The following is a 57,671-nucleotide window of genomic DNA, read 5'->3' as shown; positions in this document are numbered from 1 at the left end:
TCAAGAAACGCCTGGTCGACCGCCATTTCCGGTTTTCCTGCCGCCCGGCGCTGGCGGTTATCCGCCTCGAATCGTTGCCGCTGTTCCTGCGGGTCGGTCAATTCCCAGTAGCCGTTACACAGCTCCAGGCCATTGATATAAAGCTCGAACCGGTGGGCAACGGCAAAGCCGTCGTCATCGGATACCCTGGCGAGAGCTGCCTGCGAGGCCGGATAACGGGTCAGGAATACCGGGGCATCTACGCCCAGCTTCGGCTCCACCACAAAGCTCATCACCAGGTCCAGGCAGGCATCCCGCCCCATGCCGGCCAGCTGCTCCGGCTCCAGCCATTGTTCGCAATAGCGGGCCAGGTCCCGATCGCTGACTGTCATCGGGTCAAAACCGGCATAGGCCTGCACCGCATCCCGGTAGGCAAGCACCAGGGGGCGCTTGCAACCGAGCCATCCGCAGACCAGGTCCGCCACCTCGGCCATCAGCTGCCGGTCGTCAAAACCATCCCGGTACCACTCCAGCATCGAGAATTCCGGGTTGTGGCGGCGCCCGCGCTCGCCATTCCGGAACACCCGGGCAACCTGGAAAATAGAGCCGGAACCGGACGCCAGCAGCCGTTTCATATGGTATTCGGGGGAAGTCTGCAGCCAGCCGGACGTGATGCCGGGCGCATTGACCGAAGCCGGGATGCCGTCCAGGTTCACATCGGTTACGCCATGGCGGCCAAGCACCGGGGTTTCCACCTCCAGCACCTGCCGTTGTGCAAAAAAGCCGCGCACGTATGCCAGTAGCTGTGCACGGCTTTTCAGAACATCCCGCGAGGCAGTGGGCTGCCAGACAGGTTGGTCAGTCATGGGCAGGGATCAGCTGCTCTTGACGCGGTTCACGTATTCACCGGAGCGGGTGTCTACTTTCAGCACCTCACCAATGGTGATGAACAGGGGCACGTTCACCACGGCGCCGGTAGACAGGGTTGCCGGCTTGGAGCCACCCTGGGCTGTATCGCCCTTCATGCCCGGATCGGTATCCACCACTTCCAGTTCCACAAAGTTAGGCGGCGTAACAGACAGCGGCGCACCGTTGTACAGGGTCACCGTGTATACGTCCTGCTCTTTCAGCCATTTCACGGTATCGCCTACCGCCTTGGCATCGGCAGCGAACTGCTCGAAGGAGCCGTCAGTCAGCATGAAATGCCAGAACTCGCCGTCGGTATACAGGTATTCCATGTCCTGCTCGACTACGTCGGCCGCTTCCAGGGATTCGCCGGACTTGAACGTACGTTCCCAGACCCGGTTGGTCATCAGGTTGCGCAGTTTTACACGGTTGAATGCCTGGCCCTTGCCCGGCTTGACGAATTCGTTCTCAAGCATGATACAAGGGTCGCCATCCAGCAAAACCTTGAGACCGCTACGAAATTCGTTGGTAGAATATGAAGCCATGAAATGTCCACCTGACAGACTGTCGTTAAATTTTCAAAGGTCGCTATGATACAGCGAACCCCCTCCCCTATAGAAGCCCATGATTTGACAGAAGCCCGTGATTTGAGCCAACCCGCGTCCCGCACACAGAACATTGCCCCGAAGCAGGATTCCGGCTCCTCGTGGCAGCAGATCCTGAGCCAGTCTGTCACCCGGCCGGAACAGCTGCTGGAGCGCCTTGGGTTACCGGTCGAGCGTTGGCTGGGCGGCGCACAGGCGGGCCATACGCTGTTCCCGATAAGGGTTCCGGAACCCTTTATCGAGCGAATGCAGCCGGGCAACCCGGACGACCCGCTGCTGCGCCAGGTACTGCCCCTGCTGGAAGAAACCGCCGAGCAACCGGGCTTCGTTCGCGACCCGCTGCAGGAAGACAACGCCATCCAGACCACCGGGCTGATCCGGAAATACCGCAGCCGCGCCCTGCTGATGGTGACCGGCCAGTGCGCGATCAACTGCCGCTACTGCTTCCGCCGCCACTTCCCCTATGGCTCCCAGAAGCTTGGCCCGGAGGACCGCCGGCAGGTTATCGACACCCTGCATCAGAGCCCCGAGATCAACGAGATTATTTTCAGCGGTGGCGACCCCCTGGCCGTCAACGACCAGCTGCTGGCCAGCTGGGCACAACAACTGGATACCGTGCCGCACCTGCGCCGGCTGAGAATCCACTCAAGGCTGCCGGTGGTGATCCCTCAACGGGTCAACGACCAGCTGCTGGACTGGCTGTCGAACACGCGACTGCAAACCGTGCTGGTGGTGCATATCAACCATCCGGCAGAAATCGATGACGCCACCCGAGAGGCCTTCCGGAAGCTGAAAGCCGCCGGTGTCACCCTGCTTAACCAGAGCGTTATTCTGCGCGGCGTGAACGATTCAGTGGCAACCCTGGCTCAGCTGAGCGAGTCCCTGTTCGAGGCCGGCGTACTGCCCTACTACCTGCATGCCTTCGACCAGGTCGCCGGCGCCCACCATTTCGATGTCAGTGATGTCAGGGCTGCAACACTGGTGCGGGAACTCATGGAGCAACTCCCGGGATTCCTGGTGCCAAAGCTGGTTCGGGAGCTGCCCGGAGAGGCCAGCAAGACCCCGATTCCTGTCGGAGTTTGAGACCTGTCGCATAAGTTGGCGCACCGCAACTTGTAAAACATTGTCAACTCGTGCTTTTCTCGCTTTTTCTTGCCGCTTTGCTATCTTAGAGTTCATGACCGACTAACAATAACGGCCTGTATTTGTGGCAATTTCAGCCCGAATACGATGCTGCCCAGACATTGGCGTGAGAACATGGAAGGCACGATACTCAAACCAGAGCTCAAGGTTCCCGAGCAGAAAACAGCAAGCCTGTCGTTTTGCGATACAACGCCGAAGGCATTCCGGGCCTGGGTCGACCAGCTGCCGATGGCCAATATTGGCGAATCATCGCGGCAGCTTTACCACGCCATTATCGAGCTCAACCACCTGTTTCTGACACCCCAGATGCGCATCCAGTACCTGGAGGCTATCCGCGGCAGCATCCACTTCGTGTGCAACGAGCTTTCGCGCCACTTCCTGGGTCTGGCCGTCGCCCTGCCGGAAAAACAGCGCAAGATTGCCAACCTGACCCAGGCCCTTCAGCTGCACCTGGCTTCCGGCTATAAGCTCTGCCTGCTGGAATACCTGGATAACGGTGGCCTGGACAAGAACCGCAAACACATTGCCATCGCCATCCATCGGGCGATTTCCGAACTGGCGGCCACCGTTGTCCGTTCGCACCAGCTCTACTGCCCCAGCCCGGCCCACAGCTGGCTTGAATGTCACCGGCTTTACCGCTTTGCCTGCCGAAACAAACTGGCAGACCACGATGTGGAAGACGACACCCTGAGCGCAAGCCGGGGCAGCACCGTGGCCGACAGCTATATACGCATCCTGTTACTCGGATGCGCGCGCCCGAACCAGCTGCGGCAATCCGAGCTGACCCAGATATACGAACTGTTCGAAGGCTGGACAAAATACTGCCAATGCGGCCCTGATGTCGGCCCTGACAGCCTGTTCGTGGTCAATATGGAGCGGGACAGCGCTCCGGTCTACCGTAGCCTGCTGGAAGGCAAGGCAGGCGACAACGGATTCGGCTTCGACACCCAGGAGCTATCCGGCTATCTGTCCGAAACCCTTGATGCCCGCAGATCCCACAGCAAGGCCCAGACCCGCCTGGAGGTTCCCGGCCGGGTCAGCGATACCTTGCTCACCCACCTGAGCCAGGCGCTCGGCATTATTGCCAAGCGTAACTTTAATCGTATCGCCAGCCAGGGCACCCTGGAAATCTCTGTTGGCCTGTCGGCCACCCATTACTTCGTCTCGGGCGAGAAGAGCTTTGCGGAGTTCCTGGATGGCAACGACAACGGCCACCACCAGGACAACCGTTTTATCCGCAATGCCAACCGCAAAGCCGATGCCTGGTCTGAAGCCCACGATGCCGGCCCACACGACGACAAGCTGCACTCGGTCGACACCCCGATCACCTTCAGCGGCAGCACCCGTGCGGTTACCGAACACCACGACCGCAACCTGCCCAAGTCCCACCACGCGCTGCTGGTGAACACCAGCCCCGGCGGTTACTGCGTGGCCTGGGAGAACAACGTACCCAAAACCCTGCAGGCCGGAGAAATTCTCGGGGTTCGGGAGCAAAGCAGCCACCCCTGGAGCATTGCGGTGGTTCGCTGGTTGCGGCAAGTACGCAACCAGGGCACCCAGATTGGCATTGAATTGCTGGCCCCCAGCGCAGCCCCCTGCGCCATCCGGCTGATCCAGAAAATGGGCAACAGCAGTGAATACCTCCGGGGTTTGTTGTTACCGGAAATCAGTGCGGTGAACCACGCAGCCACCCTGATTACGCCCCGGCTTCCATTCCAGACCGGCAGCCGTATTTCACTGATGCACGATGGCCGGGAAGACCACGGCCAACTGCTGAAGAAAGTCTCCTCTACCGGCAGCATCAGCCAGTTCGAGCTGAAACTGCGCAGCCCGGAAATACTCCCAGGAGATAACCAGAATCCGCCGTCTGCACCAGGTAGCCGGGAAGACGAATTCGACTCCCTCTGGCCGTCCCTGTAACGGGACACCTGCCACAACCGGGGCGCTTCAGGGTTGTTATTGGTCGCCAACCCCTGCATCATTCAGGCATTAACGAATGTCTACCTTTCTTGATGCAGAGCCCTCGGAATGCAGAAAAAAACCGCGACCGTACACCTTCTGATTCTGGATCCCTCCCAGAACGATGCAGAATCCATGGTCAGCTTGCTGCGCAACTCCGGCAAAGCGACCAGGGCGCACAGAATCACATCCGAAGAAGACCTCGAAGATGCCCTGAAAAACTCCAACTGGGATCTGTTCCTGGCCCGGGACCTGGAGCAGGAGTTCGGCCCGGATGATGCCCTGGCGACCATCAAACGGATGGACAAAGACATTCCCTTTGTTCTGCTGACTGAAGAATACGATCGCGAGCGTACCGTCAACATCATCCGGGCCGGCGCCCAGGACGCGGTACCTTTTGAATACAAAGACTTGCTGGTCCTGGTGGCCAAGCGCGAGCTTGCCGCACTGGAAGACCGGCGCCGGCGCCGAACCCTCGAGTCCCACCTGCGCGAAGCCGAGCAACGTTGCCAGCTGCTGCTGGAAAGCTCCAAGGATGCCATTGCCTACATCAACGACGGCATGCACATCTACGCCAACCAGTCGTACATGGAATTCCTCGGCTACGACGACATTGACGACCTGATCTGCATCCCGGTGCTGGACACCCTGACGCCGGAGAGCCAGGAGCGGTACAAGGAATTCATGAAAGCCTTTGCCGAAGAGCGCAAAGACGGCATGACCATGAACTGCACCGCCCGCCGCAGCGACGACCAGGAGCTGGCCGTTACCATGTCGGTCTCTGCCGCCACCTACGACGGCGAAGCCTGCACCCAGATTGTGCTGCAACCGGAACACAATGATGCCGAGCTGGAAGAAAAGCTGAAGCAGATCAGCAGTCAGGACCTGCTCACCGGCCTGTACAACCGCCAGTACCTGATGGACGAACTGGCCCGCATCATCGCCGAGGCAGGCAAGAACAACGAGACCGGAGCCCTTGCCTACATTGCCCTGGACAACTTCCAGAGTACCAAGCACCAGATTGGCATTGCCGGTACAGACCTGTTGCTGGGCGATGTTGCCACACTGCTCAAAGACAACACCGGCGAAGGCATTACCCTGGCCCGGCTCAGCGACGATGCCTTCTGCATGATGTGCATGCCCTGCGACGAAAAAGGCATGGCCATGCTGTGCGAAGGCGTTCGCAAGGCGGTGGATGACCACCTGTTCGACATCAATGGCCGTACCGTACCGCTAACGGTATCCATTGGTGTTGCCGCCATTACGGAGAACTCCCCGAAGGCTGAAGAACTGATGGGGCGTGCCCATGTCGCTTCCGGCGATGTAAAGAAACTGGAAGGCCACGAGCGCGGTAACGGCGTCAAGGTATACAACCCCGCGGACTACGAAACCATCGAGGAATCCAATTCCGCCGATGCGATTCTCAAGGCCATGGACGATGGCCGGTTCCGGGTGATGTACCAGCCGATCATGAACCTGCGTGGCGAAGGCGACGAGCACTACGAAGTCACCGTGCTGATGCTGGACAAAGACAATAACGAAGTCTCGCCCTTCGACAAGCTGCCGCCGGTCGGTCGTGACGACGCTGCCACCAGGATTGACCGCTGGATGATCCTGCAGACCATCAAGCAACTGGCCAGCCATCGCGCCAGCGGCCACGATACCCGGCTGTTCCTTAACCTGTCGGCTGAAACCGTTCAGGACAAGACCTTTACGCCCTGGCTGAGTGTTGCCCTGAAAGCCGCACGGCTACCCGGTGACGCCCTGATCTTTCAGTTCCGTGAAGGCGACGCCAACAACTTCATGAAGCAGGCCAAGGAGTTCACCAAGGCGGCACACCAGCTGCACAGCAAGGTGTCTATCTCCCAGTTCGGCTGCGCGCTGGACCCGTACAACACCCTGAAACACATTGAAGCCGACTACGTTCGCCTGGATGGATCCTTTGTGGAGGAAGTGGACAAGGGTGATGCCGGCAAGGAGCAACTGAAAGCCATGGTGAAGGGCCTTCAGAACGCTGGCAAGATCACCATCATCCCGGATGTGCAGCATGCCAGCGTGCTGGCCCTGCTGTACCAGGCGGGTGTGAACTTTATCCAGGGTAACTACCTGCAGGCACCGTCGCCGGCCATGAACTACGATTTCGGGGCAGGCTGATCCGGCAACAGGTGCCAGAAAAACAAAGGGCGAGGTGTGATACCTCGCCCTTTGTGGTTTCAGCGGTCGGGATTCTGCAAAAACAGGTTGGTTTCGCTTTCCCGGAAACCGATCAGGTAGAGAATCGCATCCAGCCCCAGGGTGGAGATGGAATGCCGGGCCGACTCCTTCACCAGCGGCTTGGCCCGGAACGCCACACCGAGGCCGGCCTGGCTCAGCATGGGCAAGTCATTGGCACCATCGCCCACGGCAATCACCTGCTCCCGGGAGATATGCTCCTTCCCGGCAATTTCCAGCAGCAACTCCGCCTTGCGCTTGCCATCCACAACCTGGCCTTTTACCTGGCCGGTCACCTTGCCGTCGACAATCTCCAGCTCGTTGGCATAGATATAATCGATGCCCAGCTTCTGCTGCAGGTGGCGGGCAAAGTAGGTGAAGCCGCCAGACAGAATAGCCGTGCGATAGCCCAGTGCTTTCAGGCTGCGGATCAGGTGCTCGGCGCCCTCGGTCATACGCAGGCGGTTAGCGATACCCTCCAGAACGGATTCATCGAGGCCTTTCAGCAGCGCCAGGCGCTCGGCAAAGCTCTGACTGAAATCCAGCTCGCCCTGCATGGCCCGCTCGGTGATCTCGGCCACCTGCTCGCCGACACCGGCCTCGTGGGCCAGCTCGTCGATCACTTCCGCCTCGATCAGGGTCGAGTCCATATCAAACACCACCAGGCGGCGATTACGCCGGAAGATGGAATCTTCCTGGAACGCGATATCCACGTTCATCTCACCGGCAATGTGCAGGAAATCCGCGCGCAGCTGCTCGAGATCCGACGGCGTGCCGCGCACCGAAAACTCCACACAGGCAATCCGGTTATCCGACGAATTCAGCGAAGGCCGGGCCGACAGCCGGGTAATGTTATCGATGTTCAGGCCATGGCGGGCGGTAATCGCCGACACCCGGGCAATCTGTTCTGCCTTGATGTCACGGGACAGCAGGGTCACGATGTAACAGGCACGGTTACGGCCCTCCGCCCAGGCCTGGTATTCCTCGACGGTAATCGGTGCGAAGCGCACCTGCAGGTCCAGCGAGTGCAGGCGGAACAGCAGGTCCCGAATGACCGGAGATGACTTGGACTCGTCCGGAATCTCGATCAGGATGCCCCAGGTCAGGTGATCGTGGATCACCGCCTGGCCGATATCCAGGATGCGCACATCATACTGGCCCATGATGCCGGTAATTTCCGACGTCAGCCCGGGCTTGTCGCGCCCGGATACGTTTACCAGTACCAGCTCACTCACTGTCTGTGCTCTCCCCTTCCTGTTCCTGTGCTTCTTCCTGCGCCCGGGATGCAGACGGAATCACGTCGATACCATCTACCCGCTGCAATCCTCTCGGCAGCTTGTGGCCACGACGCCCGCGCTCACCGAGGTAATGTTCCAGGTCGCCGAATTTCAGCCCCAGCTTGCGCTTGCCGGCTTTCACTTCCACCTGGTCTTCCTCGCCGAACACGGCGACCGCAACCACATACTCTTCACGGCTCTGCACCCGGGCCGAGGGAATACTGATGATCTTGTTACCCTTACCCTTGGCCAGTTCCGGCAGCTCTGTGAGCGGGAACACCAGCATCCGGCCCTCGTTGGAAACCGCTGCGAGATACAGGGTGGACGCGGTTTCCGGGATTACCACCGGAGGCATGATCCGCGCCCCCTTCGGCACCGAAACCACCGCCTTGCCGGCGCGGTTCTTGCTGACCATGTCGTTCAACGATGTCACAAAGCCGTAGCCGCCATCGGTCACCAGCAACGCCTTACGTTCAGGATTACCCATCAGCAAGCCGGAGAAGGTGGCGCCGGACGGCGGGTTGATGCGGCCGGTCAAAGGCTCACCCTGCCCCCGGGCAGAGGGCAGGCTATGGGCCATCAGGGCATAGGCCCGGCCGGTGGAATCCAGGAAGATGGCATGCTGGTTGTTGCGGCCCCGGGCAGCCAGGGCAAAGCGGTCGCCAGACTTGTAGCTGAGGCCCACCGGGTCAATATCATGGCCCTTGGCGGCGCGCACCCAGCCTTTGTCAGACAGCACTACGGTAACCGGGTCGTTGGATACCAGGTCGGTTTCACTGAAGGCCCGGGCCTCTTCCCGCTCAACGATCGGTGAACGGCGATCATCACCGAAGGTTTCGGCATCCTGCTTCAGCTCGGTCTTGATCAGTTCCCGCAAACGGTCTTCCGAGCCCAGAATGGACTGCAGCTCGTCGCGCTCGGCGGCCAGTTCATCCTGTTCGCCACGGATCTTCATTTCCTCGAGCTTGGCCAGGTGGCGCAGTTTCAACTCAAGGATGGCTTCGGCCTGGTCCGCCGACAGCCCGAAACGGGCCATCAACTCGGCCTTGGGCTTGTCTTCGGTACGGATAATCTCGATCACTTCATCGATATTCAGATAAGCGATCAGCAAACCTTCCAGAATGTGCAGGCGCGCCAGGACCTTATCCAGGCGATGCTGCAGGCGGCGCGTGACGGTGGTTTTCCGGAACGCCAGCCACTCGGTCAGCATGGTACGCAGGCCTTTCACCCCGGGGCGGCCGTCATTGCCGATCACATTGATGTTCACCCGGTAGGTTTTCTCAAGGTCTGTGCTGGCAAACAGGTGGGCCATCAGGCCGTCCAGGTCTACCCGGTTGGAACGCGGCACAATCACCAGGCGCGTGGGATTTTCGTGGTCTGACTCGTCCCGAAGGTCTGCCACCATGGGCAGCTTCTTGGTTTGCATCTGCTGGGCAATCTGCTCCAGCACCCGGTTACCGGAAACCTGGTGCGGCAGGTCGGTAATGACGACCTCTCCGCTCTCGCGAACCCAGCGGGCGCGCATGCGCAGCGAACCGCGGCCGGTTTCGTACATTTGCCGCAGGTCTCTGCGCGGGGTAATGATTTCGGCACGGGTCGGGAAATCCGGACCTTTTATGTGTTCACACAGCTGGTCAACGGTGGCATCCGGCTCATCCAGCAGGCGGATACAGGCAGCTGTCACTTCCCGCACGTTGTGGGGCGGAATGTCGGTCGCCATACCCACGGCAATGCCGGTAGTGCCGTTCAGCAGCACATGGGGCAGGCGTGCCGGCAGTACCGAAGGCTCTTCCATGGTGCCGTCAAAGTTAGGCGTCCAGTCCACGGTGCCCTGCCCCAGCTCTCCCAGCAGCACATCAGCGAAGGGCGCCAGGCGGGATTCGGTATAACGCATGGCAGCAAAGGACTTGGGATCGTCCGGGGAACCCCAGTTACCCTGGCCGTCTACCAGCGGATAGCGGTAGGAAAACGGCTGGGCCATCAGCACCATGGCTTCATAACAGGCGCTGTCACCATGGGGATGGAACTTACCCAACACGTCACCCACGGTACGGGCGGACTTCTTGTACTTGGAGGTGGACTTCAGCCCCAGCTCCGACATGGCATATACAATCCGGCGCTGTACCGGCTTGAGCCCGTCACCCACGTTGGGCAATGCCCGGTCGAGGATGACGTACATGGAATAGTCCAGATAGGCCTTCTCGGTATAATCCCTGAGGGAGACCCGCTCGAAACCTTCATCCGTTGTCTGAAACTCTGGCATAGATGCCTCTTTGCCTTAACTGCCTGTTTTGAAATGTGGTTGTGGTGCTAACCTCTGTGCCCGCCGTGTGCTTCGGGCAATGTCGGCACATTATATGGACGCCAGCCCGGATACACCAATTTCCAATAGCGGAATTCCCGCATGGAGAGTCTGTAAGGTGCGCCGTATTCTCGCCACAGTGAGTAGAAAGCCGTCTTATCTTTAACCAAGCGGAAACCTATGAAACCCAATCTAAAAGCCTGCGGGCATGCCATGGTCACGGCCCTGGTCAACGCCGTTCTGGCGGTTGTCCTGATGCTACTGGTGGAGTTTGCTATCAGTGGCACATTCCAGGTACCCGAGCCCTATCTTTGGGCGGGTTTCGTTATCTGGATCGTGGTTTTTTCGGGACAGTTCTGGCGGCAGCGGTATTTGTGCCGATCTGCAGAACACACAGGAAGCGCCCAGGAAAGCTGAGCGGCGTTCAGGAAAGGAAATAGCTGAGAAAGGCGGCCCGGGGTTATTCCCGGGCCGCCTTTTTTCGTACTTACTGACGAATACCTTCTACAGAAATCTCGATTTTCACTGTCTCTGAGGCCTTGCCCAGGTCCATCGGAATACCGAAGTCTTTCAGTTTCAGCTCGGTTTCAGCCTCGAAACCCATCCGGTAACCGCCCCAGGGATCCTGGCCGTGGCCCAGCAGTTCGGTGTCCAGGGTCACTTCGCGGGTTACGCCGCGCAGGGTCAGGTCGCCGATAATGTCTGCCTCGCCTTCTTCATCCAGCACTACGCGCTTGCTCTTGAAGGTGGCTTCCGGGAACTCGCCCACGTGCAGGAAGTCTTCGCTGCGCAGGTGCTTGTCCCGCTCGGCGTGGTTGGAGTCGACGCTGGAGGTATCGATGGTTACAGATACGGAGCTGTTCTCCGGGTTTTCCGCGTCGTAGGTGAACTCGCCATCGAAGTCGTTAAAACGACCATACAGCCAGCTGTAACCCAGGTGAGAAATCTTGAAGGTGACGAACTGGTGCGCACCCTGGGTATCAAACGCGTAGGTGCCGCTGTGATCATCCGCCTGAACGGTGCCGGCAACGGCCAGTGACAATGCAGATGCCAAGAAAATCTTTTTCATGGTGTTCTCCTGTTACACAGTTTATTTGAGCAATTTCTACAACATTCCGGCAGTCAGGCGCGGCCTGACATCCGGCGTAAGGTTTCATCCCGGTCTATAAAGTGGTGTTTCAGGGCGCCCAGGGCGTGTAGTCCCGCCAGGCCGACCAGTGCCCAGGTACTCCAGTAGTGAACGGCACCCGCAGTGTCTTCCATACCTTTCACCCGACCGGTCAGGGACGGCACGTCAAACAACCCGAAGACACTGATCGACGAGCCGTCTGCCGTGGTTATCAGGTAGCCACTGACCATCGCCACAAACATCAGCACGTACAGCAGGCTGTGGGCCACGTGGGCCGAAACGACTTCCCAGCGCTGGTGGTTAGCCAGGGGCCTGGGGCTGGTGTTGATAAACCGCCACAGCAACCGGAACACCACCACCGCAAACAGTATCAGGCCAATGCTCCGGTGCAGGTCTGGTCCCTTTCGATACCATTCATCATAGTAGGACAGATCCACCATCCAGAACCCCAGGGCAAACAGCCCAACCACGACAGCCGCTACCAGCCAGTGCAGGACAACGGCAAGCCAGCCATAGTTATGTTCAGAATTCTTTAGCGACATGCCAATGCCCCTCCCGGGCTGAAATCGAGTTCGCAATCTTTAAGCGCTAGTCTAGAGAGCCTCCGACAGTGAACCAACCAGAATGTTTTGCAGGCCAGCATCAGAATTTCTGATCAAGAATCCACAGAGGTTGACATCCACCACTTTTGGCGTATGCGGTTCTACGGATTGTCGAAATTCATGGCGGATATAAAATTTACTCATACTTTAAATCCGCCCCGTCGCGGGGCCTCAGTGACCGAGAGGAAACGACATGGAACTCGACTTCGACGAATCCGTAGTAGTACCCAGCAACAATTGATTTCAGACAAACCCGGCCAAGGCCGGGTTTTCTTTTTACAGCCCATACACAGTGGCAATGACTGCCACCGTCGTCAGCCCCACCAAAAGATTCATTGGCAACCCCACTTTCACAAAGTCGGAAAAGCGGTAACCTCCGGGCCCGAAAACCATCATATTGGTCTGATACCCCAAGGGCGTGGCAAAGCTGGCAGAGGCGGCCATCATCACGGCAATCACAAAAGGCTCTGCCGGAACGCCCATGCTGTTGGTCATCGATAGCACAACCGGAATGACCAACACTGCGGCTGCATTATTGGTGATCACTTCCGTCAGAAACGAAACCGCGCAGTAGACCAGAAACAGCGTCAGCAAAGCCTGACCTGTACTGAGCGCCAGAATGCCCTCGGCCATAAAGGTGGCTGCCCCGGTTTCCTCCAGTGCCGCGCCGAGTGCAAATGAAGCGGCAATGGTCAGAATGACCGGCACATCCACCGATTTCTGGGCCTGGCCCACGGTACAGCACCCTGTAAGGATCATCATTGCGGCCCCAAGCAGGGCAGCATTGAGCATACTCAGCACACTACAAGCAGCCAGCCCGACCAATACCAGCAGTATGCCCCAGGACAACCAGGCCCGGTCATGCCGCGGCGTTTCAGTTTCCAGGTCATTAATCAGCAGGAAATCCTTGTTGTAGCGCTGGCGGCTGACAAAGGCCGGGCGCGCCTCCAGCAGCAGCACATCCCCGGGTTTCAGCCGGATATTACCGAGATTGCCCGACACTCTCTCGCCACCCCGCGCAACCGCCAGAACCACGGCACCGTACCGGTCCCGGAACCGGGCATCCCGAATGGTCAGGCCCAGGACATCCGATTGCGGAGACAAGGCTGCCTCGACCAGCCGGCGTTCCGCACGGTCCTGGCTGAGGCTGGGTTCGTCATCGTGCACCGACGGCACAATGCCGTTAATACGCAACAAGTCGGAAATCGCCTGAGTATCACCGGCAAACACCAGCCGATCACCGCCACGCAGCCGTTCCTCGGAGGGTACCGCCGTAACCAGGCTACCGTCCCGCTCGATCTCCACCAGGTACAGGCGCTCCAGCTCCCGCAATCCGGCTTCACCCACGGTTTTCCCGACCAGTGGGCCGCCGGGGGACACCGCCACCTCCAGGGTGAACTCCCTCATGGAGCCAAACTTTTGCTGGTCTTTACGGTCTGGCAACACCCGTGGCATCACCAGCAACATCACCGCCAGCCCGATGATGGCCACCGGCAGGCCAACAACGCTGATCGAGAAGATCGAGAATCCGGCTTCACCTGTCAGCTGCTGGTACTGCCCGTTGACCACCAGGTTAGTACTGGTGCCGATCAGCGTCAGGGTGCCCCCCAGAATGGCCGAGTAACTTAACGGAATCATTAGCTTGGAGGGTGCGATACCAATCTTCCGTGACCAGGCATGAACGGCGGGGATCATGGTGGCAACCACCGGCGTGTTGTTCAGGAAACCGCTCAACAAGGCGACGGGCAGCGCAATACGGGCCTGGGCGGAACGGACGGATTTGGGGCTGCGCAGGAGGTGGTTCACTAACAGATCAACGCCGCCGGAATGATGAATACCCGCCGCTACCACAAACATGGCGACAACAGTAATCAGACCGCTATTGCTGAACCCGGCCAGTGCCTGGTCAGCCGAGATAATGCCGCTGGCACTGAGCACCACCAAGGCCGCCATCATCACCATGTGCGGTGCAAAGCGGCCGGAACTCATCAATAACAGGGCCGCCAGCGCAAGCCCCAGGGAAAACCATCCTTGCCAGTCCATAACTCGGTCTTTTCCGGTTCAAAAACTGGCAGGATAGCGAGGCAGACAAATTCTGAGAAAGAATAACTATCGATTTTTATAGTTTATTAAGGAATATCAAACCGCCACGTCAGCCATATTGCCGTAGGCTTCCAGCCAGGCCCGGCGGTCCGAGGCGCGCTTCTTGCCCAGCAGCATGTCCATACGCTCGTCGGTGTCATCACCGTCTTCCAGGGTCAGCATCACCAGGCGGCGGGTATCCGGGGCCATGGTGGTTTCCCGCAACTGAAGCGGGTTCATCTCACCCAGGCCCTTGAAGCGCGTTACCTGAAGCTTGCCCCGGCGCTTCTCGGCTTCCAGCCGGTCAATAATGCCCTGTTTCTCGTGCTCGTCCAGGGCGTAGAAGGTTTCCTTGCCCAGATCCACCCGGTACAGCGGCGGCATGGCGACAAATACATGGCCTGCGGAGACCAGCGGCCGGAAGTGCTTCACGAACAGCGCACACAGCAAGGTGGCAATGTGCAGGCCGTCGGAGTCGGCATCGGCCAGAATGCACACCTTGTTGTATCGCAGGCCGGCGAGGTCATCGGAACCAGGGTCTACCCCGATGGCAACGGCAATGTCGTGGACCTCCTGGGACGCGAGGATTTCACCGGAATCCACCTCCCAGGTATTCAGGATCTTGCCCCGCAGCGGCATGACCGCCTGGAATTCCCTGTCCCGGGCCTGCTTGGCAGAACCGCCAGCCGAGTCCCCTTCCACCAGGAACAGCTCCGAGCGATTGGTGTCCGAGCCGGAACAGTCGGCCAGTTTGCCGGGCAGAGCCGGGCCGGAGGTGACTTTCTTACGGGCTACTTTCTTGCTGGCCCGCAGACGGCGCTGGGCATTGCTGATAAACAACTCGGCCAGTACCTCGGCGATGTCGGTATGCTGGTTCAGCCACAGGCTGAAAGCATCCTTGACCACGCCAGATACGAACGCCGCGGCTTCGCGGGACGACAAACGCTCCTTGGTCTGGCCGGAGAACTGGGGTTCCTGCATCTTGAACGAGAGCACATAGGCCACCCGCTCCCAGATATCTTCCGGTGACAGCTTAACGCCCCGGGGCAGCAAGCTGCGGAACTCGCAGAATTCCCGCATGGCTTCGAGCAGGCCGGTACGCAGGCCGTTTACGTGGGTGCCGCCCTGGGCGGTGGGAATCAGGTTCACGTAGCTTTCCATCACCGCGTCGCCACCTTCCGGCAACCACTGGATGGCCCAGTCTACGGCTTCTTTGTTACCGGAGAAGCTGCCGGTAAACGGTTCCAGCGGGACCGCTTCGATATCCGCCAGGGCCGTGCGCAGATAATCCCGCAGGCCGTCCTCGTAGAACCACTCGTCTTTTTCGCCGGTCTTTTCCTGCAGGAAGGTCACCCGAAGGCCTGGGCACAGTACGGCCTTGGCGCGCAGGTTATGGCGCAGGCGGCTGACCGAAAAATTGGGGCTGTCGAAGTATTTTGGATCCGGCGTGAACTTCAGGCGGGTACCGGTGTTGCGCTTGCCAACAGTGTCGACCACTTCCAGCTCGGAAGCTTTATCGCCGTTGGCGAAGGTCATCCGGTGCAGCTGGCCGTCACGCTTGATCAGCACTTCCAGGTGGGTAGACAGGGCATTCACAACCGAGACACCCACACCGTGCAAACCACCGGAAAAGTTGTAGTTACCTTCAGAGAACTTGCCGCCGGCGTGCAGGCGCGTCAGGATCAGTTCGACCCCGGGCACGCCCTGTTCTTTGTGAATATCGACGGGCATACCCCGGCCGTCGTCTTCCACGCTCAGGGAATTGTCACTGTGAAGCACTACGTCGATTCTGCGGGCGTGGCCGGCCAGTGCCTCATCCACACTGTTGTCGATCACTTCCTGAGCCAGGTGGTTGGGCCTTGAGGTGTCGGTGTACATGCCCGGGCGCTTGCGCACCGGGTCCAGGCCACTGAGGACTTCAATAGCGTCGGCGTTATATTGTTGCTGGCTCATAGGGACGGCATGACTCCGCAATTGGTCGTGAAAGCTGAGCCATAGCTTAGGGATTCACGCTGAAAGATCAACGGTTGTTTTGTGCCGGTGCCGGACCGCGTCACTTTCCAGCGGCTTTGACGATGGGCTGAGGCGTAAGGCCAGACACTTCCAGCCTTTGCCAGTGGTCGCCCTTCACCGCCAGCACCACACAAGGTGAAGTAATCACCTGCGCCACCATCATATCCGGTGCCGGTGAATTCACCTGCATGGCCAGTTTCAGTACCGGCTCCTGCCACTGGACATCCTGCAGGCCGACACTGTAGCCGGCCGTAGGTTTCTGCCCCAGAGTCACGATAATGAGCTGCTCTGACGCCAGGTCCACCTGCCGGATTACGCCGGTGGCCATATTCTGGCCACTGACACCCAACAGGTTCTCCAGCGCTTCCGGCGAGCTGACCGGCGCCACACCGGGTCCGGTCAGGCCACAATGGGCCGACTGGGTAACCTGACGCACCTGCGGCGCAGGCTGGGCTTCCTTGGGGGCATTGGCACTGCAGGCCGCCAGCAGCGTGGCAGCGAGTACTGCGGTTGCAGGTTTAAGGGGAAATCGGTTCATTGCGTCATCCTGGTTCGATTGTCGGCCGGGCCGGTTTGTGTCTCGGGAGCCCTCAGCTGATACCCCTGAAAGCCAGGCCGGGGCAGTATATCCGGTGAAGCCGCAGAAATCGTGGGCCGGGAGAAACCGGTGGTCAGGCGGATATCCGAGAGGCTTTGGCCTTCCTCGATGGTGATAACCTCCCGCAAGCCGGTAATCGGATACTCGGCGCAGGCCTCGCCGGGCTGGCAGATGATTCCGTCACCATCCAGGTCACTGCCTGCTACAAGATAGTAGTCTCCCGGGCGCACCTCGCGAAGCTGCTGCGGCTCTTCGCCATCGTCGTTTTCGAAGCGGAACGAATAGACGCCGTTTTCCGCATCCAGGGTCACCTGGGATTCGGCGATATACAGATTATCTTCATTGGGCTCGGTGTTAACCAGCAGCACAAAGTGCCGGCCGGCGTTTCGGGCCTGTTCGTCGCTGACCAGCTGGCCGATGACCGGGATGGACAGCGGATCTGCACTGGCACCGTCTACCTGGTAGTTCACCACGATAGAGCCCCGGGCCGGTTCATCCGGCGTGAGCTGGTCTTTGAGCAACGTTACCTGCAGTGCGCATGGCGGCGCGGACTGGCACCCGGTGACGTCTATCCAGGCCGGCATATCACCCAGCGACAGGTTGGAAACATTACCATCGCCGAAAACGCTGAGCTCAACCGATACGCTCTGCTCGCCCTCGTTGCTGAGTGACACCAGGGCCGGCGATGCCGAAAGAATGGTATCCGCAAAGCCGGTACCGGCCGCAGAAACTGCCCGGGCAGCATCCAGTACACCCCAGCCCAGGGTGTCATTCCGGCGTGCCTGGCCGTCCGTCATCTGCCCGCCCTGAAGCCAAACGCGCACCTTGTCATAGTTCATGGCCGGGTCACGGGCCTTCATCAGCGCCAGCACGCCCGCCACATGGGGCGAGGCCATAGACGTACCCTGCAGCCCCCGGTAACCCGCAATGGAAACACCTCCGTCCCGCTCACCACTGGTACTCCAGACCACGTCACCTGCACCGTCGAGGTTGCCATCGCGGCTGGCATCACCACCGGGGGCTGCCAGGTCAATCCAGCTGCCAAAATTGGAGTAGCCAGCCAGCTGGCCTCCGCCGTCCACGGCACTGACAGCGAGCACGTTAGGAGATGCTGCCGGATAGGACAAAGTTGACGTAGCTGCGTTACCTGCAGCGGCCACGAAAACCATTCCCTTGTCGACTCCCCTGGCAATCGCGTCTTCCAGGTCTTGAATTCTGGGCAAACCGCCCAGGCTCATATTGACCACATCTGCATAGGGCCGGCCATCGCTCCCGGCCACCAGCCAGTTGATGGCGGCAATCAGGTCTGCAGATGAGCCTGTACCCCCCTCACCCAGCACCCGCACCGGAACCAGCCCCGCTCCGTAAGCTACCCCGCCACTGCCGGCATCATTCACCACGGCTGCAACCGTGCCGGCTACGTGGGTACCATGGAACACATCGCCGCCAACGCTGCTGCCAGGGTCTTCCGGATCATTGTCACCATCAACGAAGTCCTTCGTGTTTGCCAAGACATTCGCGTTCAGATCCGGATGCCAGTTACCAGATGGCAGCACACGCAACAAACCGCTATCCAGCACCGCCACGTTCACACCAGTGCCACCGCCGGGCGCCAGCTGCCAGGCCGCAGGCCCGTTGATCAGGTCATAATGCCACTGCCGGGTGTACAGCGGTTCAGACACCGGCGTACCGGTTTGCTGGCTGGAAACCACGTAGTTAGGCGTAGCCGACAGCACACCGGGCGTCGCCCGCAACTCCCGGATCCAGCTCAGTGTATCGTCGGCCACTGGCCCGGCCTGTGCACTGCGAACCCGGTTGCCGGGCATGGTCATCAGCCATTTACCCGCTCCCAGGCCACGAGCCTTTTCAGCGGCAGGTGTCGCCATGGCAGCTCGGACAGTGTCATCGTCGGCCAGGGCAACAACGGCTTCGCCTTCAATAAAGCGATAGCGGGGCCAGTCAAACGCCATCCCTTCGGCGCCAAAAGCGACTGACTTGGCCAGTATGTAGCGGGCGGGCGCATTCCCGGCGTTGCGCACCGTTACGCGGTATTCCGTGCTATCGCCGGCTGTGAGGGTATAACGGGCCGGGCCAGCGTTGACAGAGGCTGGCAGCGGGCCGGCACCTTCAACCTGCAACTCGAGCTCCGGGTCAGCCAGGCAGCTGCCAAAACTTTCCAGAACGAGGGTCTCCCCCGCCGCCAGGGGCACCGAGTACTCGTCCACCGCATCCTCGGCATAGGCGAAAGGCTGGCACTGGGCAGAGGCGGAAGGATAGGTCCCTGCCGCTCCGCTGACATAGCCGGCCAGCACAAAGCTGGCAGGCAGAGCCTGTATGCCGGTTGCAGCTTGTGCGCCCTCAAGCCCCAGCTGGTCCATCGTATCCTGGTCAACCCGGCTGTTGGCTTCAATACTGATCACGCCGGACAGCGGCGAAGGCGGCAAAGCAGGCACCGACGAACTGGAGCCTCCGCCACCACAGCCGGCCAACACCGCCATCCCTGACACCAGAACCATAGATCGACTTAGATATTTCACGGGGCATGTTTTCCGTTATCAACAGGTTTACCGGTTATACGGCCAATCTTCCCTGACCGACCTTTACAGGCATATTGCACCAGCCTGATCGTAAAAAAACCCGCGAGAGCAGAGCTTCGCGGGTTTTGTTTATGCTACTGCGCTTATAAAGCGTAGAAAAGCATGGGCACAAACGCCACCAGTAACAGCGTGGGTACCATTACCGCCAGCGGCAACAACAGGCGCTGATAACGATGCCAGAAGGAACCGGTGCGCTCGGCAGCCAGCACTTCGGTTTCGCCAACCACTTGCCGGGTCAGCAGGTGGTTGAGGGCCACGGGCGGGCTCAGATAACCCAGCTCGAACGCCACCAGGCACACAATCCAGAAGTGCAGCGGGTCGATACCAATCTGGATGGCCGGCTGGGCAATGGTGGCCGATACCAGGATAACGGCACCGAACGGGTCCATCACCATGCCGATCACGGTCAGCATCAGCACGATCACCATCATGGCCAACCAGGGGCTGGTCAGGCTTTCGGGGAACAGGGCGTGTACGATATCGGAACGCTCCAGAATACCACCCAGGCAGATCGAGAAACCGATCAGGGCCAGCAAGGCGCCGATATGCACGGCCGAATCACTGGCAGCAGAGCTGCTGCGATCGAAGAACGCCTGGGTTCTGGACTGGCCGGTTTCCTGGCCTGCCTTGCCGGCATCCAGCATCACCACAGCCAGCATCACCAGCGGCAGAATCAGTGGCGCACTGTATTCATTGAACTGAAGCCCGAGCACAACCCAGATGACCAGGATCACAGCTGCTGCTGTCAGGGCATAGGGAATCAGGGGGCCAAGCTCACGCACGGCTGCACGAACGGCACCCGGGGCCGGCCGCGGTTTCCAGTTACCTTCGGTCTTGCAGACGATGAAGGAGAACAGGGAAGCCGACATAATGAACACCCAGAAGCCCCAGCCATACATCTCGGTGGTGGTGACTTCCTTGTTCAGGGCCGCTACCACCACGATCAGCAAGCAAGGATTCAGCACCACACCCAGGCTGCCGGACATCGCCGTGGTCGCCAGCGACAGCTGCCGGCCTGCACCGGCGCGACGCAGCTCGTCGTACACTACCCCGCCAACAGCCAGGATGAAGATACCGGAGGCGCCGGTGAAGGCCGTCGGGAAAGCGGTGGCGAAGATAATCACCGAGGCCAGCATGGGTGCAGGCAGGTTGAACGGCTTGAGCACATTCAGCAACAGCTCCGGCACCCGGGTCTGCTTGAGCATCATGCCCACCAGCACATACAGGCCGATGTTGATGAACATGGACGACAGGTTCGACATCATGCCGAAGTAAATCGCCAGGCCTGAGCTGTAGCCGTCGACAAAGAAGAAGTAGCTCATGGCGATCAGGCCCATGGTGCAGTACAGCGGCACCACCAGCCCCGAGGACATGGCAAGGGAGCCTGCTTTCATGCGCTCCGGCACAAACAGGAACCGGATGGCGTTGATCACCATGAACAGCCCGAACACCAGCGACCAGGCATATTGCAGGATTATGGTGTCACCGGACCCCGGGGATGCCTGCAGTCGCCCGACATAGGCACTGAGGGACAGCAGCATCAGCCCGTTCACCACAAACTGGGAACCCTGGCTCAGGCGCCATTCCGCCCGGTTTCTCGGCAAGCGCAAGGCAATGTGGTCCGCATCCAGCGCCGAGATGGCCGCAGCCATGGCAAACATGCCAATGAACAGGAACTTGGTCAGGTCGATGTTCTTGAGCAGAAAGTCTGCCAGCCCCTGTTCGATATCCTTGAACACACCCAACGCCCAGGTGGCGTGCTTCTGGTTTTCGGCGAACTGCAGGTGCCGCTGCTCGCACAGGGCCAGGTTGCTTTGCAGGGACTTGCGGATAGCTTCCGGATTGGGCGGAGAGCTGAACAGATCGTCCGGGTCGGGCTTATAGGCAGCCACCCGGCGCTGCACTTCCTTGTCGATATCAACCGACAGGTTACAGGTAGGCTCGGTTGCATCCGGGTTGAGCAGGTAATAATTGGGCCATACCTGCTCGCCTACCCACAAAAGCCTGGAATGGAGCGAGTTGCCCATTCCCAGCGCCAGGGTCGCCAGAAGTAACAGCAGCAGGATTACCCCGTGCAGCCTGTGCACGGGGTAGAGCGTCCTTGCGCCGGTAGCGGTCATCGCTCGCCAGTTCATCGTCAGTGTCTCCGATTATTCCCGGTTAGCCGCGGTGCACTCGGAAGCACCCGGGTTGCTGGCACAGCGGATCTTGCTCAGCAGGCTCATCATTTTCGGGTGATAGACACTCGGTGCGTTGTTCACACCGTCACGCATCTCCAGCCGGTTCTCGCGGAACATTTCCTGGTAGCCGGTGATGTCTTTCTCGGGAATACGAATCCACTGCTCGTCCGGAATACCCTCTTCCTGGCCCTGGATCAGGTTCATGGCCTGCGGGTACATACCCCAGGCAACATCACGGGCTTTCTGGGCGGTGTCGTCGTCCAGCACTTCATCACGGGCAACAATCTGGATGGTCAGCTGGGCCAGCGGGTAATCCACAATGCCGCCCTTGTCGCCAATCCCCTTGTACAGCTCCAGCGCCTCGTAGGCGAAGGCCGGGGCGTAGGCTGCATCAACCGAGCCGTTGTTAAACTTACCGGCAAAGTTGGTGATATCGGAGGGCACCACGGTGGCCTTCACGTAGTTCACCATGTGGATGGCGTCTTTCTGGTAGTCCAGGGTCGCCATGCGCTTACCGGCCAGTTCACCGGCGGTGTCGATGCTGCGGTCGTTCACGAACAGGTAACCGGCGCCGGCCGGCACAATACCCAGAACTTCATAGCCGCCGTCTTTCATCAGCGGCGCCGCCTTGGCCTGGGCCAGGGTGGCCAGCAGGGTTTTCAGGTCATCGTAGGTGGGGATGGCACCCACGGCACTGATGCTACCGGTGAACTTGTTGAACGGACGGATACGGATATCGGTAGCCGCTACCGCATCACACTGGCCGGCATTGAAGTCGCCTACGGCCACGCCTTCATCGGTGTAAGGCTTGAGCTCGAAGTCCACACCGTGGGCTTTCATTTCCAGAGCGTAGTCTTTTACCAGGTTATACACATCGCCATTGGCGCCGATGACATCGAACACGCACATGGAAACGGTCTGGGCTGAAGCCAGCGGTGCGGCCACAGCAAGGGACAAAGCGGCAAGGGATTTGCGGATCATGACGACCTCCGGGTCATTCTTGTGTTTGTGGATAAGGTTTTCGTGCCGGACGGCGCTGCTACAGCAGGCCGTCCAGGTCCATGGTTTCAACGTTTTCGGTGCTGCGTTCCGGGCTCATCTTGCCGAAGTAGCTCTTCGGTGTGCGGTGCCCGTAATTGGCGGTCCAGTGCTTGTCAGACGAGAAGGTCACAACGCCCCGGGCCACCTCATCAAGCAGTCGGTACTCGTCCCACACCTCGATACGACCGTCCGCCTCTGCGAAGCTGGCGATGGCATCGGCCAGTACCTGCGGGCGACCGAAGGTCTCAGCCGCTACAGCCTGCAAGGCGTGGGAAGCGCGCATACCGGTTTGCACACCCAGCTCGGCGCTGTTCTCCAGCACCTGCCAGGGGTCGGGGGCGAGTTCCGGACGGGTATCCGGCAGCAGCAGCCACACCAGTGCACGAACGGCATTGGGCAGGCCGCCCCACTTTTCGTTGTCTACACACTGGGCTGCCCGCTCGGCCTGGGGCGCAATGTTGCGGGGCACGCCAGCCATGGCACCGGAGTTGGAATCGTTCACGATCGCCTGCATACCGGTCAGCAAGCCAAGCAGGAAGGTCAGCTCGTCCTGTTCGCTGAACAGGAACGGACATTCCAGGGGTTCTGCCGAAGGATCAAAGTCGTAGGCCGCCATCGCACGCTGGAAAGCCTGGTAACGGCGCTTCGCGGTCTGGGCGTGCAGGCGCTTGGCTTTTTCGCGAGCGTCTTTGGCGGCCGGTACATCACCACTGAAATCAGCACGCAGGTAATCCAGCTCGGCTTCCCAGGTGCGGTATTCCATGCAGTTGGCTGCCAACAGCATCAGCAGGGAACCCGTGGTGTCTGGCGCGGCCGTTACCCGCGAGAAGGAATACACCAGCGGGTCCGTGCCCTCACCCAGGGCGCAGGCCATTTTCGGATCCGACATCTGCAATACGTAGGGTGTGGCTTCCGATTCGGAATAACTGGAAAGCACCATACCAGTGGTGGTGTAGACAGGGTTTGCTGAACAGCCTGCCAGCAACAGGACGGCACCGGCAGCGACTGTCTGGCGGATGCGTGAAGGGTAACGACGCACGAGTGAGAACAGTGAGGAAACCATAGCTCAACAACCTTTCTTGTTTGTTTTTGTGGGAGCAAGAATGCGGCGATTGTTGTCAGACAAAAATGGCTCGATTGCCGAAACCAGTATGCCGATCAGGCCAATGACCCGGAAGGAAAGTCAATTTTTGAAATTTTATTGATATAAAACAAGGTTTTCCGAAGGTCGAGTCTTCTGGAACGCAAAAGTGACTTTTTTGGCATGCGAGTGAATATTTTATAATTTCATAAGCGCCATCACCTGCTCGGTGAGGTCGTCAAGGCTCAAGCCACCCCGCTCCGGGCGATACCAGGTGACCGTCCAGCTCAGGGCGCCGGTTAACATCCGCCTTACGATAAACGGTTCAGCAGTCAGGGTGCCCTGGCGCTTAAGTGCCGCCAGTACCGACAGCCAGAGCTCTTCATAATGATCCCGCAATGCCAGCACCTCAGTTTGCGACTGTTCCGACAAACTGCGCCATTCATACACCAGCACCGCCATCGCCTCGCCGGTCTGGCCATTGATGGACTCAAGTTCGGCACGGATCAGCGCTTTCAGTTTATCCCGCAGTGAATCAGCCTGGTCGACTGCCGCCTGCATGATTGCAGTGTTCAGCCGGATGGTTTCCACCATCACCGCTTTCAGGATTTCTTCCTTGGTTCGGAAGTGATGAAACAGGCTGCCAGACTGGATACCCACTGCTGCTGCCAGGTCGCGCACTGTGGTGCGCTCGTAGCCTTTGTCCCGGAATAACCTGGCCGCCTCTTTCAACAAGCGCCCGCGAGCACTGGCGGGGTCGGAAACAAGCTGTTTGGCGATGAGGGACTGAAGAATCTCATTCTGGTTCACAAAGGCCATCCGGTTGTCTTGCTGGGACTTTTTATTCTACCCGAGATTCACCTATTTACATACCAAGCGCTTGCTTGGTATTGTCGATTTCATCGTTGGATAACGTCCTGCAACCGCAGGCTCAAGAACAAGGCCAAGAACATGTCACACGCCAACAAGACCGTCCGCATCGGCTGTTCCGCCGCTTTCTGGGGCGATACCGAAACCGCCGCCGCCCAGCTGGTGCGCCAGGGCAACATCGATTACCTGGTTGCCGACTACCTGGCGGAGATCACCATGTCGATCATGGCGGGCCAGAAGATGAAAGACCCGTCGCAGGGCTATGCCCGGGATTTCGTGGAAACCGTGATGGCGCCGCTGCTTGGTGAAATAAAGGAAAAAGGCATCCGGGTTCTGGCTAACGCCGGTGGGGTAAACCCCGTGGCTTGCCGCGATGCGCTGCAGAGCCTGTGCGAAAAGGCCGGCGTCGACCTGAAGATTGCGCTGGTGCTCGGCGATGACCTGTTGATGAAAAAGAAAAAACTGGCAGAAGCCCGCATCACCGAGATGACCACCGGCCAGCCCTTCCCCGGCATGATGGTCAGCCTGAACGCCTATCTTGGCGCGCCGGGGCTGGTGGCCGCACTGGACCAGGGCGCAGACATCATAATCACTGGCCGGGTAGCGGACAGCGCCCTGGTGCTGGCGCCACTGATGCATGAATTCGGCTGGAGCTGGAACGATTACGACAAGCTGGCCCAGGGCAGCCTGGCCGGGCACCTGCTGGAGTGCGGTGCCCAGTCTACCGGCGGCAACTTTACCGATTGGGAACAGGTGGCCGACGGCTACGCCAATATGGGCTTTCCGATTGCCGAGGTCAGCGCCTCCGGCGACTTTGTGATCACCAAGCCAGAAGGCACAGGTGGCCTGGTGAGCCGGGGCACGGTGAGTGAGCAGCTAGTGTACGAGATTGGTGATCCGCGGGCCTATCTGCTGCCGGACGTGACCTGCGATTTCACCCGGGTAACGCTGGACGAAATCGGCAAGGACCGGGTTCGGGTACTTGGCGCGAAGGGCCTGCCGCCCACCGACAGCTACAAGGTGTCCGGTACCTGGCCGGATGGTTTCAAGTGCACGGTGACCTTCCTGCTGGCAGGCATCAATGCCCCCGCCAAGGCTCAGAGCGTGGCGAAGGCGATTCTTGCAAAAACCTCGGCGATGTTTGCCGGGCGCGGCCTGCCGGATTACTCCGAAACCAGCATCGAGTTGTTGGGTACCGAAACCACTTACGGTGCCCACGGCCGGGGCGACCGGTGCCGGGAGGTGGTGGTGAAGATAGCCACTGCCCATCCGAAGAAAGAGGCCCTTGTGCTGTTTTCGAGGGAGATTGCTCAGGCCGCGACGGGCATGGCGCCGGGGATCACCGGCATTGTTGGCGGCCGGCCGACGGTGTGGCCGAAGATTCGTTTGTTCTCCTGTCTGGTGCCGAAGTCTGAAGTATCGGTTTCCGTAGACCTGGCGGGTGAGAAATCGACCGTCGAGGTGGCTTGTGGGGGTGGTTTTGATAGCAACGCCCTGCCCCCTGAGCCGGAATCCCGGACGGAGGTTTCAACAGACACGACGGTGCCGCTGATCAAGCTGGCCTGGGCGCGGTCTGGTGATAAGGGAGATCACAGCAATATCGGGGTGATTGCGCGGGATCCGGAGTTTTTGCCGTTTATTGAGGCGGCGTTGACGGAGCAGGCGGTGGCGCAGTGGATGAGTCATACGCTGAATCCGGAGTCTGGCAAGGTGACGCGCTGGGCGATGCCGGGGTTGCATGCGTTCAATTTCTTGCTGGAGCACAGTCTGGGTGGCGGTGGTGTAGCCTCCCTTCGGATTGATCCCCAGGGTAAGGCTTTTGCACAGCAGCTGCTGGAGTTTCCGGTGCCCGTGCCTGATGGGCTGATCTCCCAGTGAACTCACTTTATTCGCTTCGGTGCAAGCACCCCAGACAATATTCCCGGATTCGACAGGTCTCAAAAGGAAAGTTTTATGAGTTATCAATCTGTACTTCGCCCCGGCTTGTTTGAAGGCCAAGTGTTTATTGTCACCGGAGGCGGTTCGGGTATTGGCCGTTGCACGGCTCACGAACTGGCGTCGCTCGGTGCTCGGGTTGCGCTGGTGGGTCGTAAGCAGGAAAAGGTGGACGCGGTTAAAGCCGAGATAGAGGAAGACGGCGGTATTGCCAGCGCCCATGCCTGTGACATTCGTGAGGAGGAGTCAGTCAAGGCCACGGTGAAGGCGATTATTGAGACCCACGGCGGTCTGAACGGGGTGGTGAACAATGCCGGCGGGCAGTTTGCGTCGCCGTTGACGGGGATTAACCAGAAAGGTTGGGAAACCGTGGTTCGGACCAATCTGACCGGTGGTTTTCTGATGGCCCGGGAGGCTTATACCCAGGCGTTGAACAAGACCGGTGGTTCGATTGTGAACATTGTGGCGGATATGTGGGGCGGTATGCCGGGCATGGGCCACTCTGGTGCAGCCAGGGCCGGGATGGTGAATTTTACCCAGACGGCCGCGGTTGAGTGGGCGCCTTCCGGGGTTCGGGTGAATGCGGTGGCGCCGGGGTGGATTGCGTCCAGCGGGATGGATAACTACCCGGCTCATATGAAGTCGTGGATTCGGAGCCTGGCGGATGCGGTGCCGATCAAGCGGATGGGGACGGAGTCGGAGGTGAGTTCGGCGATCTGTTTTCTGCTTAGCCCGGGCGCGGCGTTTATCAGTGGCGACTGCCTGCGGATTGACGGGGCGGCATCCCAGGGCGGGCGTGTCTGGCCGATGCCGAAGGCGAAGAATAACGAGCCCTATAACGGTTTCCATCGGGCGGTAACGCCGAAAGTATTGAGTGACGACTGAGGATTTCCCATGCAGGTACTGGAAACAACAATAACCCCCCAGTCTGACGAGTTCCGGGCCAATGTTGAGGCCATGGAAGCGCATATCTCGACTTTCCGGGATGTGGAGCAGAAGGTTCTGGACCTGGCGGAATCGGCCCGGGAGAAGTTCACCAAGCGCGGCAAGCTGCTGCCGAGGGATCGTATCAATCGGCTGCTGGATCGTGGCAGTGAGTTTCTGGAGCTGTGTTCACTTGCCGGTTACAAGATGCACGATGACAAAGACGGCTCCATGGCCGGCGGCGGCATTATTGCCGGCATTGGCCGGGTAGCCGGTGTGCGCTGTCTCGTGGTGGCCAGCAACAGCGCCATCAAGGGCGGAACCATTACACCCGCCGGCCTGGACAAGACCCTGCGTCTGCAGCAGATCGCCATGGAGAACAAACTTCCGGTCGTATCGATGTCGGAATCCGGTGGCGCCAACCTGAACTACGCCACCGACATCTTCGTGCTGGGCGCCCGGGGCTTTGCCAACCAGGCCCGCATGTCCGCCGCAGGCATTCCGCAAGTGACGGTCGTGCACGGTAACGCCACCGCCGGTGGTGCCTATCAGCCAGGCTTGTCCGATTACGTGATCACCGTGCGCGAGCAGGCCAAGATGTTCCTGGCCGGCCCGCCGCTGCTGAAAGCGGCCACGGGCGAGGTCGCCACCGATGAAGAACTCGGCGGCGCAGAAATGCACGCCACAGTAGCCGGCACAGCTGAATATCTGGCCGAGGACGATGCCGACGGCATTCGCCAGGCCCGGGAGATTCTCGGCGCCCTGCCCTGGAACGAAAACCTGCCGCTGCGCCAGGAGCCCCGGTGGGATGAGCCGCTGTATCCGGCGGACGAGCTGCTGGGCGTGATTCCTTCCGATGCCAAAAAGCCCTACGACGTGCGCGAGATCCTCGCCCGCATCGCCGACGGCTCCCGGTTCCTGGATTTCAAGAACGACTACGACAGCCAGACCGTGTGCGGCACCATTCGCATTCAGGGGCATAGTGTGGGCATCATCGGCAACAACGGCCCGATCACCCCGGCCGGTTCCACCAAGGCGGCTCAGTTTATCCAGCTCTGCGACCAGGCCGGCACCCCCATCCTGTTCCTGCACAACACCACCGGCTTCATGGTGGGCACGCACTCGGAGCAGAACGGCATCATCAAACACGGCTCCAAGATGCTGCAAGCCGTTGCCAACTGCCGGGTGCCGAAAATCGCCGTGGTGGTCGGCGGCTCCTACGGCGCCGGCAACTATGCCATGTGCGGCCGGGGCCTGGACCCAAGATTCATCTTCGCCTGGCCCAACAGCCGCACCGCCGTCATGGGCCCGGCCCAGGCCGGCAAGGTGATGCGCATTGTGGCCGAAGAAAAACAGCGCAAAAGCGGCATAGAGCCCGACGAGAAAACCCTGGCGTTCCTGGAACAAGCCACCGCCAAGAAACTCGAAGACGGCTCCACCGCCCTGTTCGGCACCGCACGGCTCTGGGATGACGGCCTGATCGACCCGCGGGATACCCGGCGAGTTCTGTCCCTGGTTTTGTCTGTCTGCCGCGAGGCCGAGCAGCGGCAGCTGCGGCCCAACTCTTACGGCGTGGCTCGGTTTTAGGTGGGGAGCTGGCTTCACCTGGTGTTTTATTTTGGGTGGAGCCCGCCTCGTGGATTGTTGTTCAGTAGTTGGAACCATGTGGGATGAGCTGTCCAAAAACCGCTACAAGCACATCCATGTGCGCTTCTCTCCGGCCATCCATGGCCTTCGAAGATTTTTGGACAGCTCATCCCACATGGTTCTACTCGACGTCACGGGAACATCTTTTTCGAGATGGCTTATCAAACTCAACCAAGGTGTGTCACAGCACTGCATCAGCTGCACCGCACTCACAAATTGCTGGCAGAATGCACCAAAGTCTTTAATTCAAGCGGGTGTGGTGTGGGGCCTTCAGAAAATGTGCGGAGCCATGGATGGCGGAGCAGAAGCGCCACAGGGATGTGCCGCAAGGAGCGGTTTTCTGAAGGCCCCACACCACACCCGCGACCCCAAGCTACCGGGCAAGCACCAAACAACGAACACAAGAACTAACTAAATTCAGGAAGAACTGGAGAACAAAAATGAAATTCACACCAGAACACGAAGCCCTGAGAAAAACCGTCAGAGACTTCGTTGAGAAAGAGATCAACCCGCATTGTGACGAATGGGAAGAAGCCGGCGAGTTTCCCATACATGAGGTATTCAAAAAACTTGGCAACCTGGGCCTGCTGGGCATCCAGAAGCCGGAAGAGTATGGCGGCATGGGCCTGGATTACAGCTACAACCTGGTCGCTGCAGAAGAACTCGGCATGGCCAGGTGCGGCGGCGTGCCGCTGGCGATCGGCGTGCAGACCGACATGTGCACCCCGGCCATCGCCCGCTTTGGTTCCGACGAACTGAAACGGGACTTCCTGGCCCCCGCCATCGCCGGTGACATGGTGGGTTGTATTGGCGTCAGTGAAGTGGGGGCAGGCTCAGACGTAGCCGGCCTGAAAACCACGGCGAAGAAAGACGGCGATGACTACATCATCAACGGCTCCAAGATGTGGATCACCAATTCTCCGAAAGCCGACTTCATCTGCCTGCTGGCCAACACCAGCGACGACAAGCCTCACAAGAACAAAACCCTGATCATCGTGCCCATGAACACGCCGGGTATTTCCTTCAGCCCGCACCTGAACAAACTGGGCATGCGCTCATCGGAAACCGCCCAGGTGTTCTTCGACGACGTGCGCGTACCCCAGCGCAACCGCATCGGCGCGGAAGGTACCGGTTTCATGTGCCAGATGATCCAGTTCCAGGAAGAACGCATGTGGGGTGCGGCGAACGTGATCAAGGCGCTGGAGCACTGCATCGACCAGACCATCGAATACTGCCGCGAGCGCAAGACCTTCGGACAGCCGCTGATCAACAACCAGTACATCCACTTCCGCCTGGCCGAACTGCAGACCGAAGTGGAAGCCCTGCGCGCCCTCACCTACCAGGCCTGTGAACTGCACATTGCCGGCAAAGACGTAACCAAACTGGCGTCCATGGCCAAGCTGAAGGCCGGTCGCCTGGGCCGTGAAGTCACCGACACCTGCCTGCAGTACTGGGGCGGCAACGGCTACATGTGGGAAAACCCCCTGGCCCGTGCCTACCGCGACGTGCGTCTGGTGTCCATCGGCGGCGGCGCCGACGAAATCATGCTGGGCATTATTTGTAAGCTGATGGGCACTTTGCCTGGCAAGAAACGCGACTAACGTTTGGAGTAGGGCCTCATGGGCAGGTAGAGCTTTCCGGGACACGCTGTGAATACATCCATGTACGCTTGACTGCAGCATCCCTGCTGCAGACAGTCCCGGAAAGCTCTACCTGCCCACAAGGCCCCGAACATTGCCATTGGTACCCTATGCCGGCCTGAAACGGAGCCTGATATGGAAAAGCAACTACCACATTGCGAAACACTGATTCTCGAGAAACAAGGCCCGTCCCTGTTTCTCACCATCAACCGCCCGGAAGTCCGCAACGCCATGAGCCTGCAGATGGTCGCGGAGTTGGCCGCCCTGTTCACCGAAGTTGAAAACGACAACAGCATCCGCGCCGTCGTCATCCGCGGTGCCGGCGGCCACTTCTGCGCCGGCGGCGACATCAAAGACATGGCCGGCGCCCGGGGCCAGAAAGGCGAAGGCAAGGACGACCCGTTCTACAAACTCAACCGCGCCTTCGGCCAGATGATCCAGCAGGTCAACGAATCCTCCAAAGTCGTCATCGCCATCACCGAAGGCGCCGTCATGGGCGGCGGCTTCGGCCTGGCCTGCGTCTCCGACCTCGCCATCGCCGGGCCCACCGCGAAATTCGGAATGCCGGAAACCACCCTCGGCGTCATCCCGGCCCAGATCGCTCCGTTCGTGGTCGAGCGAATCGGCCTGACCCAGGCCCGCCGGCTGGCGCTGCTGGGCTTGAGAATCGACGCAGCGGAAGCCTGCACACTGGGCATCGTTCACCAGGTTACGGAATCCGAAGAACAGCTGAACGACATGCTGAACCAAGCCCTTGAACGGGTTCGGCTGTGTGCCCCGAATGCCACGGCAGAAACCAAGGCGCTGTTGCATCGAGTCGGCCATGAAGCGATGACCGGTTTGCTGGATGACGCCGCCGAAAAGTTCGCCGCAGCCATAGGCGGGCCAGAGGGTACTGAGGGCACCATGGCTTTCATGCAAAAGCGTGAGCCAAAGTGGGCTGAGAATTAACACATACAAAAACTTGAACAAGCCACTCAACAATCATTGGGCAGGCAAACACCCAAGGTCGAGGGAGCGCCACTGGCGGGATCAGCCTCCGGAAAATTTCGAAGGCCAAGGATGGCCTGAGAGAAGCGCACATGGATGTGCTCGTAGCGGTTTTCCGGAGGCTGATCCCGCCAGTGGTGCGGACGAACACCAATCTGGGGCGGTCCAGTAACAAGGTAGATAACGCGTATGCTAAAAAAACTACTCATCGCTAACCGAGGCGAAATCGCCGTCCGGGTCATCCGCACAGCCAAAGCGCTGGGCTATCGAACCGTTGCCGTCTACTCCGAAGCCGACGCCAACGCCCTGCACGTTGAACAAGCCGACGAAGCCGTCTGCATTGGCCCGGCACAAGTCGCCGCATCCTACCTGAACGCCGAAGCCATCCTCGATGCCGCCGCCAAAACCGGCGCCGACTGCATCCACCCCGGCTATGGCTTCCTCTCCGAAAATGCAGGCTTCGCCAAAGCCATCAAACAAGCCGGCCTCACCTTCGTCGGCCCGCCCGAAAACGCCATCGAACTCATGGGCAGCAAACGCCGCTCCAAAATCGCCATGCAGGAAGCCGGCGTACCGGTCGTCCCCGGTTACGAAGGCAACAACGCAACCGACGACGAACTCATCGCCGCCGCCAAAGACATCGGCTACCCCCTCATGCTCAAAGCCTCCGCAGGTGGCGGTGGCCGGGGCATGCGCCTGGTGGAAAACGAAAGCGAACTGGCCGACAACATCAAGCGGGCCCGCTCCGAAGCCAAGCAAGCTTTCGGCGACGACGAGCTGATCATCGAAAAAGCCGTCATCGAACCCCGGCACGTGGAAATCCAGGTCTTCGCCGACCGCCACGGCAATGCCGTGTACCTGGGCGAGCGGGACTGCTCCGTGCAGCGCCGGCACCAGAAAGTCGTGGAAGAAGCGCCCTCGCCCTTCGTTACTCCGGAACTGCGCAAGGCCATGGGCGAAGCGGCCGTCAAAGCGGCCCTGGCCTGCGGTTACGAAGGCGCGGGTACCGTGGAGTTCCTTGTCGACAAAGACCGCAACTTCTACTTCCTGGAAATGAACACCCGCCTGCAGGTAGAGCACCCAGTCACCGAACTGATTACCGGGCAGGATCTGGTGGCCTGGCAGCTGATGGTGGCCGAAGGCCGGCCACTGCCGCTGGCCCAGGATGAGATCGAACTCAATGGCCACGCCATCGAAGTGCGCCTGTACGCCGAAGACCCGGCCAACGGCTTTACCCCGCAAACCGGCACCCTGCACGAGTTCACTCCGGCCGAGGGCGAAGGCTTACGGTTCGACACCGGCGTGCGCTCCGGTGACGTGGTCAGCCCCCACTACGACCCCATGCTGGCGAAAGTCATCGCCTGGGGCCAGAACCGGGACGAAGCCCGCCGCCGCCTGATCCGGGCGCTTGAAGACACCACGGTGTTCGGCGTAACCACCAACCGCCACTTCCTCAGCCGCATCATCGCGGATGACACCTTCGGTGCCGGTGAAGCCACTACGGCGTTCCTGCAGCAGGCGTTCAAAGATCACCCATCGCTGGCACCGCAAGCACTGAGCATCCGCGAACTGGCCCTCAGCGCCTGCGCCCTGAGCCTCAACAGCGCCGGGCAGGAAGGCTGGAGCAACGCACCGGCCACAGTAATTCCCATGAAGCTGGAAATACAGGAAGACACCGTGGAATTGCTGGTGCGTCACAGTGGCCACAAACTGCTGGTCTCCCATGGCGATGACCACTATGAACTGCTGATCCAGAGCCACGAACAAGGCCAGCTGTGCATTATCGACAATGGTATTCGTCAGCGGTGCCAATACTCCCGGGCCGGTGATTCCCTATATTTGCAGGCACTCGGCCGGTCGTGGTCGGTAACCGACATCACCCACCAGCCTGCCACAGGTGCCCAGGGCGCCGGCAGTGGCCGTATCCAGGCCAGTATGGACGGGGCGATTATCGATGTGCTGGTTGCCGCCGGCGACACCGTACAACAAGGCCAGACGCTGGTGATCCTGGAAGCCATGAAAATGGAGCATCCGGTGAAAGCCGACAGGGATGGCACCGTGGCAACGGTGCACACCAGCAGCGGAGACCAGGTACGGCGCAGCCAGTTACTGGTAGAGCTGGCCGCCAGCGAAACCGAAGAACAAACACAATAACAGGCGCAGGGCAGCACCCCTGCCCTGTCAGCAACGGAACGGACGCGCCATGAGCCAAGACAACGTAACCGCCAGAGACCTGATGCGCAGCCTGCCGGGCGTATTGCGCCGGTTCCCATTCATCGCCAGGGGGCTTTATTACTACGCCGTTAAAGATGACAAAAAGGAACTGACACTGGGCAAGCTGGTGGAGCGCAATGCCAGCAAATACCCGAACCGGCCCGCGATACTGTGCGACGACCAGACCATCACCTGGCAGGAATTCGATGCCTGGAGCAACCGGATCGCCCACTATCTGAAAGACCAGGGCCTGGTAAAAGGCGATGCCATTGCCGTACTGCTCGACAACCGCCCGGAGCTGCTGGCCCTGGTGGCCGGCGCCGGCAAAGTAGGCGTGGCCTGTGCCATGCTCAACACCTCCCAGAAAGGCAAGGTGCTGACCCACAGCATCAACCTGATTGAACCGAAAATGCTGGTGGTCGGGGAAGAACTGCTGGAGCACGCCGAAGGCATTCGCAAAGAAATCGATCTTAAACACAGCACCCCGTTCCTTTACCTGGCCGACACCAACACCCTGAACATCTACGGCGACGCGCCGGAGGGCTACGTCAACCTGGCACAGGAGGTCAGCCGTTGCCCCTCGGCCCGGCCAACCCTGAGCAACCCGGTGGTAATGGGCGACACCGTGGTATACCTGTACACCTCCGGCACCACCGGCCTGCCCAAGGCAGCCCCGGGTTCACACCGCAAATTCATCCGCGCCTACGGCGGCTTCGGCATGCTGTCCCTGGCCATGGAACCGGAAGACGTTCTCTACTGCACCCTGCCTCTGTACCACGGCACTGCGCTGCTGGTCTGCTGGGGCTCGGTACTGGCCGGCGGCTCGGCCATCGCCCTGCGCCGGAAATTCTCCGCCAGCGCCTTCTGGGACGATGTCCGCCGCTACAAAGCCACCACCTTCGGCTACGTGGGAGAACTCTGCCGCTATCTGCTCAACCAGCCTACCAGCGACCAGGACCGAAACCACAGCCTGACCAAGATGATCGGCAACGGCCTGCGTCCCTCTATCTGGAAGGAATTCAAGGAACGCTTCGGCATTGAAACCGTGGCAGAGCTGTACGCTTCCTCAGAGGGCAACATCGGCTTCAGCAACTTCTTCAACATGGACAACACCGTCGGCTTCTCCACCGCGCCCTACAAACTGGTGAAATACCACGAAGGCACCCGGGACCCGATCCGCACCGAGAAAGGCCGGCTGGAAGAAGTGGCAAAAGGCGAACCGGGCTTACTGATTGGCGAAATCACCAAGAAATGGGCGTTCGAAGGTTACACCCAGAAAGAAGCCACCGAAAAATCCATCTTGCGAGACGCCTTCAAAAACGGCGACGCCTGGTTCAACACCGGCGACGTGCTGAAAGAAATCGGCTGCCGGCACCTGCAGTTCGTCGATCGCATGGGTGACACCTTCCGTTGGAAGGGCGAAAACGTCTCCACCACCGAGGTGGAAAACATCATCGACGGCTCCGGCATGGTGCAGGAAGCCATCGTGTACGGCGTGGAAATCCCGGACACCAACGGCAAAGCCGGCATGGTGACCCTGGTGCCCCAGAATCCGGAGGCGGATTTTGATGTGGACAGGCTGTTCGCTTATTTGAGCGACAACCTGCCAGCCTATGCCGTTCCGGTGTTTGTGCGGGTAACCCATGCCATCGAGAAAACGGGAACGTTCAAGTACCGGAAGGTGGATATCCAGAAGCTCGGCTATTCCCTGGACCGGCCCCACGAGGAAGTCTATGCCTGGCTTCCCGGCACATCCGTTTATACCCGACTGACGCCCGAGCTGGTTTCTGACATCGACTCTGGTGGGGTTCGGTTTTAGCCTTTAGCCCTGAGTTGGGGCCTGTTTTCGGCCTTAGCCTGTTGGTTTTGGGGGTGCGGCCGGGTTGGGGCGCGCTTCCAAAAAACCGCTACAAGCACGTCCCTGTGCGCTTCTCTCCGGCCATCCATGGCCTCCGAAATTTTTTGGAAGCGCGCCCCAACCCGACCAATCATAGCCCCAGTAATAGTCAGACGGTTTCAGTCCCACCAGGACTTAATCTCCACTGACTATTACTCCGAGGCACGAACAGCGGGAGCGGGGTGTGGCCTCCCAAAAATGTGCGGAGCCATGGATGGCGGAGCAGAAGCGCCACAGGGATGTGCCGCAAGGAGCGGTTTTTGGGAGGCCACACCCCGCTCCCGTATACGCCCAAAGCCTCAGGCTAGGGGCCCAAGCTGACAAACCAAATCAAGCCCCGACGCGAAGCACGACCTTGCCGGTAGCCCGACGACCTGTCAGGGCGCCCAGGGCTTCCGCGTATTGCTCGAAATCGAACACCTCGCTGACCTTCGGGTCGATTTTGCCCTCAGAGTACATCTGCAGCAGCTCCATCATGTTCTGGGCACTCACCTCCGGCTCGTTGCGGGTAAAGGCACCCCAGAACACGCCGACCACAGAACAGCCCTTCAACAACGTCAGGTTGGCCGGCACTTTCGGGATGTCGCCGGCGGCGAAGCCGATGATCAGGTGGCGGCCATTCCAGGCCATAGTGCGCAGGGCCTGTTCGGTGAAGTCGCCGCCGACCGGGTCGTAGATCACGTCCACACCTTTGCCCTTGGTGAGCTTCTTCACCGCATCTTTCAGGGGCTCGTCGGTGTAGTTGATCAGCTCGTCGGCACCGGCATCCTTGGCGATGCGAAGCTTCTCGGAGCTGCTGGCCGCCGCAATCACTTTCGCCCCCATCGCCTTGCCCAGTTCCACCGCTGCCAGGCCAACGCCACCGCTGGCGCCGAGCACCAGAAGGGTTTCGCCGGGCTGTAGGTTTGCGCGCTGTTTCAGTGCATAGTAGGAGGTGCCGTACACCATCATAAAGCCGGCGGCTTTTTCATCCGGCATGTTGTCCGGTATCGGTAGCAGGTTGGATTCCGGGGCGACGACTTCTTCGGCAAAGGCACCGAAGCCAGTCAGGGCCGCTACCCGGTCGCCAGGCTTGAAGCGGGTAACTTTTTCCCCTACTTCGATTACTTCCCCGGCCAGCTCACCGCCCGGAGAAAACGGCATGGGGGGCTGCAGCTGGTACTTGCCTTCGATGATCAGGGTATCGGGAAAGTTCAGGCCGGCGGCTTTTACGCGGATTTTTACGCCCCGGTCGCCCATTTTCGGGCTGGGTACGTCTTCGATGACCAGTGTTTCGGCGGGGCCGTACTCTTTGCACAGAATAGCTTTCATGATCTCTCCTGATGGCGCCGCCGCACACAGGGGGCACCGTTGTTGTTCGGTATTTTATTGAGGGAGATCAAGCTAAACAGAGTTCCGGTATGAAGCAAATAAAGTTAGCTTATCGGACTTTATTAGCCAAGCTAATAACATCGCGTAAACCCTCCCACTTCAAGCACCTTGCGTTATCAACTGGATGAATCGCAGGCCATTTTCAGCTATGCTTCGCGCTCCCGTTCTGAATGCGTTTTTCGTCCACTTTCAGCCCCAGAGCCGGCCATGTTCGACATCATCTACACCCTTGAAATGATCGGCATTGTGGCGTTTGCCATTTCCGGCATGATTGTCGCGCGCTCGAAAAACATGGATCCGGTGGGGGTCTTTGCCATCGGCTTCATTACCGCACTGGGCGGCGGAACCCTGCGGGATCTGATCATGGACAACCATCCGCTTTACTGGATCAAGCACGAAGAGCAGCCGATCCTGATCCTGGCCATGGCTATTGTGTTCAGCTACTGGAGCCGGGCCCACAGCCTGAAAGAGTCCCGCATTGTGTTTCCGGATGCCATCGGGCTGGGTATTTTCTCCATCCTCGGCGCCCAGCTGGCGCTGGACCTTGGGCATTCGTGGTTTATTGCGTCCATGTTGGGGGTGATGACCGGGTGCTTTGGCGGCGCGCTTCGCGACACCCTGTGCAACGAAGTGCCGTTTATCTTCCGCAAAGACCAGATCTACGCCTCCATCGCGTTTGCCGGCTGCTGGCTCTATTTCGTCTGCCAGTGGTTCCTGGAAAGCGAGTCGCTCGCCCTGACCATCGGTCTGTCATTTATTGTCATTGTGCGAATGGCCGCCGTGCGTTTTGATATCCGTCTACAGAGAGATAACGCGGCTCACTGAACTGTCAATCATCCCTTGGCCTGAGGCCCGTGAGCCGGTAACATTGCCGTTTTTTCATCCAGTTCACGATTTCCGCACGTCAAAAGATTTTAAACTCCAACCCAGGCATCCTGAGAGGCAGACCCCCGTCATGCTTGAACGACTGTTCCAACTCCAGGCCCACGGCACTACTGTTCGTAAAGAAGTGGTAGCGGGCATTACCACCTTCCTGACCATGGCTTACATTATCGTGGTCAACCCCAGCCTACTTTCTTCCACCGGCATGGATTTCGGCGCCGTGTTCGTGGCGACCTGCCTGGCGGCGGTCATCGGCACCCTGATCATGGGCCTGTGGGCCAACTACCCCATCGCGCTTGCCCCGGGCATGGGCCTGAACGCGTTCTTCTCGTTCACGGTGGTTGGCAGCATGGGCTACAGCTGGCAGGTGGCGCTGGGGGCAGTGTTCCTGTCCGGCTTGCTGTTCTTCCTGCTGAGCATTTTCAAGGTGCGGGAATGGATCATCAATTCCATCCCCCTTTCACTGCGATTCGGCATTTCCGCAGGTATCGGTTTCTTCCTGGCCCTGATTGCCCTGAAGAATGCCGGCATTGTGGTAGATCATCCCGCTACCCTGGTCAGCCTGGGTGATGTGAAGGTACCCGAGGCCCTGCTGTTCTTTGCCGGCTTTGTGCTGATCTGTGCGCTCTCCTTCCGCCAGGTTACCGGTTCTGTGATGATCGGCATTATTGCTATAACCGCCGCCGCCATGATGCTGGGCATGGTGGAGTATCAGGGTATTGTGTCTGCACCGCCGAGCATCGCCCCCACCTTTATGCAACTTGACCTGGCCGGCGCCCTGAACGTTGGCATGATCAGCGTGGTCTTTGCCTTCCTGTTTGTAGACCTGTTCGACACCTCCGGCACCCTGGTGGGCGCGGCCCAGAAAGGCGGTTTGCTGGACAAGGACGGCAAACTGCCGCGCCTGGGCCGGGCCCTGATGTCTGACTCTGTTGCCACCATGTCTGGCGCCGCACTGGGTACATCCACCACCACCAGTTACGTGGAATCCACTGCCGGTATCGCGGCCGGCGGCCGCACCGGCCTGACCGCAGTTGTGGTCGCCCTGCTGTTCCTGGCTTGCCTGCTGTTCTCACCCATTGCCAGTGTGATCCCGCCCTATGCCACAGCCCCGGCACTGCTGTACGTGGCCTGCCTGATGGCCAGCGGGCTGAAACTGATCGACTGGGACGACATCACCGACACCGCACCGGCTATCGTGACCGCCCTGATGATGCCGCTGACGTTCTCCATCGCCCACGGCATTGCCCTTGGCTTCATCACCTATGTGGCGGTGAAAGCCCTGGCTGGCCGCTGGTCTGACCTGAACTGGAGCGTCACCGTGATTGCCGTCGTCTTCGTTCTGAAATTCATGTTCCTGGACCTGGCATAAGCCGGGTCCATACAGGTGAGTTATGGATTATTTTTCCGAAAGTATTAAAAAGGCCATCCGCACGGTACCGGACTGGCCCAAACCGGGGGTGTCGTTCCGCGACATCACCACGGTGCTGCAGGACAAAACAGCTTTTCGAAAGCTGATTGATGCCTTTGTACACCGCTACCACGGCCAGCATATTGATGCCGTGGCCGCCGTTGACGCCCGCGGTTTTATCATCGGCTCGGCCCTGGCCTATGAGCTGAACGCCTCGCTGGTGCTGGTGCGCAAGAAAGGCAAGCTGCCGTTCGACACCATGGTGGAAGACTACGAGCTGGAATACGGCACCGCGTCTGTCGAACTGCACAAAGATGCCTTCAAGCCCGGCGACAAAGTGGTGCTGGTGGACGACCTGATCGCTACCGGCGGCACCATGCTGGCCGCCACCCGGCTGATCCGCCGCATTGGTGCGGAAATTGTGGAAGTGGCCGCGATGATCGACCTGCCGGATCTGGGTGGCTCCCGCAAGCTGCAGGAAGAAGGCCTGCAGGTTTATACTGTGTGTTCATTCGACGGAGAATAACCACAGTTACAGGAGGCGACCATGCCCGATTATCAGCACCACTGGAAAGACGGTACCCCCGTTCACCTGCCCCTTGGCAAGATCGTGTGCATTGGTCGCAACTACGCCGAACACGCCCGGGAACTGAATAACCCGGTGCCGGACGAGCCGCTGCTGTTTATCAAACCCTCTACAGCAGCGGTTCATATTACCCGCCCGCTGGATTTCCCTCGCAATCAGGGCGCGGTGCACTTTGAAACCGAACTGGCGGTACTCATCGGCCGCCCACTCACCCATGCCTCCGAGAGCGAAGCTGAAGCTGCCATTCTGGGATACGGCCTGGCGCTGGACCTGACCCTTCGGGATATCCAAAGCAAGCTCAAGGAAAAGGGCCAGCCCTGGGAACGGGCCAAGGCCTTTGACGGCGCCTGCCCGCTCTCGCCTTTCGTGCCCGCCGACAAACTTCCGAAGGACAACATTCACTTCACCCTGGACATTAACGGCCAGCGCCAACAGACCGGCGACACCCGTGATATGCTGAACCCCATCGTACCGCTGATTGCCCACATGAGCAGCCAGTTCACCCTGCGACCGGGGGACGTGGTGCTGACCGGAACCCCGAAAGGCGTTGGCCCGCTGGAATCCGGCCAGACCCTGTCGCTGGAACTGGAAGATCTGCTGTTTGTGGAAACCACAGTGGTCTGAAATGCCTGCCTGAACGCATATTCAGGCACATCATCAGTTTCAGGGAACACCCAGCACCATGGCGAAGAAACCGGTAACCTCACGCACAGGTCGATTCTTCAAACTGGCCGGCATGACCGCCTCGGTGGCCGGCCAGTACGCTGGCCAAAGGGCACGGCGTATGTTCCGCACCGTGGATGACGAAAGCGCCCGCAGCGAAAGCTACACCCGCATGGCCGACGAGATTGCCGATACCCTGGGCGAGCTCAAGGGCGCCGTCATGAAAGTGGGCCAGATTGCCTCCCAGACCCAGGACTTCCTGCCCAAGGAGTTCTCCCAGGCACTGGAAAAACTCCAGAAAGAAGCCCCACCCATGCCCTTCGAGGTGATTCTGGAGCAGGTGGAAAGCGAGCTGGGCAAGCCCGTGGGCGAGTTGTTCGAATACCTTCAGGAAACACCCTACGCTTCCGCTTCCATCGGGCAGGTGCACCGGGCCCGTCTGCACGACGGCACTGACGTGATCGTAAAAGTTCAGTACCCCGGCGTGGATGAGTCCTGCGACTCAGACCTGAAACAGCTGCGCCTGGCCCTGAAACTGGGCGGCCTGCTGAAAATGCCAAAGGAGACCGTGGACCAGCTGTTCGGCGAAATCCGCCTGCGCCTGAAAGAAGAACTGGATTACGAAAACGAAGCCCGCAACCTGAAACTCTTCCACGACTTCCACAAAGACCAGCCGTGGGTACTGATTCCGGAAGTGATCGACAGCCACTCCACCCGCCGGGTACTGACCCTGGAACTGGTGGAAGGCGACCACGTCAGCAAGGTCACCCCCGAACGCTACAGTCAGGAAACCCTGAACGACATCGGCCACCGCATCTTCACCATCATGGCCGACCAGCTGTTCCGCTTCCAGTGCATCCACGGCGACCCACACGCTGGCAACTTCGCCTACCGGCCGGACGGGACGATCATCATGTATGACTTTGGCTGCGTGAAGAAACTGAAGCCGGAGATTGTAGAAGCCTACCGCAAGGCACTGATTGCCGCGCTGGATGAAGACTACCAGGCGCTGGACGAATATCTGATTGATCTGGGCGCCCGCGTGGATAACCAGCCGGCGGTAGACGAAGCCTACTACGCCATGTGGCGCGACATACTGATTATTCCGTTCCTGAACGATGAACCTTACGACTTTGCCGAGGCAGACATCCACAAGCACGTCGCGGCGAAAACCAGTACGGTGTTCAAGTATCTGGATTACTTCAAGCCGCCAGTGGAAAGTATCTTTATTGACCGGATGATTGCGGGGCATTACTGGATACTGAAAAGGCTGGGCGTACAGGCCGCGTTCAGAAATGAACTGGAGAAATACCTCCGAGGTTGAGCCTTGTGATGGGCCCCGGCCCCCAGCACAGCCCTGTTGCGGGATAGACCTTCCAAAACACGCTCCTTGCGGCACATCCATGTGACGCTTGGGCTCCGCCATCCATGGCTCCGCACAGTTTTGGAAGGTCTATCCCGCAACAGCGCTCCAAACTTGGGAGCTAGCCCAGAGAGCGAACCCATTCATTCAAACCATCGCTGGCACCTTTCCGGATCACTCTGGCACGTGAAACCGAGGCTGGTTCTCCCGGATCAATCACGGTGATGGGCACATCGATGTCCACTTCGTAGACCAGCCCGGCGGCCGGGTATACCTGTAGTGGCGTTCCCACAATCAGTAACTGGTCTGCCGTGCGAACCACTTCTGCAGCGGCATCCAGCATCGGCACTTCCTCACCAAACCAGACAATGTGTGGGCGAAGCTGGGCACCGAGGTCACAGGTATCACCGGGCTTGATGTCGTTGTAGCCGATATCGTAGATCAGCTCAGGATTCACCGAGCTGCGCGCCTTGGTGAGCTCGCCGTGCAGGTGCAGCACATTGGAGGAGCCGCCCCGCTCGTGCAGGTCATCCACGTTCTGGGTGACTACGGTAACCCGGTAGCGGTTTTCCAGTTCGGCTAGCAGGCGGTGGGCAGGGTTCGGCTGGACCGACAGCAACTGCCGGCGGCGTTCGTTGTAGAACCGTAACACCAGGTCTCGGTTACGCTCGAACGCCTCCGGTGTCGCCACATCGTACACACTGTGCTGCTCCCACAACCCGCCGTTGTCACGGAAGGTGGAGAGGCCGCTTTCGGCGCTGATGCCAGCGCCGGTGAGTACTACGATGTGCTCTTGCATCAGTCGAAGATCTTGCCCGGGTTGATGATACCGTTGGGGTCGAACACCTGCTTGATACCCTTAAGATAGGCGATTTCCGCCTCGCTGCGGGTGTAATGCAGGTAGGGCTTCTTGGTCATGCCCACGCCGTGCTCGGCAGACACACTGCCCTGGTAACGCTCGACAATTTCGAACACCCACTTGTTCACCTGCTGGCACTTCTCGAAGAAGTCTTCCTTAGCCATGTCTTCCGGCTTCAGGATGTTCAGGTGCAGGTTGCCGTCGCCGATGTGGCCGAACCAGATGATTTCGAAGTCCGGGTAGTGTTCGGTGACGACGTCGTCGATTTCCTGCAGGAAGCCCGGCACCTTCGATACCACCACAGAAACATCGTTCTTGTAGGGAATACGCGGGGCGATGGACTCGGAGATCCGCTCCCGCAGCTGCCACAGGTTCCGGGCCTGGGTTTCGCTCTGGCTGATCACACCGTCCAGCACCCAGCCTTCTTCTACGCAGTGCTCGAACAGGGACATGGCATCGTCCATCACCTGGTCAGACACCGCCTCGAATTCCAGCAGTGCGTAGTACGGCGCTTCGGTCTCGAACGGGGCCTGTACCTGGCCGTGGGCCAGTACGTGGTTCATGGCCTGGTGGGAGAAAAATTCGTAGGCGGTCAGGTCCAGCTTGCTCTGGAACTTCTGCAGCACATCCATGGTGTTGGTCAGGTCGCCCAGGCCCAGAACCAGTACCGTGAGGTTATCCGGCTGGCGGGTAAGCTTCATGGTGGCTTCGGTAATGAAGCCCAGGGTGCCCTCGGCGCCGATAAACAGGTGGCGCAGGTCGTAGCCGGTATTGTTCTTTTCCAGGTCCTTGTTCAGGTCCAGGATATCGCCCTTGCCGGTGACCACTTTCAGGCCGGCTACCCAGTCGCGGCTCATGCCATAGCGGATCACCTTGATGCCACCGGCGTTGGTAGACAGGTTGCCGCCCAGCTGGCTGGAACCGGCAGAGGCGAAGTCCACCGGATAGTACAGGCCGTTTTCCTCGGCGAAGTTCTGCAGCTGTTCGGTCACCACGCCCGACTGACAACGCACCGTGCGGTCGCTGGCATTGAATTCCAGAATCTGGTTCATGTTATCGAACGCCACTACCACCTCGCCGTTGGCGGCAACGGCGCCGGCGCTCAGGCCGGTACGCCCGCCGGAAGGCACCAGGGCCACCTTGTGCTCGTTGGCAAACTTCACCACGGCCTGCACCTGCTCGGTGGTCTTCGGCAGTACGATCGCCAGGGGCTTGGGCGGATGGATTTTGGTCCAGTCCTTGCCATAGGTGTCCAGGTCGGCCGGATCGGTCAGAACCTTGCCCGGGGCGTCGCCGGTAGCCACCAGCTCTTTAAGGGAAGCAATGATCTGTTCGGAATTCATGGGTGTGTCTGTCTCTCAGGTTGGTCCGCGCGTGGTCAGAAGGCGTTCACAAAGAATTGATTCAGGCAAACCGGCGCGCTGTGAAAATCTCCGTTTATGGTATCATACCGCCCCTGTTCTGTGAGCCGGGTTGACGATCCCCGGCCGCGGTCATTTCACGTGACGAAAGGTTCGGAAGCTAGCCCATGTCAAATACGTCTCTCGAAAAGAGCAAAATCCGGATCCTGCTGCTGGAAGGCGTGCATCAATCTGCCATTGATACCCTGAACGCTGCGGGTTACACCAACATCGAGTACCTGACCCATTCACTGGGCGAGGAAGACCTGATCGAGAAGATTGCCGATGCGCACTTCGTCGGTATCCGGTCTCGCACCCAGCTGACCGAGAAAGTATTTGAAGCTGCCAAGAAGCTGGTGGCTGTGGGCTGTTTCTGCATCGGCACCAACCAGGTGGACCTGCAGGCTGCAACCCGCCGTGGTGTTGCCGTTTTCAACGCACCTTTCTCCAACACCCGTTCCGTAGCCGAGCTGGTTCTGGCCCAGGCCATCCTGCTGCTGCGTGGCGTGCCCGAGAAGAGCGCCAAGGCGCATCGGGGTGAGTGGATCAAGTCCGCCAAGAACAGCTACGAAATCCGCGGCAAGAAGCTGGGCATCATCGGCTACGGCAACATCGGTACCCAGTTCAGTGTCCTGGCCGAGAGCCTGGGCATGGACGTGTATTTCTACGACGTGGTTTCCAAGCTGTCGATCGGTAACGCCACCCAGGTGGGCACCCTGCAGGAACTGCTGAACATCGCAGACGTGGTTTCCCTGCACGTGCCGGAAACCCCGGCCACCAAGTACATGTTCAAGGCCGAGCAGTTCGCCCAGATGAAGCCTGGCTCCATCCTGATGAACGCTTCCCGCGGCACCGTCGTCGACATCGACGCGCTGGCCGACGCCCTGCGCTCCGGCAAGCTGCTGGGTGCTGCGGTAGACGTATTCCCGGTTGAGCCGAAGTCCAACGATGAAGAGTTTGTGTCTCCGCTGCGCGAGTTCGACAACTGCATCCTGACTCCGCACGTGGGTGGCTCCACCATCGAAGCCCAGGAAAACATCGGCCGTGAAGTGGCTGAGAAGCTGGCCATGTACAGCGACAACGGCACCTCTGTGTCTTCCGTGAACTTCCCGGAAGTCGCCCTGCCTTCGCACCCGAACCAGCACCGCCTGCTGCACATTCACGAGAACGTGCCGGGCGTGATGTCCGAGATCAACCAGGTGTTCTCCGAGAACAGCATCAACGTGTGCGGCCAGTACCTGCAGACCAAGGAAGATATCGGCTACGTAGTCGTGGATGTCGACAAGGCCTACGGCGAACTGGCCCTGGAAAAACTGCGTCAGGTGAAAGGCACAATTCGCTGCCGCGTTCTGTTCTGACCCGGTTTTCACCAGCCGTAAAAAAACCCCGCAGGCTTTCGCCTCCGGGGTTTTCTTTTGCGCTGGGAGCGGAGAATTACTGCTCCATCGGCACCAGCGTCAGCTCAACGCGACGGTTCTGCTCACGGCCGGCTGAGGTATCGTTAGAAGCAACCGGGTAGCGCTCGCCATAACCGGTCGCACGGGTACGGCGCGGCTCGATGCCCTGGTTCAGCAGGAAGTCCCGCACTGAAGAAGCACGGCGCTCACTCAGCAGCTGGTTGTAGCTGTCGGAACCGGTGCTGTCTGTGTGGCCTTCAATCTGGATGATGGTCTTGTCGAACTCTTTCAGCACCAGGGCGACAGACTCCAGGGTGCCGGTAAAGCCGGAACGGATGCTGGACTGGTCTGTGTCAAAGGTGATGTTGCCAGGCATAACCAGCTCGATCTGGTCGCCATTACGGACGACGCGAACACCGGTGCCTTCCAGCTTCTGACGCAGCTGCGCTTCCTGGCGGTCCATGTAGTAACCGATACCACCACCGACAGCCGCACCACTGGCAGCGCCGATCAGGGCACCCTTGCCGCGATCACTGCTGCTGGATGTAGCCGCACCCACGACAGCACCGCCCAGGGCACCGATAATGCTGCCCTTGGTGGCGTTAGAGGTTTTCTCTTCGCCGGTGTACGGGTCGTACGTCATGCAGCCACTCATACCAACGGTGGCAACTGCGAAAGCAAGGATTGTCTTCTTCATGGTTTTCTCCTGCGTCGGTTTTTCTTGCGGCCCTGCCAGATCCGGCGCCGGCCATTTCATTCCGAGAATGTTTCAATAATGGTGTTAAACACCGTAGCCTGCAAATCCTGGGCTTCGTTTACCAGATGATGACGACCATCCGGGATCCTTCGTTCCCTCACAGAGGAAAATTTATTGCGGATAATGCGCAGATTGTGCTGCCAGTCTACGGTGGTGTCTTTCTCGCCCTGCACCACGGTAACCGGAAAATCCACCGGCCTGGCCGACTCGATGTGCGGCACCCATTTTTTCAGGGCCGTTACCCAATCAACGTGCACCGCGCGGGCCTGGAGCGGGTCATGCTCCCGCAAAAACTGCAGAAACCGCGTATTCCCGCTGTTTTCGTTAAAGGCTCGCTTCCATCGGGTCAGAAACGGTTTGACCACACTGTGCAGCACTCTGGCACCTAACCAGCCCATGGGCCGAACGAGGGGCGCCAGCAGGACCACTCTCCGGAATGCGGAGGTGTCCTGATCGTGGTGGTTGGACAGCAGGTAGTCAATCAGGATCGCCCCACCAGTACTCTGGCCCACAGCAAACCAGGGCCCGCGCACCATGTCTTTCACCTCGGCCATGACCTCAGACAACACCGCCTGGTATTCCAGGAAACTGCCAATGGCTGCCGGTGTACCGCTGGACAGCCCGTGCCCGGGCTGGTCGTAGGTCAGCACGTCAAAACCGGCGCCCAGGCAACGGTCAATCAGCTGGGTATACAGCCCCACGTGGTCAAAATAACCATGCAGGATGAACACCGTGCCCTTGCTCCCTGCCGCCTCCGGCAGCCGGAAGTAATGCACCATGACTTCGTGCCGGTCTGCCTTTACGTAGCCCTGATGGTAAGCCACCTCCGGGTGCTCCACCCAGAGATCCAGGCCGTAAAAACGGCAATAGGCTTCCATCTCAACACTGAGGTCCCGGCGCTCGGCCGGGTCGAAAGGCTCCAGACGCTCCAGCAGGGAATGTCTGTCCCAATTCGGTATTTCTATGGTATCTGTTTTCCAGTACACGTAGAGTTAAACGCCTGTCATGAATCAATAATTGACCGTCATCCTAACCCATTCACGAGGGAGAACACAGATGTTCCAGCCGCTTCTTGAGGCAGGGTTACGCCAGACCATGCACCGCCTGGTGCGCCCCATGCTCTCGAATGCTGTACCGCTGTCACTGCAACGCCGGCTGGTTCGCCAGGCCTATCGCAGCTCGGTTCCTCCCCGTGATGTCCGCTTCCGCAAAGACGACCTTGGTAATGTGCCGGTACTGAGGGCTACGCCGGCGCAACCGGCAATAGGCACCATCCTGTACCTGCACGGAGGTGGCTATATCATCGGCTCGGCCGCCACCCACAGAGGCATTGCCGGGCACCTGGCGAAGCTGAGCGGTTGTGAAGTGATCGTTCCGGATTACCGGCTGGCACCGGAACACCCCTACCCGGCCGCACCGGATGACGCAGAATCGGTTTACCGGGCACTGCTGAGCCAGGGCATTCCGGCAAGCTCGGTGGCGCTGGCGGGCGATTCGGCCGGGGGTGGGCTGTCGTTAGTCCTCGCCATGCGCCTGCGGGACCAGAACAAGCCGTTGCCGTCTTCCATCACCTGTTTTTCCCCGTGGACCGACCTGACCCAGCAACAGCTCTACCAACCGGAATGCGAACCGGTCTTGCACGCCAGCTGGACCAAAAATGCAGCCCGCCTGTATGGCGGCCACACACCCCTGACCAATCCGATGATTTCACCGGTGTTCGGTGATCTGACAGGCCTGCCACCGCTGCTCATTCAGGTGGGCAGCCAGGAAATACTACTGAATGATGCCACCCGGCTGGTGGCAGTGGCCAAGCGCGACGGTGTGGACACTACGCTGGAGATCTACAACAGCCTGTGGCATGTGTTCCAGGTACACAGCGGCCAGCTGGACCGAGCCACCGAAGCCGTGGCCGTGGCCGCCGACCATATCAGGCGTCATCTGGCAGACTGACTTCGCCCTTCAGGAGCGCTTCTTTTCGAACCCGGGGCCAGCGTTTTACCTGCCATTCCAGTTTCGAGGCCCGGCTGCGATCGCCGGCCGGGGCCTGGAACTCCAGGGTCAACGGGCCTTTACCTCGCAAGCTGCGGGCCCCCTTGGGCGCACCGGCCTGATGCTCGGCGAAGCGCCGCCCAACGTCGGTGGTAATTCCAGTATACAGCGCACCAGAGGCGGTACGCACCAGGTACAGAAACCAGCCCTCAGCCATGTCCCAGCGCCTGCTCCCGTTGTTTCACTTTTTTCTGCTGCAGCCAGAGCCCGGCAATAATCAGCACCAGCCCCACGTAGGTGGATGGCAGAATCACCTCGCCCAGAATGAAATAGATAAACACCAGTGATAAAAACGGGGAGATGAAGATCAGATTACTCACTTTCGACGTATTTTCCGCCTTTTTCATGGCCTGGGACCAGAGCACAAAGGCAATCCCCATCTCGAACACCCCCACGTACAGGGCCGCTGCCAGCGAGCCACCTAAAGGAAATTCCAACCCGACGGTATACCAGCACACCAGGGCGATCACCGGCAGGCCAAACAGGAAATTCAGGAACAGGCCAACTACAGGGTCACGGGTGTCCCGGGTGGCAATAATCCAGTAAGACGCCCAGACCACCGTACTGCCCAGCGCCAGGGAGACCCCCAGCGGGTCTGAAAAACTCAGAGAGGTAACCGCCCCGCGAGTGGCAATCACCACTACCCCGGCATAGCACACCAGCCCGGCCAGGATATCGATACGGCGCAGCTTCTGGCCCAGGAACGGCACAGACAGATACGCCAGCACCAGCGCCCAGGTGTAGTTCAGAGGCTGGGCCTCCTGGGCCGGCAACCGGTCAAAGGCGCCGAACAACAGGAAATAATACAAGCAGGGATTGATCAGCCCCATGCCGATAGACTGAAGGTACTGGCGGCGGGAAAGCTGGAACACCTCCTGCCAGCGTCCCATGATCACCAACGCTCCACCCATCACCACAATGGAGGCGGCACAGGCCACCAGCAGCATCTGCACCGGCGCCAGGTCCGCCAGGGCCAGCTTGAACGCCGTAGCCACGGTAGACCAAAGCAATACAGTACCCAGACCAAACAACATGGCCTGCTTCTGGTTTTTCATGAATTCTGCTCCGGATTGGTTTCGAGCCAGCGATAGAGTGTCCGCCGGTTAATACCGAGGATCTGTGCAGCACGGCGCTTGTTGCCATCAACCGCCGCCATCACCTTGCGCACATAGTCCTGCTGCAGGGCTTCCAGTGTAGGCCATTCCGGGATGTTATCGGCCACAGGGTCGGCCGGGGGCGCCTGAAGCGAACTTTGCCGCTTGCGAATCCGCTCTGGCAGATGCTCCGGCTGGATGGTGTCGCCATCACAGAAGGTCACCGCCCGTTCAATGGCACTGGACAACTCCCGGACATTTCCCGGGAATGGATAGTCCCGGAGCACCCGGAGGGTGACATCACTGAACTTGATGAACCCCCGGTTGTGTCGCCGGCAGGCTTCTTTCAGGAAGTGCATGGCCAGCATTTCCACGTCTTCATCCCGGTCCCGCAGTGGCGGCACCTGCAGCGCTAGGGTTTCCAGACGGTAGTACAAATCTTCCCGGAACAGCCCGCCTTCAACGGCCTTCATCAGGTTTACATGGGTAGCCGCCAGAATGCGTACATCCACGGTTTCTTCGTGATCCGCCCCGACCGGCTTGATGGCGCCTTCCTGCAGCACCCGCAGCAGCTTGGCTTGCAGTGACAGCGGCATTTCACCGATCTCGTCCAGCAGCAAGGTACCACCACTGGCTTCGGCAAACAGGCCTTTGCGGGCCTGGCGGGCGCCGGTAAAGGCGCCAGCTTCGTGGCCGAAAAACTCGCTTTCCATCAGGTCTGGCGGAATGCCGGCGCAGTTCACCGCCAGGAACGCCCTTTCCGCCCGGTCACTCTGAGTGTGAATGGCACGGGCTACCAGTTCTTTACCGGTGCCGCTCTCACCGTTAATAAGCACCGCCGCCTGGCTGCGGGCCACCTGGCGAATTTCACCCCGAAGGCGCTCCATGGCCGGGCTGTCACCCACCAGCCCCATATTCTGTTCACCCTGCTGGCGGGACTGGATTTCAGCCAGTTGCCGGTTCACATCGGCCTGTGCCAGCAATCGTTTGATTTTCAGCCGCAAATGGTCGGTCGACAACGGCTTGGTGAGAAAGTCATCCGCTCCCGCCTTCAAGGCCTCAACCGCCTGGTCTACGGTGCCAAAGGCGGTGACCACAATAAAAGGGATGCCGGGGTGCTCGGCCTGCTGAAAGGCCAGCACCTGCATACCGTCGCCATCGGGCAGCCGCAGATCCGACACGATCAAGGCCGGCCGCTGTTGCTGCAACAGCCCCCGGGCCTCTTGCACAGTGGCGGCACGTTCGACGGCATAGCCATCCATTTCCAGCTCCTCGGCCAGGAGCTGGCCCAGGCTGGGATCATCTTCCACCAGCATAAGGGTGGCAGCTGTTGCAGACATCATTCGGACTCCTTGGGGAAATACAGGCTCATGCGGCAGCCACCCAGCTCACAGCTGCCCACATCCACCCGGCCTCCGTGTTCTTTCAGCACACTGCTGACTACTGCCAGCCCGAGCCCCGTGCCTTCACCGGCGGCCCGGGTACTGTAGAAGGGCTCAAAAATCTGAGCCCGTTGCGGCGCCGGAATGCCGGGGCCATCGTCTTCCACCCGCACTTCCCAGCAGTCGCCGGCATCGTGGGCAGACACCCGTAACCGTGACTGTGCAGACTGGCAGGCGTTGCGAATCACATTCAGACAAGCCAGCCCCACCCGCAAAGGCTCCGCCCGTACCGGCATAGCCGCATCAAGGCCTTCGGTTTCCAGGGTTCTGGCTGCGCAGCGGTTATCGTCCGCCACCCGCTGCATCACATCCGCCAGCACCGAAGACAAATCCAGTGGCCTGCGGGAATCGGGTACATGCCGGAAACAATCCAGCAATTGCTGGATAATGGCGGTCATACGGCTGACCTGGTGCTCAATATCGGTCAGGTGGCGTTGCTGGTCCTCCGGCAAGCCCGAGCGGGCAAGGATTCGGGCCCGGCCCTGAATCACATTCAGCGGTGCCCCCAGTTCGTGGGCCACCCCGCCGGCAACCCGGCCGATCATGGCAACTTTTTCCTGATACTCCAGCTGCTCGGCCAGCGCCCGCTCCCGGGCAATACGACCCTCGATTTCCGATTCGGCGCCCGCCATCCGGCGGCCCAGCTCGAGAATGCCTTTGTGTATCTGCCGGATTTCCCGGGGGCCGGGCGGTGGCACCGCCAATACCCATTGGCCGGGCGCAAGGCCTCCCATGTTTTCCAGTAAACGGTTCACATGCCGGCCAACGGTCCGGTAATGGCCGAGTACAACCACAAGGATGATGATGGCCGACAAGGCCGACCAGATACTCACTGCCCACCATCGGGATGAGGCGACCAGGTCATGGAAATCGCTGCGCTGGCGGGTAACCTGGAGCAGCCCCTGTATACGGCCGTCCTCGCCCACCAGCGGGGTGAATTGGGAAAACACCGATTCGCCGTCGACCCGGCGGAAGGCTCCCCCCAGTTCACCGCTGGTGATTACCTTCTCCGCACTGGCGCTGTTGGTGACATCTGAATCCGCCACCCCCAGGCTGGCCACCCGGTTACCGGCATCATCAAACACCGAGGCCCCGGAAATGCGGCCGATCTGGAAAATGGATTTCAGGGACTCCCCCAAGACCAGCTCGTCACCCTGGGACAGGGCATTGGCAACCGGCCCGGTGACGGCGCGGGCGACCAGTTCGAGGTCTTCCCTGAGCCGGTCATTCAGGGCCCGCTCCACCGCCCCCAGCCCGATGTAGATGGCGATGCCACTGAATAAGAGCAGGGGCACAACGATACTCAGCACCAAAGTCAGCTGCAGGGAGCGGAATAAATCCCGGAAGCGCCGGCCAAGGGAAACCATAAACCTGTCCTTCGTAAGAAGTGTCACACCATTTTTGACACATGTGGCATTTTGCCACAACCCAAGTTACCCACTTGTAATGGCAGACAAAAAATAAGCGACTGATTTAAAAGAACATTATTAGATTTGAAAAAGTTGGCACGGCGACTGCAACACACTGACCGTCATTCACTGAAATCGGGGAACACCAAATTCTTCCCCCGACCCGTTAAAGCGAAAGGAGCCTGACCTATGAACAAGCTACTCGTATCTGTAACCGCATCCCTGGCACTTCTGGCCGCAGCACCCGCGATGGCACAGCAGAACCAGCAAGAGCCGGCAGCCCAGCAGACCCAGAGTCCCGGCTATTCTGACCCGGCCGCAGCGGGCACCCAGGACACCAACTTCAGCGATGCCCAGCTGAAAGACTTCATCGAAGCCCAGGAAGGTGTCATGGAAGTGCGCGAAGAGTACATCCAGAAGATCGAAGCGGCGGACTCCCAGCAGAAAGCCCAGGAACTGCAGATGGAAGCCAACGACAAAATGGTTTCCGTGATTGAAGACGTAGGTATCGACATCCCCACCTACAACTCCATCGCAACCGCCTACAGCAGCGAGCCGAAAGTTCGCAACCGTGTTGACGCCCTGATGTAAGCAAACCCGCATCCGGTTCGTCAGTTGCCCCGCCTTTGCGGGGCTTTTTCGTTTCAGTGCAGCATCAAAGGCCGGGAGATCATTCTGACCCCCTCAGCCGCACAGATCTCCGCAGCACGGGCCGTCAAATCAGAAATAAACCGGGTCTGATCCCGCGGCTCCAGCGGATAAGCCTTCAGGCGGTACTTCATACCGGTGTCGCCGGCGGACACAGCCACTACCACCGGCTGATGGGTCTTGGTCAGCGGACAGGCATAGATGGTGTCGCGAAAAAGCGATTGCATGCGCGCCACATCGTGGTTCGGGTCCAGATAAACCTCAGCCACGCACATCAGGTTATCGGTACCGTCGTTGCCGTTGGCCAGCAAAGTGTTCCACAACAGGCTGTGGGGAATCACGATGACCGTGTCATCCAGGGTGACAATCTCTGCTGCCCGGGTGCCGATGGAGCGCACCTCGCCATACTCGCCGTTCACTTCAATCCAGTCGCCGGGCCGGTAAGGCATTTCGTACAGGGTGACGATGCCGGCAATCAGGCTGTTGGCGTAGTCTTTGAAGGCAAAGCCCAGGGCCAGGCCCAGGGCACCGAAGATCGCCACCATATTTTCGAATGATGGCTCCACCAGAACCGGCACCACCATGGTGATGGTGAGGATGATAATCAGCAGCCGCAGCAGCGGCACAGACGCCAACAGATACAGCCGGGGCTTGCCGGACAGTTTGCCGGCCACTGCCGGCAGCAGCTTCTGCACCACGAGAATCAGCAGCGACGCTATCACCACCAGGATAGCGGCTTCCAGCAAGGCTTCAGAGGTTATGGATGACAATGCACCCTTGATATCCAGATCGCCCATCATAGCCTCCTAGAAACCGTCGACCGGGTAACCCCGGGACTGCAGATATTTACGCACGGCGGGATAGCCCAGAGGAGTAACCCTGAACGCGCCTGCGGTGTCGCCCTGCGTGACCAGGTCGGCACGCTGGAACCGCGCCAGCGACAAGCTGATCTCCTGCCCCGGCAAGCCGGTCACCAGTTGTAACTGTTCGGAGGTCAGCCCGTTGTGCAGCAACAAGGCATGCAGTATATGCCCCGGTTGCCGGCCGTCGCTCTGGGGAACCGCCGGCAGGCTCAACTGCTCCAGCGGCGCTACCCAGCAGCTCGGGCCGTTGGCAGGAATATCTTTCCTCTCTTCTTTATCGCCGTTCTCGGTGTCTTCCTCGGCCCTGGCCCTGAGGGTTCTTTGCCAGATAGCATGGGCAACCCCGCGGTTGCCCCGGGCCATGGTGGCCAGGTCCCGGGCGAAGTCGCTGTACTTGCGTTCACAACCCTCCTCCGGAGCCGGCAACACATACAGGCCATCGTTGGTCATGCGAGCGGTGAGCGGCCCACCCGCCGTACCCGACGCCAGGAAAGCCAGCCACCGGGTAAGCCGGTCATCCGTCAGGGGCGCGACCGTCAGCGGCGCCACATGCAATTCTGGCAGGTACTGCACCCAGAACTGCCAGCACCAGCTGGAACATCCCACCATGCCCTTGCCGGCACCCTCCATTGCCACCCGGGCAAAGAACTCTTTCAGCAAGCCCATGCCAGACCGATGCCTGAGCCAGAAATCCGCAAGCTCCGGTACCACCCAGTCATCGCCCGCCAGCTGCTCATCCCACCAGCCGGAGATGTCTTTCTCCGCCATCAGCAGGTTATCCGGGGGCGAGATCACCCGCAGTCCGCTGGCGCGCAAAGCCCCCTGAATACCGGAAAACGGCGGCGCAACAACAAAACTCACCTGCCGGTTGTGGGTGCCCCCTTGCCGCAGTGATGCCAGGCATTCATTGATCGCCCCGGCCAGCTCTCCGGCCTCCGGCTGCGGTGCGTAACGGCCAAGCTTTGCATGGGACAGTGCCGGCAGGTCGTCCAGGCTCTCGAAGGCCTGGTCCTCCGGCGTCATCCCGGCGCGCAATTGCTGAAGGATATCCCGCAAGCCACTGCGTAAGGTCTTTTGCACAGAGGTTTCCGGGGTTTTCCATTGGTCCAGCGCAATCAACCCGCCGGGCAGGCAGGGGTTTTCCTGAGCGGTCTCGGATGTCAAAGATGCTACTCCAGCCAGATTATTCGGGAACCAGCCAGGTGATCGAAGACGACCACCCCAACCCGTTTTCGCCCTGCAGTTCGTCCATCATCGCCGCAAAGCGTTGCTCAAAGCCCCAGGGCGGATTCACCACCAGCATACCTGAGCCAACCATGCCCCGCTCCGGCGGCGTATCCAGCATCACTTCGCTACGCAGAACCTTACGCACTTCACCGCCTTTCAGGGCAGAAACCAGCTGCTCCTGCAAGCCACTGGTCAGTATCGGATACCAGACAAGATAGACCCCATGGCGGCACTTTTTCCATGCCTTGGTGAGGGTTTCGGCCACTGAGGTGTAATCACTTTTGATTTCGTAGGAGGGATCAATCAGCGTCAGCAGCCGAGGCTGGGGCGGCGGCAGTTTCTGCAGCAAACCTTTCAGGCCGTCTTGCTGCACCACACGAACTCCCGCATCCCGGGCCCAGCCAGCCAGTTGCTGGCCCTCGGTAGGGTGCAGTTCAAAGGCGGTGACCGTATCGGCATCACGGGCAAAGCCCGCCAGCCAGGCCGGCGAGCCGGGATACGTTTCCAGCTCACTGTTGCCAGGATTTTCGCTTGCCAGAACCTCCAGCATGGGCTGCCAGTCCGGCGACGACAGGCTGTTCCGTAACCGCCACAGCCGCTGTACACCGGTGTCCGCCTCGGCGGTTTTTCGGGCGCGCTCACCGGTCAGGTCGTAAACCGCACTGCCGGCATGGGTATCAAAACAGGCAATAGGTGTTTTCTTGGCCTGCATCATGGCCAGCGCCAGGGTTAATGCGGCATGTTTCTGTACATCCGCAAAGTTGCCGGCGTGGAAGGCGTGAAGGTAACTCAGCATATCGGGCTCCTGCTTTCAGGTGCCCATTAAGCACCAGCGGCAAGCCACAGGCAACTCCGGCAGACGGTTAAGCCACGCCGAATGTCCTGCTATGCTTGCGGGCCTGACCACGGGAGGAAAAACATTGTCCAGCCAGAACAAAGCAACGGTTGACCAGCTTTACAGCCTGATCGCCAACGAAGAAGACGCACGGGTCTGCAAAGACATTCCGGAGGATGCCTGCAGGGAAGTGCCCCGTAACTTCTTCCTGATTCTTTTCAGTAACGTACTGACCAAGCTCGGCGACTTGCTGATCAGCCCGAAAACCGTGCTGGCCTGGCTGATGAGCGCCGTTGGCGCGCCGGCCCTGGTGGCCTGGCTGGTACCCATCCGGGAGTCCGGCTCTATGGTGCCGCAGATGGTGATTGGCGCCTGGGTTCGCCGCAAAGCCGTGCGCAAGTGGTTCTGGACCCTGGGCAGCTTTGGCCAGGCGGTCAGCGTAATGGCCATGGCGGCCAGTGTGTGGTTTCTGGAAGGCTACGCGGCCGGCGGTGGCATTGTTGCGGCGCTGGTTGTGTTCTCCCTGGCCCGGGGCTTCTGCTCGGTTTCCATGAAAGACGTTCAGGGCAAATGCATTCCGAAAACCCGCCGGGGCCGGCTGTCCGGCCTGGCCAGCACTATTGGCGGTACCGCCACCGTTATCCTGACCGGGCTGCTGTTCTGGGACCGGGGCGACCCCACCATTGGCTTCTACGCCATGCTGCTGATGCTGGCCGCAGCACTGTGGATTATCGCCGGCTTTCTGTTTGCCGGAGTTGAAGAGTATCCGGGCGAAACTTCCGGTGGCGCCAATGCCCTGCCGGAGGCATTCCGCAGCTTGTCCCTGCTGCGGGACGACGCTCCGTTCCGTAACTTTGTCATCACCCGGGCCCTGCTGTTGTGCTCCGCCCTGGCCTCTCCCTACTTCGTGGTGCTGGCCCAGAAAGAATCCGACATCGGCTGGATGCTGGGCGTCTTCCTGCTGGCCAGCAGCCTGGCCAGCTCACTCAGTGCCAGCTTCTGGGGCTGGGCGGCCGATGTATCCAGCCGACGAGTGATGATCCGCGGCGCGGCCATGGCCAGCGGTATTTGCCTGGTGGTGGGTGTGCTCGCCCTGATCTTCGGCCCCGGCTTCGGCGGCGCCTGGTTCTACCCGATTGCCTTCTTCGTGTTGAGCATTGCCCACGCCGGCGTGCGCCTTGGCCGGAAAACCTACCTGGTGGACATGGCCGGTGGCAACAAACGCACCGACTATACCTCGGTAAGCAATACCGTAATCGGGCTGCTGTTACTCGTTACGGGTGCCTTCACCGCAGCTATCTCGATGATTTCCGATGTGGCGGTGATTATTGTGCTCGGGCTGATGGGGCTGGCGGGGATGTTCAGTGCCTTACGGCTGGAGGAAGTGACGGAGGAGTGACTGTTTTTCTTCGGTGAAATGGAAAGGGCCGGCGGGTGCCGGCCCTTTGAGTTGATAGTCACTCACTGACTTAAGGCTGGGCCACCTCCTCTTTAGAGGCACAGACGCCATAGGTATTGTATTCATCCAGGGCCGTAAGCAGTTCAAACTCGCCGCTCACGATTTCAACCGCATCAAACCGTTTCGATGTCTGA

Annotated in this window: 47 protein-coding genes (2 of these 47 only partly in view); 20 read left to right on the top strand and 27 right to left on the bottom strand. The window is 59.8% G+C overall.

The window, feature by feature from the left end; genetic code table 11:
* On the bottom strand, window positions 1-845 hold the 5' portion of the coding sequence (gene epmA / locus H3Z84_RS15055) for an EF-P lysine aminoacylase EpmA (protein WP_199458029.1). The gene continues 124 nt to the left of window position 1, outside the view; the window shows 845 of its 969 coding nt (coding positions 1-845); the start codon lies at window positions 843-845; the stop codon falls past the left edge of the window.
* A gap of 9 nt (window positions 846-854) precedes the next feature.
* Window positions 855-1,430, bottom strand: coding sequence for an elongation factor P (gene efp / locus H3Z84_RS15050; RefSeq protein ID WP_022989948.1), 576 nt, complete (start codon window positions 1,428-1,430; stop codon window positions 855-857).
* Window positions 1,431-1,475: 45 nt separating this feature from the next.
* Between efp and epmB the strand changes: the two genes are divergently transcribed.
* The 3 genes from epmB to H3Z84_RS15035 all read left to right on the top strand — a co-directional run bounded on the left by epmB (window position 1,476) and on the right by H3Z84_RS15035 (window position 6,746).
* Window positions 1,476-2,573: an EF-P beta-lysylation protein EpmB gene (gene epmB / locus H3Z84_RS15045; RefSeq protein ID WP_199458028.1), complete on the top strand. Its 1,098-nt coding sequence runs from the start codon at window positions 1,476-1,478 to the stop codon at window positions 2,571-2,573.
* 174 nt (window positions 2,574-2,747) lie between these two features.
* The gene (locus H3Z84_RS15040) at window positions 2,748-4,553 is read left to right on the top strand and encodes a GTPase (RefSeq protein WP_199458027.1); all 1,806 of its coding nucleotides are present in this window, start codon (window positions 2,748-2,750) and stop codon (window positions 4,551-4,553) included.
* Window positions 4,554-4,661: 108 nt separating this feature from the next.
* A complete protein-coding gene (locus tag H3Z84_RS15035; RefSeq protein ID WP_199458026.1) occupies window positions 4,662-6,746 on the top strand; it encodes an EAL domain-containing protein in 2,085 nt (694 codons plus the stop codon).
* Window positions 6,747-6,805: 59 nt separating this feature from the next.
* Here H3Z84_RS15035 and serB read toward each other — a convergent pair whose 3' ends face one another.
* Complete coding sequence (gene serB / locus H3Z84_RS15030; protein WP_199458025.1) at window positions 6,806-8,038, bottom strand: phosphoserine phosphatase SerB; 1,233 nt, start codon at window positions 8,036-8,038, stop codon at window positions 6,806-6,808.
* A complete protein-coding gene (gene parC / locus H3Z84_RS15025; protein ID WP_199458024.1) occupies window positions 8,031-10,343 on the bottom strand; it encodes a DNA topoisomerase IV subunit A in 2,313 nt (770 codons plus the stop codon). The genes serB and parC overlap by 8 nt, the downstream gene beginning before the upstream one ends.
* 219 nt (window positions 10,344-10,562) lie before the next feature.
* Here parC and H3Z84_RS15020 point away from each other — a divergent pair, with 219 nt between their 5' ends.
* Window positions 10,563-10,799: a hypothetical protein gene (locus H3Z84_RS15020; protein WP_058341355.1), complete on the top strand. Its 237-nt coding sequence runs from the start codon at window positions 10,563-10,565 to the stop codon at window positions 10,797-10,799.
* A gap of 70 nt (window positions 10,800-10,869) precedes the next feature.
* Here the strand turns inward: H3Z84_RS15020 and H3Z84_RS15015 are convergent, their stop codons facing one another.
* The 10 genes from H3Z84_RS15015 to H3Z84_RS14970 form a co-directional block, all read right to left on the bottom strand.
* Window positions 10,870-11,451 carry a YceI family protein gene (locus H3Z84_RS15015; protein WP_022989955.1) on the bottom strand — a complete coding sequence of 194 codons (582 nt, stop codon included), beginning with the start codon at window positions 11,449-11,451 and terminating at the stop codon, window positions 10,870-10,872.
* A gap of 53 nt (window positions 11,452-11,504) precedes the next feature.
* Complete coding sequence (locus H3Z84_RS15010) at window positions 11,505-12,053, bottom strand: cytochrome b (protein ID WP_199458023.1); 549 nt, start codon at window positions 12,051-12,053, stop codon at window positions 11,505-11,507.
* A gap of 336 nt (window positions 12,054-12,389) precedes the next feature.
* Complete coding sequence (locus H3Z84_RS15005; RefSeq protein ID WP_199458022.1) at window positions 12,390-14,156, bottom strand: SLC13 family permease; 1,767 nt, start codon at window positions 14,154-14,156, stop codon at window positions 12,390-12,392.
* A gap of 96 nt (window positions 14,157-14,252) precedes the next feature.
* Complete coding sequence (gene parE / locus H3Z84_RS15000) at window positions 14,253-16,148, bottom strand: DNA topoisomerase IV subunit B (RefSeq protein WP_199458021.1); 1,896 nt, start codon at window positions 16,146-16,148, stop codon at window positions 14,253-14,255.
* Between the two features lie 100 nt (window positions 16,149-16,248).
* Window positions 16,249-16,746: a protease complex subunit PrcB family protein gene (locus H3Z84_RS14995; protein ID WP_058341358.1), complete on the bottom strand. Its 498-nt coding sequence runs from the start codon at window positions 16,744-16,746 to the stop codon at window positions 16,249-16,251.
* Window positions 16,743-19,343 carry a S8 family serine peptidase gene (locus H3Z84_RS14990; RefSeq protein ID WP_323127009.1) on the bottom strand — a complete coding sequence of 867 codons (2,601 nt, stop codon included), beginning with the start codon at window positions 19,341-19,343 and terminating at the stop codon, window positions 16,743-16,745. Before H3Z84_RS14990 ends, H3Z84_RS14995 begins: the two co-directional genes overlap by 4 nt.
* Before the next feature lie 143 nt (window positions 19,344-19,486).
* Window positions 19,487-21,538: a TRAP transporter large permease subunit gene (locus H3Z84_RS14985; RefSeq protein WP_199458020.1), complete on the bottom strand. Its 2,052-nt coding sequence runs from the start codon at window positions 21,536-21,538 to the stop codon at window positions 19,487-19,489.
* Window positions 21,539-21,553: 15 nt separating this feature from the next.
* The gene (locus tag H3Z84_RS14980) at window positions 21,554-22,564 is read right to left on the bottom strand and encodes a putative solute-binding protein (protein WP_199458019.1); all 1,011 of its coding nucleotides are present in this window, start codon (window positions 22,562-22,564) and stop codon (window positions 21,554-21,556) included.
* Between the two features lie 58 nt (window positions 22,565-22,622).
* Entirely contained in the window at window positions 22,623-23,687 is a 1,065-nt protein-coding gene (locus H3Z84_RS14975) for a hypothetical protein (RefSeq protein ID WP_199458018.1), read from the bottom strand.
* Between the two features lie 216 nt (window positions 23,688-23,903).
* Entirely contained in the window at window positions 23,904-24,524 is a 621-nt protein-coding gene (locus H3Z84_RS14970; protein WP_022989964.1) for a TetR/AcrR family transcriptional regulator, read from the bottom strand.
* 132 nt (window positions 24,525-24,656) lie between these two features.
* Between H3Z84_RS14970 and H3Z84_RS14965 the strand changes: the two genes are divergently transcribed.
* The 7 genes from H3Z84_RS14965 to H3Z84_RS14935 all read left to right on the top strand — a co-directional run bounded on the left by H3Z84_RS14965 (window position 24,657) and on the right by H3Z84_RS14935 (window position 35,744).
* Entirely contained in the window at window positions 24,657-26,453 is a 1,797-nt protein-coding gene (locus tag H3Z84_RS14965; protein ID WP_199458017.1) for an acyclic terpene utilization AtuA family protein, read from the top strand.
* A 75-nt stretch (window positions 26,454-26,528) separates the two neighbouring features.
* Window positions 26,529-27,395, top strand: a complete 867-nt coding sequence (locus H3Z84_RS14960; protein ID WP_199458016.1) for an SDR family oxidoreductase — start codon at window positions 26,529-26,531, stop codon at window positions 27,393-27,395.
* A 9-nt stretch (window positions 27,396-27,404) separates the two neighbouring features.
* Window positions 27,405-29,021: an acyl-CoA carboxylase subunit beta gene (locus H3Z84_RS14955; protein ID WP_199458015.1), complete on the top strand. Its 1,617-nt coding sequence runs from the start codon at window positions 27,405-27,407 to the stop codon at window positions 29,019-29,021.
* A gap of 500 nt (window positions 29,022-29,521) precedes the next feature.
* Entirely contained in the window at window positions 29,522-30,682 is a 1,161-nt protein-coding gene (atuD, locus tag H3Z84_RS14950; RefSeq protein WP_199458014.1) for a citronellyl-CoA dehydrogenase, read from the top strand.
* A 174-nt stretch (window positions 30,683-30,856) separates the two neighbouring features.
* Complete coding sequence (locus tag H3Z84_RS14945; RefSeq protein ID WP_199458013.1) at window positions 30,857-31,672, top strand: enoyl-CoA hydratase/isomerase family protein; 816 nt, start codon at window positions 30,857-30,859, stop codon at window positions 31,670-31,672.
* Window positions 31,673-31,900: 228 nt separating this feature from the next.
* Entirely contained in the window at window positions 31,901-33,865 is a 1,965-nt protein-coding gene (locus tag H3Z84_RS14940; protein ID WP_199458012.1) for an acetyl/propionyl/methylcrotonyl-CoA carboxylase subunit alpha, read from the top strand.
* A 49-nt stretch (window positions 33,866-33,914) separates the two neighbouring features.
* Entirely contained in the window at window positions 33,915-35,744 is a 1,830-nt protein-coding gene (locus H3Z84_RS14935; RefSeq protein WP_199458011.1) for a long-chain-acyl-CoA synthetase, read from the top strand.
* A 408-nt stretch (window positions 35,745-36,152) separates the two neighbouring features.
* Here H3Z84_RS14935 and H3Z84_RS14930 read toward each other — a convergent pair whose 3' ends face one another.
* Window positions 36,153-37,133, bottom strand: coding sequence for an NADPH:quinone oxidoreductase family protein (locus H3Z84_RS14930; protein WP_199458010.1), 981 nt, complete (start codon window positions 37,131-37,133; stop codon window positions 36,153-36,155).
* Window positions 37,134-37,400: 267 nt separating this feature from the next.
* Here H3Z84_RS14930 and H3Z84_RS14925 point away from each other — a divergent pair, with 267 nt between their 5' ends.
* The 5 genes from H3Z84_RS14925 to H3Z84_RS14905 all read left to right on the top strand — a co-directional run bounded on the left by H3Z84_RS14925 (window position 37,401) and on the right by H3Z84_RS14905 (window position 42,059).
* Window positions 37,401-38,018, top strand: a complete 618-nt coding sequence (locus H3Z84_RS14925) for a trimeric intracellular cation channel family protein (protein WP_094623856.1) — start codon at window positions 37,401-37,403, stop codon at window positions 38,016-38,018.
* A 130-nt stretch (window positions 38,019-38,148) separates the two neighbouring features.
* Window positions 38,149-39,447, top strand: coding sequence for an NCS2 family permease (locus H3Z84_RS14920; RefSeq protein WP_199458009.1), 1,299 nt, complete (start codon window positions 38,149-38,151; stop codon window positions 39,445-39,447).
* Window positions 39,448-39,469: 22 nt separating this feature from the next.
* On the top strand, window positions 39,470-40,012 hold the full coding sequence (locus H3Z84_RS14915; RefSeq protein WP_022989975.1) for an adenine phosphoribosyltransferase: 543 nt from the start codon (window positions 39,470-39,472) through the stop codon (window positions 40,010-40,012).
* A 21-nt stretch (window positions 40,013-40,033) separates the two neighbouring features.
* Window positions 40,034-40,696, top strand: coding sequence for a fumarylacetoacetate hydrolase family protein (locus H3Z84_RS14910; protein ID WP_199458008.1), 663 nt, complete (start codon window positions 40,034-40,036; stop codon window positions 40,694-40,696).
* A 58-nt stretch (window positions 40,697-40,754) separates the two neighbouring features.
* Window positions 40,755-42,059 carry an ABC1 kinase family protein gene (locus H3Z84_RS14905; RefSeq protein ID WP_199458007.1) on the top strand — a complete coding sequence of 435 codons (1,305 nt, stop codon included), beginning with the start codon at window positions 40,755-40,757 and terminating at the stop codon, window positions 42,057-42,059.
* A 160-nt stretch (window positions 42,060-42,219) separates the two neighbouring features.
* Here the strand turns inward: H3Z84_RS14905 and H3Z84_RS14900 are convergent, their stop codons facing one another.
* Together H3Z84_RS14900 and H3Z84_RS14895 are read right to left on the bottom strand one after the other, a co-directional pair.
* Window positions 42,220-42,897, bottom strand: a complete 678-nt coding sequence (locus H3Z84_RS14900) for an SIR2 family NAD-dependent protein deacylase (RefSeq protein ID WP_199458006.1) — start codon at window positions 42,895-42,897, stop codon at window positions 42,220-42,222.
* Window positions 42,897-44,300: an FAD-binding oxidoreductase gene (locus tag H3Z84_RS14895; RefSeq protein ID WP_199458005.1), complete on the bottom strand. Its 1,404-nt coding sequence runs from the start codon at window positions 44,298-44,300 to the stop codon at window positions 42,897-42,899. The genes H3Z84_RS14900 and H3Z84_RS14895 overlap by 1 nt, the downstream gene beginning before the upstream one ends.
* 185 nt (window positions 44,301-44,485) lie before the next feature.
* Between H3Z84_RS14895 and serA the strand changes: the two genes are divergently transcribed.
* Entirely contained in the window at window positions 44,486-45,715 is a 1,230-nt protein-coding gene (gene serA / locus H3Z84_RS14890) for a phosphoglycerate dehydrogenase (RefSeq protein WP_022989980.1), read from the top strand.
* Between the two features lie 76 nt (window positions 45,716-45,791).
* On the opposite strand, the gene H3Z84_RS14885 is transcribed toward serA, so the two are convergent.
* Window positions 45,792-46,451, bottom strand: a complete 660-nt coding sequence (locus H3Z84_RS14885) for an OmpA family protein (RefSeq protein WP_199458004.1) — start codon at window positions 46,449-46,451, stop codon at window positions 45,792-45,794.
* A 56-nt stretch (window positions 46,452-46,507) separates the two neighbouring features.
* Entirely contained in the window at window positions 46,508-47,497 is a 990-nt protein-coding gene (locus tag H3Z84_RS14880) for an alpha/beta hydrolase (RefSeq protein WP_199458003.1), read from the bottom strand.
* Between the two features lie 70 nt (window positions 47,498-47,567).
* Here H3Z84_RS14880 and H3Z84_RS14875 point away from each other — a divergent pair, with 70 nt between their 5' ends.
* Complete coding sequence (locus tag H3Z84_RS14875; RefSeq protein ID WP_199458002.1) at window positions 47,568-48,461, top strand: alpha/beta hydrolase; 894 nt, start codon at window positions 47,568-47,570, stop codon at window positions 48,459-48,461.
* Here H3Z84_RS14875 and H3Z84_RS14870 read toward each other — a convergent pair.
* From H3Z84_RS14870 to H3Z84_RS14855, 4 genes are read right to left on the bottom strand one after another with little or no spacing between them, the layout of a single operon-like run.
* A complete protein-coding gene (locus H3Z84_RS14870; RefSeq protein ID WP_058341381.1) occupies window positions 48,439-48,717 on the bottom strand; it encodes a GIY-YIG nuclease family protein in 279 nt (92 codons plus the stop codon). The two genes, H3Z84_RS14875 and H3Z84_RS14870, sit on opposite strands and share 23 nt — an antisense overlap.
* Window positions 48,710-49,615, bottom strand: a complete 906-nt coding sequence (locus H3Z84_RS14865; RefSeq protein WP_199458001.1) for a DMT family transporter — start codon at window positions 49,613-49,615, stop codon at window positions 48,710-48,712. The genes H3Z84_RS14870 and H3Z84_RS14865 overlap by 8 nt, the downstream gene beginning before the upstream one ends.
* Window positions 49,612-50,997: a sigma-54-dependent transcriptional regulator gene (locus H3Z84_RS14860; protein ID WP_416226250.1), complete on the bottom strand. Its 1,386-nt coding sequence runs from the start codon at window positions 50,995-50,997 to the stop codon at window positions 49,612-49,614. The genes H3Z84_RS14865 and H3Z84_RS14860 overlap by 4 nt, the downstream gene beginning before the upstream one ends.
* The gene (locus tag H3Z84_RS14855) at window positions 50,994-52,463 is read right to left on the bottom strand and encodes an ATP-binding protein (RefSeq protein WP_199458000.1); all 1,470 of its coding nucleotides are present in this window, start codon (window positions 52,461-52,463) and stop codon (window positions 50,994-50,996) included. Before H3Z84_RS14855 ends, H3Z84_RS14860 begins: the two co-directional genes overlap by 4 nt.
* Before the next feature lie 231 nt (window positions 52,464-52,694).
* Here H3Z84_RS14855 and H3Z84_RS14850 point away from each other — a divergent pair, with 231 nt between their 5' ends.
* Window positions 52,695-53,096 (top strand): DUF4168 domain-containing protein, encoded by a 402-nt coding sequence (locus tag H3Z84_RS14850; RefSeq protein ID WP_199457999.1) that lies wholly within the window; start codon window positions 52,695-52,697, stop codon window positions 53,094-53,096.
* Between the two features lie 53 nt (window positions 53,097-53,149).
* On the opposite strand, the gene H3Z84_RS14845 is transcribed toward H3Z84_RS14850, so the two are convergent.
* From H3Z84_RS14845 to H3Z84_RS14835, 3 genes are read right to left on the bottom strand one after another with little or no spacing between them, the layout of a single operon-like run.
* Window positions 53,150-53,950, bottom strand: a complete 801-nt coding sequence (locus H3Z84_RS14845; protein WP_199457998.1) for a mechanosensitive ion channel family protein — start codon at window positions 53,948-53,950, stop codon at window positions 53,150-53,152.
* A 9-nt stretch (window positions 53,951-53,959) separates the two neighbouring features.
* Window positions 53,960-55,180 (bottom strand): hypothetical protein, encoded by a 1,221-nt coding sequence (locus tag H3Z84_RS14840; protein ID WP_199457997.1) that lies wholly within the window; start codon window positions 55,178-55,180, stop codon window positions 53,960-53,962.
* A 19-nt stretch (window positions 55,181-55,199) separates the two neighbouring features.
* The gene (locus tag H3Z84_RS14835; RefSeq protein WP_199457996.1) at window positions 55,200-56,039 is read right to left on the bottom strand and encodes a 23S rRNA (adenine(2030)-N(6))-methyltransferase RlmJ; all 840 of its coding nucleotides are present in this window, start codon (window positions 56,037-56,039) and stop codon (window positions 55,200-55,202) included.
* Between the two features lie 124 nt (window positions 56,040-56,163).
* Here H3Z84_RS14835 and H3Z84_RS14830 point away from each other — a divergent pair, with 124 nt between their 5' ends.
* A complete protein-coding gene (locus H3Z84_RS14830; RefSeq protein ID WP_227508296.1) occupies window positions 56,164-57,477 on the top strand; it encodes an MFS transporter in 1,314 nt (437 codons plus the stop codon).
* A 70-nt stretch (window positions 57,478-57,547) separates the two neighbouring features.
* Here the strand turns inward: H3Z84_RS14830 and H3Z84_RS14825 are convergent, their stop codons facing one another.
* Window positions 57,548-57,671, bottom strand: partial view of a thrombospondin type 3 repeat-containing protein gene (locus H3Z84_RS14825; RefSeq protein WP_199457995.1) — the final stretch only. Its footprint extends 1,349 nt past the window's final position; only the last 124 of its 1,473 coding nucleotides appear in the window; its start codon lies beyond the right edge, outside the window; it ends in the stop codon at window positions 57,548-57,550.

It is taken from the genome of Marinobacter sp. bablab_jr003 (genome assembly GCF_016464245.1).
Taxonomy (GTDB): Bacteria; Pseudomonadota; Gammaproteobacteria; order Pseudomonadales; family Oleiphilaceae; genus Marinobacter; species Marinobacter vinifirmus.
This window is presented reverse-complemented; position numbering and strand designations above follow the sequence as displayed.

Coding starts and splice junctions, on each gene's coding strand:
- efp (WP_022989948.1), bottom strand. CDS start 1,430: ATGGCTTCATATTCTACCAACGAATTTCGTAGCGGTCTCAAGGTTTTG.
- epmB (WP_199458028.1), top strand. CDS start 1,476: ATGATACAGCGAACCCCCTCCCCTATAGAAGCCCATGATTTGACAGAA.
- H3Z84_RS15040 (WP_199458027.1), top strand. CDS start 2,748: ATGGAAGGCACGATACTCAAACCAGAGCTCAAGGTTCCCGAGCAGAAA.
- H3Z84_RS15035 (WP_199458026.1), top strand. CDS start 4,662: ATGCAGAAAAAAACCGCGACCGTACACCTTCTGATTCTGGATCCCTCC.
- parC (WP_199458024.1), bottom strand. CDS start 10,343: ATGCCAGAGTTTCAGACAACGGATGAAGGTTTCGAGCGGGTCTCCCTC.
- H3Z84_RS15020 (WP_058341355.1), top strand. CDS start 10,563: ATGAAACCCAATCTAAAAGCCTGCGGGCATGCCATGGTCACGGCCCTG.
- H3Z84_RS15015 (WP_022989955.1), bottom strand. CDS start 11,451: ATGAAAAAGATTTTCTTGGCATCTGCATTGTCACTGGCCGTTGCCGGC.
- H3Z84_RS15010 (WP_199458023.1), bottom strand. CDS start 12,053: ATGTCGCTAAAGAATTCTGAACATAACTATGGCTGGCTTGCCGTTGTC.
- H3Z84_RS15005 (WP_199458022.1), bottom strand. CDS start 14,156: ATGGACTGGCAAGGATGGTTTTCCCTGGGGCTTGCGCTGGCGGCCCTG.
- parE (WP_199458021.1), bottom strand. CDS start 16,148: ATGAGCCAGCAACAATATAACGCCGACGCTATTGAAGTCCTCAGTGGC.
- H3Z84_RS14995 (WP_058341358.1), bottom strand. CDS start 16,746: ATGAACCGATTTCCCCTTAAACCTGCAACCGCAGTACTCGCTGCCACG.
- H3Z84_RS14985 (WP_199458020.1), bottom strand. CDS start 21,538: ATGAACTGGCGAGCGATGACCGCTACCGGCGCAAGGACGCTCTACCCC.
- H3Z84_RS14980 (WP_199458019.1), bottom strand. CDS start 22,564: ATGATCCGCAAATCCCTTGCCGCTTTGTCCCTTGCTGTGGCCGCACCG.
- H3Z84_RS14975 (WP_199458018.1), bottom strand. CDS start 23,687: ATGGTTTCCTCACTGTTCTCACTCGTGCGTCGTTACCCTTCACGCATC.
- H3Z84_RS14970 (WP_022989964.1), bottom strand. CDS start 24,524: ATGGCCTTTGTGAACCAGAATGAGATTCTTCAGTCCCTCATCGCCAAA.
- H3Z84_RS14965 (WP_199458017.1), top strand. CDS start 24,657: ATGTCACACGCCAACAAGACCGTCCGCATCGGCTGTTCCGCCGCTTTC.
- H3Z84_RS14960 (WP_199458016.1), top strand. CDS start 26,529: ATGAGTTATCAATCTGTACTTCGCCCCGGCTTGTTTGAAGGCCAAGTG.
- H3Z84_RS14955 (WP_199458015.1), top strand. CDS start 27,405: ATGCAGGTACTGGAAACAACAATAACCCCCCAGTCTGACGAGTTCCGG.
- atuD (WP_199458014.1), top strand. CDS start 29,522: ATGAAATTCACACCAGAACACGAAGCCCTGAGAAAAACCGTCAGAGAC.
- H3Z84_RS14945 (WP_199458013.1), top strand. CDS start 30,857: ATGGAAAAGCAACTACCACATTGCGAAACACTGATTCTCGAGAAACAA.
- H3Z84_RS14940 (WP_199458012.1), top strand. CDS start 31,901: ATGCTAAAAAAACTACTCATCGCTAACCGAGGCGAAATCGCCGTCCGG.
- H3Z84_RS14935 (WP_199458011.1), top strand. CDS start 33,915: ATGAGCCAAGACAACGTAACCGCCAGAGACCTGATGCGCAGCCTGCCG.
- H3Z84_RS14930 (WP_199458010.1), bottom strand. CDS start 37,133: ATGAAAGCTATTCTGTGCAAAGAGTACGGCCCCGCCGAAACACTGGTC.
- H3Z84_RS14925 (WP_094623856.1), top strand. CDS start 37,401: ATGTTCGACATCATCTACACCCTTGAAATGATCGGCATTGTGGCGTTT.
- H3Z84_RS14920 (WP_199458009.1), top strand. CDS start 38,149: ATGCTTGAACGACTGTTCCAACTCCAGGCCCACGGCACTACTGTTCGT.
- H3Z84_RS14915 (WP_022989975.1), top strand. CDS start 39,470: ATGGATTATTTTTCCGAAAGTATTAAAAAGGCCATCCGCACGGTACCG.
- H3Z84_RS14910 (WP_199458008.1), top strand. CDS start 40,034: ATGCCCGATTATCAGCACCACTGGAAAGACGGTACCCCCGTTCACCTG.
- H3Z84_RS14905 (WP_199458007.1), top strand. CDS start 40,755: ATGGCGAAGAAACCGGTAACCTCACGCACAGGTCGATTCTTCAAACTG.
- H3Z84_RS14900 (WP_199458006.1), bottom strand. CDS start 42,897: ATGCAAGAGCACATCGTAGTACTCACCGGCGCTGGCATCAGCGCCGAA.
- H3Z84_RS14895 (WP_199458005.1), bottom strand. CDS start 44,300: ATGAATTCCGAACAGATCATTGCTTCCCTTAAAGAGCTGGTGGCTACC.
- serA (WP_022989980.1), top strand. CDS start 44,486: ATGTCAAATACGTCTCTCGAAAAGAGCAAAATCCGGATCCTGCTGCTG.
- H3Z84_RS14885 (WP_199458004.1), bottom strand. CDS start 46,451: ATGAAGAAGACAATCCTTGCTTTCGCAGTTGCCACCGTTGGTATGAGT.
- H3Z84_RS14875 (WP_199458002.1), top strand. CDS start 47,568: ATGTTCCAGCCGCTTCTTGAGGCAGGGTTACGCCAGACCATGCACCGC.
- H3Z84_RS14870 (WP_058341381.1), bottom strand. CDS start 48,717: ATGGCTGAGGGCTGGTTTCTGTACCTGGTGCGTACCGCCTCTGGTGCG.
- H3Z84_RS14865 (WP_199458001.1), bottom strand. CDS start 49,615: ATGAAAAACCAGAAGCAGGCCATGTTGTTTGGTCTGGGTACTGTATTG.
- H3Z84_RS14860 (WP_416226250.1), bottom strand. CDS start 50,997: ATGATGTCTGCAACAGCTGCCACCCTTATGCTGGTGGAAGATGATCCC.
- H3Z84_RS14855 (WP_199458000.1), bottom strand. CDS start 52,463: ATGGTTTCCCTTGGCCGGCGCTTCCGGGATTTATTCCGCTCCCTGCAG.
- H3Z84_RS14850 (WP_199457999.1), top strand. CDS start 52,695: ATGAACAAGCTACTCGTATCTGTAACCGCATCCCTGGCACTTCTGGCC.
- H3Z84_RS14845 (WP_199457998.1), bottom strand. CDS start 53,950: ATGGGCGATCTGGATATCAAGGGTGCATTGTCATCCATAACCTCTGAA.
- H3Z84_RS14835 (WP_199457996.1), bottom strand. CDS start 56,039: ATGCTGAGTTACCTTCACGCCTTCCACGCCGGCAACTTTGCGGATGTA.